This window comes from Streptomyces sp. AC555_RSS877, from assembly GCF_019049245.1.
Lineage (GTDB): Bacteria > Actinomycetota > Actinomycetes > Streptomycetales > Streptomycetaceae > Streptomyces.
Genome location: NZ_JAGMUK010000060.1, coordinates 190,024 through 232,780, shown reverse-complemented (window position 1 = coordinate 232,780; position 42,757 = coordinate 190,024). Strand labels below are relative to the sequence as shown.

Genomic DNA, 42,757 nt, shown 5'->3' with positions numbered 1-42,757 from the left:
GCCTCGTCGACGCTGGTGAGCGGGGCCTGGTGCGTCGAGCTGCAAGGCGGAGGAGGGCGTCGACGCGATGGGGGTCCCCCCGCTCGAGCGAGGTCGAGGGTGAGGGAGTCGGCAACCGACGACAACGCGGCAGATCGGCGTGCCAGGCCCCGCGTCTGCGGCATGATCCGCCGGACAGGCCCTAGCGCACCGGTGCCGTGCCGCAGGTGAACTCCAGGGAATCGAGCAGTTCGGCCGTCAGCCGTATCCCGGTGATCCGTTCGGCCAGGGCGAAGGCGGCCTCGGTGTGCCAGTCGTCCAGTGCCGCGTCCGGGCTCGGACGGAAGCCGGACTCCCGCATCTCCACGAGGTATCCGTCCGCCCGGCTGCCGTCCCGGCGGTCGGGGAAGAGCGGCTCGAAGTGCAGAAGCAGTTCGCCGTCCGCCAGCCAGACGAAGTGGTCCACCGCCTCGATGTTCCGGTGGTGGGCGACGATGGTGCGCCCCCGGGACAAGGGGCGCAGCGCCGACGAGGTGACGCCCAGGTAGCCGTTGACCTCGACCATCAGCGACCAGTCGCCGACCGCCGCGACCCCCACGAACAACTCGTCGCCCTGGCGCTGCGACCAGGCGTCGAAGGACGGCTCGAACAGGCCCGCCACCCCGGTGATCCGCGGCCCGGGCTCGGCGCCCAGCCCTTCGAGCAGGCCGGCCGGCGAGAGGGCGCCGGCCAGCGTGACGCAGTACGCGTCCCGCAGGGCCGCGTGGCGCTCTCGCAGCCAGGCGTAGTCCGTCGCGTGCGGGGGAGTCTCGGTCATGTCCGCAGCATGCCAGGCGCCACCGACAGCGGCTCCAGCACGCGTAAAACGGTCGACGTCCGCCCTCGTGACTTGCGATTCTTCCCGCATGACCGACACCCCGCCCCTCGCCGAGGGCTACGAGATCTCCACCGACCCCGGCCGCGTCGACGTCGAGCGCGTGCATCGCTGGCTGTCCACCGACGCGTACTGGGCGATCGGGCGGCCCCGGGAGAAACACGACCGGGCGGTCGAAGGGTCGCTCAACTTCGGGGTGTATGAGTCGGTTTCCGGAGAACAGGTGGCGTATGCCCGGGTCGTCACGGACCGGGGGACCTTCGCGTGGCTGTGCGACGTGTACGTCGATCCGTCCGTGCGAGGCAAGGGGATCGGCACGGCACTCGTCGGGGCCGTGCGGGAGGAGCTGCGGCCGTACGGGCTGCGGCGGATCCTGCTCGCCACGCACGACGCCCACGGGGTGTACGAGAAGCTCGGGTTCGCGCCGCTGGAGAAGCCGGACCAGTGGATGGCGCTCATCTTCGAGCAGCCGGCTCGCATAACTCCCAGGTAACACCTCTTGACCTGCGGACTTTCGCGACTCACCATCGCCGCATGCAACTACGGGTCACGTTCGTCGCCGCCGCGCGCAGCTCCCCGCTGCTCGCCGAGCGCTTCGAGGACGACCGTCCGCTGGACCAGGCCGGCTGGGACGAGGTGCAGCGCGTCGCCCACGGCCTGATCCCGCTGGCGGTCGCCGAGCTGCGCTACTGCTCGCCGACTCCGCGCAGCCGCGCCACCGGGGACGCCCTCGGCTACACGCCGCTGGTGCAACTCGCCCTGCGCGACTGTGACATGGGGCGCTGGCGCGGGCTGACGCTCGGCGAGGCGATGGCCCGCGAGCCGGAGGCGGTGGACGCCTGGCTCGCCGACCCGAACAGCACGCCGCACGGCGGTGAGTCGCTGCGGGAGTTCATCGCCCGGGTCGGGAACTGGCTGGACACCCGCCCCGTCGAGGACGGCGGCCGGATCGTCGCCGTGGCCGAGCCCTCGGTGGTCCGCGCCGCCCTGGTGTACGCCCTGAAGGCGCCGCCCTCGACGTACTGGAACATCGACGTACGCCCGCTGTCGACGACCGTCGTCACCGGCCGCGCGGGACGCTGGAACCTCCGCCTCGACGGAGTGTCGGCTCAGCCCTCGCGGGCGTAGTCGGTGGTCAGGACCAGGTCCTTCGCGGGACCGCCCACCCGCCACACGGTCCGCCAGTGGTCCTCGTCGCGGACGGTGAACTCCCCGCGATAGAGGTCGGCCGAGCAGGGATGGCCGGCGACGTGGCGTCCCGAGGTCAGGTCCAGGTCGTGGAAGGGGCGCCCGTCGGCGAAGCGCACGTCCGCCGACCCGGGGGAGCTGCCCTGCCCGGGCAGGAAGCGCAGGGTGCGTTCGGCGGGGCGAGGGACGCCCTGCCAGGTGAAGGTGCCGGATTCGTGGTGCAGCAGTCCGCAGCCGTCCAGCGGGCTGAAAGTCGTCGTACCGGCGAAGTGGCCCTCCGCGCCGCTCGCCAGGTCCCGCACGGATCGTGTCACCCGCCAGCTCCCGGCCATATACGCCAGTACGTCCGGCACTGGCCAGAACTCGCCCATCCCGTCCGCTCCTCCGTCACATCCGGTGTTGTGCGACCCATTGACGCGTCCCGGCCCCCTCCCTATCTTGCCGTTCGAAGTGCTGATCATTGTCCGAAATATCGAACGGCACTTCTTGTGAACCCACAACTCCACACCCCCCGAGCCGCGGAGTATCCATGTCACGCACCCGCACCCGCTGGAGACTCGGTCTCACGGCCACCGCCCTCCTGGTGGCGGCCGGTCTGGTCCCGGCGCCCGCGCACGCCGAGGACGTCACCGACTACGCGATCACCGTCGATCCGACCGCCAAGGGCGCGAAGGTCGACGACACGATGTACGGCGTCTTCTTCGAGGACATCAACCGGGCCGCCGACGGCGGTCTGTACGCCGAGCTCGTACAGAACCGGTCCTTCGAGTACTCCACCGCCGACAACACCTCGTACACGCCCCTCACCTCCTGGGCGGTGGACGGCACCGCGCGGGTCGTGAACGACGACGGCCGGCTCAACGAGCGCAACCGCAACTACCTCTCCCTGGGAGCCGGTTCGTCCGTCACGAACGCCGGCTACAACACCGGCGTCCACGTGGACGAGGGCAAGAAGTACGACTTCTCGGTGTGGGCCCGCGCCACCGGCGGCACCACCCTCACCGTCACCCTCCAGGACGCCGACGGCACGCTGGCCACCGCCCGCAAGGTGGCCGTGACGAAGAGCGGCTGGGCCAAGTACACCGCCACCCTCACCGCCACCCGCACCAGCAGCGACGGCCGGCTCGCCGTCGCCTCCTCCGCCGCGGCCGCCCTCGACATGGTGTCCCTCTTCCCGCGCGACACCTACAAGCACCAGTCCAACGGCCTGCGCAAGGACCTCGCCGAGAAGGTCGCCGCCCTGCACCCGGGCTTCCTGCGCTTCCCCGGCGGCTGCCTGGTCAACACCGGCTCCATGGAGGACTACAGCGAGGCCTCCGACTACCAGCGCAAGCGCTCCTACCAGTGGAAGGACACCATCGGCCCGGTCGAGGAGCGTGCCACCAACTCCAACTTCTGGGGCTACAACCAGAGTTACGGCCTCGGTTACTACGAGTACTTCCGCTTCGCCGAGGACATCGGCGCGATGCCCCTGCCCGTGGTCCCGGCCCTGGTGACCGGCTGCGGCCAGAACAAGGCCGTCGACGACGAGGCGCTGCTCAAGCGGCACATCCAGGACACCCTCGACCTCATCGAGTTCGCCAACGGGCCGGTGACGTCGACCTGGGGCAAGAAGCGCGCGCAGATGGGCCACCCCAGGCCGTTCCGCCTCACGCACCTCGGGGTGGGCAACGAGGAGAACCTGCCGGTCGAGTACATGGCCCGGTTCAAGCAGTTCCGGGCGGCGATCGAGGCCAGGTACCCGGACATCACCGTCGTCTCCAACTCCGGCCCCGACGACTCCGGTTCGACCTTCGACACGGCCTGGCAGCTCAACCGCGAGGCCAAGGTCGACATGGTCGACGAGCACTACTACAACAGCCCGCAGTGGTTCCTCCAGAACAACGGCCGCTACGACTCCTACGACCGCAACGGGCCCAAGGTCTTCCTCGGTGAGTACGCCTCCCAGGGCAACGCCTTCAAGAACGGCCTCGCCGAAGCCGCCTTCATGACCGGGCTGGAGCGCAACGCCGACATCGTCAAACTCGCCTCCTACGCCCCGCTGTACGCCAACGAGGACTACGTCCAGTGGAGCCCGGACATGGTGTGGTTCAACAACCACGCCTCCTGGAACTCCGCCAACTACGAGGTCCAGAAGCTGTTCATGACCAACGTCGGTGATCGCGTGGTGCCCTCCACTGCCACCGGCACGCCCTCCCTGCTCGCCCCCATCACCGGCGCGGTCGGCCTGTCGACGTGGGCGACCACGGCGGCGTACGACGACGTCAAGGTCACCGGCGCGGACGGTTCGCCCCTGCTCAGCGACGACTTCGGCGGTGACGCCTCGAAGTGGACCCACACCGGCGGCGGCAGCTGGAGCGTCCAGGACGGGCAGTACGTGCAGAGCGACGTGGCCGCCGAGAACACCATGGTCTCGGCCGGCGACCCGTCCTGGCACGACTACGACCTGCACGTGAAGGCCACCAAGAAGTCCGGCAAGGAGGGCTTCCTCGTCGCCTTCGGAGTCAAGGACACCGGCAACTACTACTGGTGGAACCTGGGCGGCTGGAACAACACCCAGTCCGCCGTCGAGCAGGCCGTGGACGGAGGCAAGTCGACGCTCGTCTCCAAGGCCGGGTCGATCGAGACGGGCCGCGCCTACGACATCGACATCAAGGTGCGGGGCCGGCAGGTCACCCTCTACCTCGACGGCCAGGAATGGGGCGGCTTCACCGACGACAAGCCGGCCGAGCCGTTCCGGCAGGTGGTCACCAAGGACAAGAAGACCGGTGACCTGATCGTCAAGGTCGTCAACGCCCAGTCCTCGGCGGCCCGTACGGCCATCGACCTGGGCGGCGCGAAGGTCGCGTCCCGGGCGAAGGTCACCACCCTGGCCGCCGCGCCGGACGCGGTGAACACGGAGACCGACACGGCGGTGGCACCGGTGTCGTCCGTCTACGAAGGGGTCGCCGCCAGGTTCACGTACACCTTCCCGGCGAACTCGATCACCTTCCTGCGGATCAAGCAGAGGTAGCCGCTACTGCGGGCGTGGGCCGCTGTCCGCGGGGCGGCGGCCCACGCCCGGCCAGGTCGATCACACGCGCCGCGCCCCATGGCTGCTCTCGTCCTGGAGGCCGGCGGACCGGCGAAGCGATGATCGCAGTCCCGCTCCGAATCGAATTGCATAAACGTGCATCGAAACGTATAGTCATGCCATTACAGAGGAGGATGTATTCCCATGGCGGTACGTGCGGCAGTGGCCGGAGCGAGTGGATACGCGGGCGGGGAACTCCTGCGTCTGCTCCTGGCGCACCCCGAGGTCGAGATCGGTGCCCTGACCGGCAACTCCAACGCGGGACAGAGGCTCGGGGCGCTGCAGCCGCACCTGCTGCCGCTGGCCGGCCGCGTGCTCCAGGAGACCACCGCGGACGTCCTGGCGGAACACGACGTCGTCTTCCTCGCGCTTCCGCACGGGCAGTCCGCCGCCGTCGCCGAGCAGCTCGGCCCGGACGTGCTCGTCGTCGACATGGGAGCCGACTTCCGGCTCGAGAACGCCGGTGACTGGGAGAAGTTCTACGGTTCCGCGCATGCCGGCACCTGGCCCTACGGCCTTCCCGAACTGCCGGGTGGCCGCGCCGCGCTGGAGGGGTCCAAGCGCATCGCGGTGCCCGGCTGCTACCCGACCGCCGTCTCACTCGCGCTCTTCCCGGCCTACGCGGCCGGTCTCGCCGAGGCGGAGGCCGTGATCGTCGCCGCGTCCGGGACCTCCGGCGCGGGCAAGGCGCCCAAGCCGAACCTGCTGGGCAGCGAGGTCATGGGCTCCATGTCCCCGTACGGCGTCGGCGGCGTCCACCGGCACACCCCCGAGATGATCCAGAACCTCAGCGCGGCCGCCGGCGAGACCGTCTCCGTCTCCTTCACGCCGACCCTCGCCCCGATGCCCCGCGGCATCCTCGCCACCTGCACCGCGAAGGCGCGCCCCGGCGTCACCGCCGAGTCCGTCCGCGCCGCCTACGACAAGGCCTTCGCCGACGAGCCCTTCGTCCACCTCCTGCCCGAGGGGCAGTGGCCCGCCACGGCGTCCGTCTACGGTTCCAACGCCGTTCAGGTGCAGGTCGCGTACGACGAGGCCGCGGGCCGCATCATCGCGATCAGCGCCATCGACAACCTGACCAAGGGCACCGCGGGCGGTGCCGTCCAGAGCATGAACATCGCCCTCGGCCTTCCCGAGGAGCTCGGTCTTTCCACGATCGGAGTCGCACCGTGAGCGTCACGGCAGCACAGGGATTCCAGGCGGCGGGCATCGCCGCCGGAATCAAGGAGAACGGCAACCCGGACCTGGCCCTCGTGGTCAACACCGGGCCACGCCGCGCCGCCGCCGGCGTCTTCACCTCCAACCGCGTCAAGGCCGCCCCCGTCCTGTGGTCCGAGCAGGTCCTCAAGACCGGCCGGGTCTCCGCGGTCGTCCTCAACTCCGGTGGCGCCAACGCCTGTACGGGCCCCAAGGGCTTCCAGGACACGCACGCCACCGCCGAGAAGGCCGCCGAGGTGCTCGGTGTGGGCGCCGTCGAGATCGCCGTCGCCTCCACCGGCCTGATCGGCATCCTGCTCCCGATGGACAAGCTGCTCCCGGGAGTCGAGCAGGCGGCCGAGGCCCTGAGCGAGCACGGCGGTGAGAAGGCGGCCATCGCCATCAAGACCACCGACTCCGTCCACAAGACGTCCGTCGTGACGAAGAACGGCTGGACCGTCGGCGGCATGGCCAAGGGCGCAGGCATGCTCGCCCCGGGCCTCGCCACCATGCTCGTCGTCCTCACCACCGACGCCGACCTCGACAGCGCGGCCCTGGACAAGGCTCTGCGCGCCGCCACCAAGGTCACCTTCGACCGCGTCGACTCCGACGGCTGCATGTCCACCAACGACACCGTCCTCCTGCTCGCCTCCGGGGCATCCGACGTCACTCCCGGGTACGAGGAGTTCGCCGAGGCCGTACGCGCCGTCTGCGACGACCTCGGGCAGCAGCTGATCCGGGACGCCGAGGGTGCCAGCAAGGACATCAAGGTCGAGGTGATCAACGCCGCGAGCGAGGACGACGCCGTGGAGGTGGGCCGCTCCATCGCCCGCAACAACCTCCTCAAGTGCGCGATCCACGGGGAGGACCCGAACTGGGGCCGCGTGCTCTCCGCGATCGGCACGACGACGGCGGCCTTCGACCCCGACCAGCTCAACGTCGCCATCAACGGCGTCTGGGTGTGCAAGAAGGGCGGCGTGGGCGAGGACCGGGAGAAGGTCGACATGCGCTACCGCGAGGTCCGCATCACGGCGGACCTCGCGGCAGGCAATGAGTCTGCGGTGATCTGGACCAACGACCTGACGGCCGACTATGTCCACGAGAACAGCGCGTACTCCTCTTGACGTGCCCGCTTGGTTGTCGCAAGTCCTCGTCGTCGCCGACGAGGGTTCCTGTTTCATCGGCGACAGCTCGCCCCGGACGAGTCCGGGATGAGTCTTACGTCGCCTCCGCAGGCCAACACCGCCCGCCCGGCGGCTGATCCGAGATCTTTCCGAAAGTCGGCTATGACGGTCAATCACTCAGAAGAGCGAAAGTCCCCGACCCGTAAGCACACCGCCCTCCCCAAGGCGCAGATCCTCATCGAGGCGCTGCCCTGGCTGGTCCGGCACAACGGCAAGACGGTCGTCATCAAGTTCGGCGGCAACGCCATGATCGACGAGGACCTGAAGGCTGCCTTCGCCCAGGACGTCGTGTTCCTGCACCATGCCGGCCTCAAGCCCGTCGTCGTGCACGGCGGCGGCCCGCAGATCAGCGCCGCCCTCGACAGGCACGGCATCGTCAGCGAGTTCAAGGCGGGCCTGAGGGTCACCACCGAGGACGCCATGGACGTCGTCCGCATGGTGCTGGCCGGACAGGTCCAGCGCGAACTGGTCGGGCTGCTCAACCAGCACGGGCCGCTCGCCATCGGTCTCACCGGCGAGGACGCGCACACCATCACCGCCATCAGGCACCAGCCCGAGATCGACGGAGAACTGGTCGACATCGGTCGGGTGGGCGAGATCACCGACATCGACACGGGTCTGATCGACGCACTGCTCGCCGACGGCCGGATCCCGGTCGTCTCGTCGATCGCCCGGAGCCAGGACGACGGACATGTCTACAACGTCAATGCTGATACGGCGGCTGCGGCACTCGCTGCTGCTCTGGGCGCCGAAACCCTCATGGTCCTCACGGACGTCGAGGGCCTCTACGAGGACTGGCCGAACAGCGACGAGGTGATCAGCCGCCTCACCGCTTCCCAACTGGAGAAACTCATGCCGGAGTTGAGCTCGGGCATGGTGCCGAAGATGGAGGGCTGTCTGCACGCCGTGCGCAACGGCGTCACCAACGCCCGGGTCATCGACGGCAGGGTGCAGCACTCGATCCTGCTGGAGATCTTCACCGACGAGGGCATCGGCACCATGGTCGTGCCCGACGAGAAGACGGACGTACCGGACGCACAGGGGGAGTCATGAGCAACGAAGAACTGACCGCGCGGTGGCAGGGCGCCCTCATGAACAACTACGGCACTCCGCGGCTGCCGCTCGTGCGCGGCGAGGGCACCAAGCTGTGGGACGCCGACGGCAAGCAGTACCTCGACTTCGTCGGCGGCATCGCGGTCAACGCGCTCGGCCACGCCCACCCGGCGATCGTCGAGGCGGTCAGCACGCAGATCGCCGCCCTCGGCCACGTCTCCAACCTCTTCATCGCCGAGCCGCCCGTCGCGCTCGCCGAACGACTGCTCCAGCACTTCGGCCGCGACGGCAAGGTGTACTTCTGCAACTCCGGCGCCGAGGCCAACGAGGGCGCCTTCAAGATCGGGCGGCTGACCGGGCGGAGCCACATGGTCGCCACTGACGGCGGCTTCCACGGCCGGACCCTGGGCGCCCTCGCGCTGACCGGCCAGCCCGGCAAGCGGGAGCCCTTCCTGCCGTTGCCGGGCGACGTGACCCATGTGCCGTACGGCGACGCGCAGGCGCTGGCCGCCGCGGTCACCGAGGAGACGGCTCTCGTCGTCATCGAGCCGATCCAGGGCGAGAACGGCGTCGTGGTGCCCCCGGCCGGCTATCTGAAGGCCGCCCGGGCGATCACCGCCGCGACCGGCAGCCTGCTGGTGCTGGACGAGGTGCAGACCGGGATCGGACGCACCGGGCACTGGTTCGAGTACCAGGCCCACGAGGGTGTCCTGCCGGACGTCGTCACGCTCGCGAAGGGTCTCGGCGGCGGCCTGCCGCTCGGCGCGACGGTCGCCTTCGGGCGGGCAGCCGAGCTGCTGCAGCCCGGCCAGCACGGTACGACCTTCGGCGGCAACCCGATCGCCTGCGCGGCCGGGCTCGCCGTTCTCGAGACCATCGCCTCCGAGGGCCTCCTCGAGAACGTCAAGCAGCAGAGCGAGAAGCTGCGCGACGGAATCGAGGGCGCCGACGGCAGTTCACGTCACCCGCTGATCGCCCACGTCCGGGGAGCGGGCCTCCTCCTGGGTATCGTGCTCACCGAGCCGCTCGCGCCGAAGGTGCAGCAGGCGGCTCAGGACGCCGGCTTCCTGGTGAACGCGCCCGCCCCTGACGTCGTACGGCTGATGCCGGCGCTGAACCTCGGCGACGACGAAGTGGACGCGCTTCTTCAGGCACTGCCCGGCATCCTGGACGTGGCCAAGGGGGACGGATGATCCGGAGAATGAGTCGACGATGAGCCAGGCGCAGGAGCACGAGCAGACCGCAGGGCCTGCCGTACCGCAGACCCGCACCGCACGCCACCGCCGGATCGTGGACATCCTCAACCGGCAACCGGTGCGCAGCCAGAGCCAGTTGGCGAAACTCCTCGCGGACGACGGGCTGAGCGTCACCCAGGCGACGCTCTCCCGGGACCTCGACGAGCTGAACGCGGTGAAGATCCGCAACACCGACGGCGACCTGATCTACGCGGTACCGAGCGAGGGGGGCTTCCGTACCCCTCGTGCGCCGCTGGGCGGGTCGGCGAAGGAAGAGCGGATGCGGCGGCTGTCGTCGGAGCTGCTGATCTCGGCGGAGGCCTCGGCGAACCTCGTCGTTCTACGGACGCCGCCGGGTGCCGCGCAGTTCCTGGCTTCGGCCATCGACCAGGCCGAGCTGCACGACATCCTGGGGACCATCGCGGGTGACGACACGTTGCTGCTGATCAGCCGGGATCCGGTCGGGGGGCAGGCGTTGGCGGATCATCTGCTGCGGCTGGCCCAGAACGGCAACGGCCACGGGCACGGCCACGGGCACTGAGGAGCCGGTTTCGGTGGTGTGCCGGATGCGGGCGCATGGGGGCTGGTCGCGCAGTTCCCCGCGCCCCTAGGCCCGCTCAGCCGCGGGCAGTCGTGCCGCTGGGGCGCCACGGGTGGGCGCGGCGGCACCCCGTGAGCGCCGGGCTGCGCGACCCACCCCCCACCAGCAGCCGCGCCGGTCAACCGAGCCGGGCCGCCAGGCCGCCCGTGCACCGCACCTCGTCGCCCGCCGTGATCAGGAGCGCCTCCACGTCCGGGAGGGACTCCAGCCAGCCCAGTGCCTCCCGCGAGCCCATCGCGAACGCCGCGGTCGCCCAGCAGTCCGCCCAGATGAGCCGGGGGGCCACCACGGTGACCGCCACCAGGTCGGTCACCGCGGAGCGGCCCGTCCGGGGATCGACGATGTGGGTGCCGCGCTCGGCCGTGCCGGACGTGGCGACGGCCAGCTCGGGGACACCCGCCGCGGAGACCACCGCCGCCAGTCCACCCGGCCGCAGCGGATCCGACACCCCGACACGCCACGGACGTTCCGGGCCGGGCACGCCCAACAGCTGGACGTCCCCACCGCCGTTGACGCTCACCCCGGTCGCCCCGGCCTGAGCCATCCGCCGGGCGGCCTGCTCGGCGGACCAGCCCTTGACGATGCCGGTCGGGTCGAGGCGGCCCTCGTAGCGCATGCTGAACCAGCCGTCGCTGACCCGCTCCGCCTCCGCGCCCAGTTCGAGCACCTCGGCGACCATCGGGTCGCAGTCGTCGACGGTCAGCTCGCCCCGGGCCAGCCGGGAGACCTGGCTGTCACCGCGGTAGGTGCTGAACACCTCGTCGACCCGGTGCAGTCCGGCCACCGCCTCGCGCAGTGCCGCCTGTACCGCACCGGGATCCCCGCCGCGGACGTCGAAGGAGAAGACCGTCCCCATGACCTCCTCCGCATGACGTACCGCGGCGGGAGTATGTGCCGGCTCGGCCACCGTGTCAGCCACCGGCCTGGTCCAGGGCCGACTGCAGGGACTGCTTGTAGCCGGTGCTGGTGTAGGTGGCGCCGGAGACGGCGTCGATGTCCGCGGTGCCGGCCGCGACGGCGGCCTGGTTGAGCTTGGGTACGGCGTTGGCGGTGATCTGGTCGCTCTGGCCGCCCTTGGGTGCCTGGACCGCCTCGGCCTTGGTGATCTTGCCGCCCGCGACGGTGACGCGGACCTGGACGGCGCCGTACTGGGTCTGGGCGGCGTCCCCGGTGACGGTCTTGGCGGCCTGGGCGTTGCCCGGGTCCTCGGCAGCCCCCGATCCCGCCCCCGCGCCCGCCGAGGCCTTCGCCTTGTCCAGGGCCGACTGCAGGGACTTCTTGTACCCGGCGCTGGTGTAGGTGGCGCCGGAGACGGCGTCGATGTCCGCGGTGCCGGCCGCGACGGCGGCCTGGTTCAGCTTGGGTACGGCGTTGGCGGTGATCTGGTCGCTCTGGCCGCCCTTGGGTGCCTGGACCGCCTCGGCCTTGGTGATCTTGCCGCCCGCGACGGTGACGCGGACCTGGACGGCGCCGTACTGGGTCTGGGCGGCGTCCCCGGTGACGGTCTTCGCGGCCTGGGCGTTGCCCGGGTCCTCGGCAGCCCCCGACCCCGCGCCCGCCGAGGCGTTCGCCTTGTCGATGGCCGACTGCAGGGACTTCTTGTAGCCGGTGCTGGTGTACGTCGCTCCGGACACCGCGTCGATGTCCGCGCTCTGCGCGACCACCGTCGCCTGGTTCAGCTTGGGTACGGAGTTGGCGGTGATCTGGTCGCTCTGGCCGCCCTTGGGTGCCTGGACCGCCTCGGCCTTGGTGATCTTGCCGCCCGCGACGGTCAGCCGGACCTGGATGGCGCCGTACTGGGTCTTCACCGCGTCCCCGGTCACCATGCCGGTCCCCGCAGGCTGGGCGCCGCCCTGGGCCGCTTCCTGTCCCGCGGCCGGGGGCACCGCCCCGCCCGCCGCCGCGGAGGACGGGTCGGACGACGGCTTCAGCGACAGCAACAGCACGACACCGGACACGGTGGCGGCGGTCGCGAGCACGACACGTCGGATGGGATGACTCTTCCTCATCGCTTCTAAGCTCCTGAAGTCCCGTCGCTCACATCTCGAACGACTCGTGATGGATGCGGCGGGCGGGTACACCCGCACCGCGCAGTGCTTCGTACACGGACTGCGCGAACCCGGGCGGGCCGCACATGAAGACGTCGTGGTTGTCGAGGTCCGGCAGCTTCTGCCGCAGCCGCTCCGCCGAGATGTCGGGGCGTTCCCCGTCCGGGCTGTTGACCGCGTACATCAGCCGGGCCCCGCGCTCGTCGGCGATGGCGGCCAGCTCGTCCCACAGGGCCAGGTCCTGGGTGCTGTTGGCCCGGTAGAGCAGGGTGATGTCACCGGACGCGCCGGGCAGCGTCTCGAACAGCGCCCGCATCGGGGTGATCCCGACGCCGCCCGCGACCAGCAGCACCTTGCCGCGGCTGCGGCGGGCGGCGGTCAGCGCGCCGTACGGGCCCTCGGCCCACACCTTGGTGCCGGCCGTCAGCTCACGCAGCCGTTCGCTGTGGTCGCCGATCGCCTTCACGGTGATCCGCAGCATGTCGGGGCGGGGCGCAGCCGACAGCGAGTACGGGTGCGAGCTGAACCGCATGCCCGGCGCCAGGAACCGCCAGCGGAAGAACTGCCCCGCCTCGGCGCCCATCCGGTGCAGCTTCCGCCCGCCGATCAGCACCGACACGATGCCGGGTGTCTCCTCGATGACCGCCGCCACGTACATCCGGTGCCGCAGGTTGAGCCGGATCGGGGTGAGGATCCGGTACCAGATCACCAGCGCGGTCACCGAGCCGTACAGCCCGTACCAGACGGTCTTCGCGGCCGGTTCGACGGCGAACTCGTTGCCGGTGGTCAGCTGGTGCCAGAACGTCAGGAACACCGCCGCGTACGTCAACAGGTGCACGTGGTACCAGGTGTCGTACGGAATCCGGCGGCGGACCGGGCCGATCGAGAGCAGCCCGATGAGGAACAGCAGACCGGTGCCGATGGCGGCCTTGCCCATGTCCGGCAGCTGGTTGATGGAGTCCATCGTCTGCTGGACGATGTCGCCGAGGCCCTTGCCGGCCTGGAGGGCGTAGCCCCACATGATCAGGAAGACGTGGGCGATCGTCAGGCAGAGCGTGTAGCGGCCGCTCATCGCGTGCCAGCGCGCCACCCGGTCGGAGCCCACCCGGCGTTCCAGCGCGGGCACCCGGGCCATCTGGAGCACCACGAGTGCCATGAGGTAACCGGCCAGCAGACCGGTGATCCGGCCCGCGTTGAGGATCTTGCCGTTGTTGTCGCTGATGGACGGGGTGTTGGCCCACCACAGCCACAGCACGCCCGCCGCCCCGGCCCACACGGCGAGCAGCAGCAGGGTCGCCGGTGAGCGGCGCGGGCGGATGCGGCGCATCGTCTGGCGGCGGGCGGCGCGGCCGCCTGCGAGCGTGGTGGTCACGGTTCCTCCGGGGCGGGGCAAGGGGGGTGGCGTGGTCCCTTGGCCCACAGATACGTGCCGCGACGCCGGTGTGTTCAGCCGCCTGCCGAGTCCGGTGCGGACCGGAGTGACTGGCGGTAACCGTCACTCGTGCACGTCGCTCCCGCGACCGTGCCGAGGCCTGCGCTCCGCGGCGTCAAGACCTCGCTCCGCCACGCCGTACGCGGCGACATCCGGTAGCACCCGCGAGCCTCGGACAGGGCCGCAACAAGCTGACCCCAACGCCCCAACGCCCCAACGCCCCAACGCCCCAACGCTCCGCGGAACATCCGTCGCACGGCGCCCCGTACGGCGCGGGCAGCAGCGCAGGATCGACGACGTTCACGGTCCGGCTCAGTACCGGGCGACCGCCGTACGGCCGCTCACCGTCCCGATCGCGATGTGCGGCCCCTTCCCGGGCTTCGCCCAGGCGAGGATCCGCCGCATGGCGTCAGCCGGCACCGACACACAACCAGCCGTCGCCCCGGGCCCGTTGACGTGCAGGAAGATACCGGCGCCCCGCCCCCGCACCGGCTTGGCGTAGTTGAACCCGATGACGAGCGCATACGCGTACTGCGTCCCGTAGGAGCTCAGCCGCTCCGCCTCGGCCGCCCCGCAGTCCGCGGGTCGCGGCTCGACCCACCGGTTGTAGGACCGCGCGTCGTTGTCCTGGCACCACCAGGAGTTCTGCCGCACCGCCCGGGATGCAGAACCACAGCGGGCAGTTCTCGGCGAGCTTCTTGCGTCGGGCTGCGGCCCCGCCTTGGTCATCGCCTCGGCGAGTTCCGTACGGGCGGCCCGGTCGAGGAGCCGGCCGGGCCCGGCCTGCGGGCCCGGCCGCGAGAACTGGAACCTGCGCAGGGCCGCGACGGTCGACGCCGCCCGCGGCTCGGCCGGGCGGTCGTCCGCGGAGCCGGCGAGGATGCCCTCGCCGACGACGAATAGATCAAACAAAAACGGCTAGATCGGGCTCATCGGCAACGGCAGTCCGGGAAGCCCGTCCAGGCTCGTGGCGATGTGCTCCTTCTTCGCGAAGTACGCGCTCAGCGACTCGTCGTCCTCACGCGCGAAACGCTTGCCGTGCAGGTCGCGGTCCTCGTCGTACGACATGAAGGGCACCGCGTAACCGCAGGAGTCCCGGACGAGTTCGGCCCGCACCACGATGATGGCGCGCAGCCCGTGCGGGGCCGGGTCGATGTCCGGGAAGTGGGCGAGCAGTTCCCGGAAGCGCGGATCGTCCCGGAAGACCGGCTCGCCCCGGCCGTGCACGCGCACGATGTTCGGCGGCCCCTGGAAGGCGCACCACATGAGGGTGATCCGGCCGTTCTCCCGCAGGTGAGCGACCGTCTCCGCGGTGGACCCGGCGAAGTCGAGGTAGGCCACGGTGAGTTCGTCCAGGACCGCGAAGGAGCCCTTGAGGCCCTTGGGGGAGAGGTTGACCGTGCCGTCGCCGGACAGCGGGGCGGTCGCGGTGAAGAAGAGAGGCTGCGCCTCGATGAACGTGCGGAGCCTGCCGTCGATGCGCTCGTAAGTCTTTCCCATGTCTAACGATTATGGGGGCAGGTCTTTTGTCTGTCTAAGGAATTCCGGCATCCGTCTGCTCATGCCGTACGTCCCTGCCTCGAGACGTCCGTGGCCGCCCCGGCCGGCGATCAGGCGGGGCGGCCACGGCGCCTGTCACGTCACTGGTTGAGCGCGCAGGCGGCCAGGGAGTTCAGGCCCTGGGGCTTCTCGGCGGTGCGGCCGATGGAGATGGCGATGCGGTCGATGGTCGACGCGCGCTTGTCAGCCAGCGGGCCGAGGATCGCGTTGTCGACGAAGTTGGGTCCGCCCTGGCCCACCGTGTCGGCCAGGCGCTTGTTGGCCTCGTTGATCTGGGTCTGGAGCAGGGCCAGGTTGCGGTCCACCTCGGCCTGCGCCGTGGCCGGGATCGCGGGCAGCTGCGAGGCGACGTCGGGGCAGCTGATGGCCCCCACCGCGCCGGCCTCGCCGGTGTCCGCGCCCGCCTCACCGGCGTCCCCGCCGGCCTCCTCGGGGGCGGTCGCGCTCGGCGTGGCCTCGGCCTCCCCGCCGGCCTCCTCACCCGCACCCGCACCGGCGCCCGCTTCCCCGCCTGCCTCGGCGGCGCCTTCCGCGTCGAGCGCGCACGGGGCGAGCGCGTCGAGGCCCGTCGGCTTCTCGGCCGTGCGGCCGATCGCGGTGGCGATGCGGTTCACGGTGGCGATCCGCTTGTCCTCCAGGGGGCCGAGGATCGCGTTCTGGACGAAGTTGGGTCCGCCCTGGCCGACGGTCTCCACGAGCCGCTTGTTGGCCTCGCCGATCTGGGTCTGGAGCAGGGTCAGGTTGCGGTCCACCTCGGCCTGGGCGGAGGCCGGGATCGCGGGCAGCTGGGAGGCGACGTCGGGGCAGCTGATGGTGCCGGGGCCGGCCAGCGTCCGGGCGTTCGTGGTGCCGCTCTTCGACCCCGACTCCCCGGCGAGGGCGGAACCGGCGATGACCGCGCCGGTCATGACCACCGCGGCGGCGCCGCCGATCAACGCGACGCGACGCTTGTTGTACTTCGGAAGAGCCCTGGACATGCGGATGCCTCACTCGGGTCGGGGGGTCTCAGCGTTGACGAACGCGGCGCCTGCGTTCGGCGAGAGGTACGGGAAAGCGGTTTCGAACGTTCAACGGCTCTTCAAATTCCTTGTCGGCCCCCAGCCGAGATTGACGAATCATGCGGAGTCCTGCATACTCATGCATACCAGCGAATGCACATGAGGAGAAAAACCGTGACCGAGCGCGTCGTACTCGCCTACTCAGGCGGTCTGGACACCTCCGTCGCCATCGGCTGGATCGCCGAGGAGACGGGCGCCGAGGTCATCGCCGTTGCGGTCGACGTCGGCCAGGGCGGCGAGGACCTGGATGTCATCCGCAAGCGCGCCCTCGCGTGCGGCGCGGTCGAGGCCGAGGTCGCGGACGCCAAGGACGAGTTCGCCGAGGAGTACTGCCTCCCGGCGATCAAGGCCAACGCCCTCTACATGGACCGCTACCCGCTGGTCTCCGCGCTCTCCCGGCCGACGATCGTCAAGCACCTCGTCGCCGCCGCCAAGAAGCACGGCGCCACCACCGTCGCCCACGGCTGCACCGGCAAGGGCAACGACCAGGTCCGCTTCGAGGCCGGCATCGTCGCCCTCGCCCCAGACCTCAGGTGCATCGCCCCGGTCCGGGACTACGCGATGACCCGCGACAAGGCCATCGCGTTCTGCGAGGACAAGAACCTCCCGATCGCGACCACCAAGAAGTCCCCGTACTCCATCGACCAGAACGTCTTCGGGCGTGCCGTCGAGACGGGCTTCCTGGAGGACATCTGGAACGGCCCGATCGAGGACATCTACGAGTACACCTCGAACCCGGCCACCCCGCGTGAGGCCGACGAGGTGATCATCACCTTCAAGGAGGGCGTCCCGGTCGCCATCGACGGCAAGCCCGTCTCCGTCCTCCAGGCCATCCAGCAGCTCAACGAGCGTGCCGGCGCCCAGGGCATCGGCCGGATCGACATGGTCGAGGACCGCCTGGTCGGCATCAAGTCCCGTGAGGTGTACGAGGCTCCGGGCGCGATCGCCCTGATCACCGCCCACCAGGAGCTGGAGAACGTCACCGTCGAGCGTGAACTCGCCCGCTACAAGCGCCAGGTCGAGCAGCGCTGGGGCGAACTGGTCTACGACGGCCAGTGGTTCTCCCCGCTCAAGCGCGCCCTGGACGGCTTCATCAACGAGGCCAACCAGCACGTCTCCGGCGACATCCGGATGACCCTGCACGGCGGCCGCGCGGTCGTCACCGGCCGGCGCTCCGAGTCGGCGCTGTACGACTTCAACCTGGCGACGTACGACACGGGCGACACCTTCGACCAGGCCGCGGCCAAGGGCTTCATCGACATCTACAGCCTGTCGTCGAAGATCGCCGCGAAGCGGGACCTCGCGTAGGAGATCGCCACCTCGCACAACCGATAGCGTGAATGCCGCCTCCCTGGCCGCCGGTCGGCAGGGAGGCGGTGGCACATCCACGACCATGCCGTGACACGACCCTGCCTTTGAGGAGCAACGCAAGTGAGCAGCAACAGCGGTGACGTACGGCTCTGGGGCGGCCGTTTCGCCGACGGTCCCGCCGAGGCCCTGGCGAAGCTGTCCGCGTCCGTCCACTTCGACTGGCGGCTCGCGCCCTACGACATCGCCGGTTCGCGTGCCCACGCGCGCGTGCTGCACACGGCGGGCCTGCTCACGGAGGACGAGCTGACCCGGATGCTCGCCGGGCTCGACCAGCTCGAGGCGGACGTGGCATCGGGGGTCCTCGTCGGCACCCTCGCCGACGAGGACGTCCACACCGCCCTGGAGCGCGGTCTCCTGGAGCGCGTCGGCCCCGACCTCGGCGGCAAGCTCCGCGCCGGCCGCTCCCGCAACGACCAGGTCGCGACGCTCTTCCGCATGTACCTGCGCGACCACGCCCGGATCATCGGCGGTCTGATCGCCGACCTCCAGGACGCGCTGATCGGCCTGGCGGAGGCCCATCCGGACGTGGCGATGCCCGGCCGCACCCACCTCCAGCACGCCCAGCCGGTGCTCTTCGCCCACCACCTCCTCGCGCACGTCCAGCCCCTGTCCCGGGACGCCGAGCGCCTGCGTCAGTGGGACGAGCGGACGGCCGTGTCGCCGTACGGCTCCGGCGCCCTCGCCGGCTCCTCCCTGGGCCTCGACCCGGAGGCGGTCGCCAGGGACCTCGGCTTCGAGCGCGGCAGCGTCGGCAACTCCATCGACGGCACGGCCTCCCGCGACTTCGTGGCGGAGTTCGCCTTCATCACGGCGATGATCGGGGTGAACCTCTCCCGTATCTCGGAGGAGATCATCCTGTGGAACACGAAGGAGTTCTCCTTCGTGACCCTGCACGACGCGTTCTCCACGGGCTCGTCGATCATGCCGCAGAAGAAGAACCCGGACATCGCGGAGCTGGCGCGCGGCAAGTCGGGCCGCATGATCGGCAACCTGACCGGCCTCATGGCGACCCTCAAGGCCCTCCCGCTCGCGTACAACCGCGACCTCCAGGAGGACAAGGAGCCCGTCTTCGACTCCTGCGACCAGCTGGAGGTCCTGCTCCCCGCCTTCACCGGCATGATCGCCACCCTCACCGTCCACCGCGAGCGCATGGAGGAGCTGGCCCCGGCGGGCTTCTCCCTCGCCACCGACATCGCCGAGTGGCTGGTCAAGCAGGGCGTGCCGTTCCGCGTCGCGCACGAGGTCGCCGGCGAGTGCGTGAAGGTCGCCGAGGCCGAGGGCAAGGAGCTCGACGGGCTCACCGACGAGCAGTTCGCGAAGATCTCCGCCCACCTCACGCCGGAGGTGCGGTCGGTGCTCAACGTGCACGGGGCCCTCGCCTCCCGCGACGGCCGCGGCGGTACGGCGCCCAGCGCGGTCGCCGTCCAGCTCGCCGAGGTCAAGGCGGACGTGGCGGCGCAGCACGAGTGGGCTCACGCCAAGAAGAAGGCGTGAGGACAGCGCCCCCCAGGGGCCGCGGGGAGCTGCGCGAGTACCCACCACGCTCGCGCACGCGCCGAACCACCGCACGAGCCGAGCTCTGAGGCGAAGGTCATCGCGGGTTACGTTGGTCGGAAGCCGTACCGGAGCCGACCGAACGGAGCCCGCGATGCCCTTCGCACGTCTCGCGACCGCCACGACGCCCACCTGCCACATCGGCTTGGGTCTCGCCGCAGTCGGCCGCCCCGGCTACATCAACCTCGGCCGGGACCACGACCTCGGCCAGGACCGCAGCGTGGAGACGCTGCGCGCCCGCACCCACGAACTCCTCGACGCCGCCTACGCCCAGGGCGTCCGCTACTTCGACGCGGCCCGTTCCTACGGCCGCTCCGAGGAGTTCCTCGCCGACTGGCTGAACGCCCGCCCCGGCATCGACGACATCGTCGTCGGCAGCAAGTGGGGTTACACCTACACCGCGGCCTGGAGCACCGACGCGGCCCGGCACGAGGTCAAGGACCACACGCTCGCCACCTACGAACGGCAGCGCGCCGAGAGCGACGGACTGCTCGGCGACCGGCTCGACCTCTACCAGATCCACTCGGTGACCCCGGACAGCCCGGCCCTCACCGACAAGGAACTGCACGCGAGGCTCGCGGAAGCCGCAGCGCAGGGCCTCACCGTCGGCTTCTCCACCAGCGGCCCCGCCCAGGCCGACGCGATCCGGGCCGCGCTCGCCGTGACGGTCGACGGCGAGCCCTTGTTCCGTACCGTCCAGTCGACGTACAACGCCCTGGAGACCTCGGCGGCCCCTGCGCTCGCCGAGGCGCACGACGCCGGACTCACGGTGATCGTCAAGGAGGGCATGGCCAACGGCCGCCTCGCGGACCCGAACGCCCCGGAAACGCTGAAGGCCGTGGCCGAGGAGACATCTCTCGGCTGCGATGCCGTGGCCCTCGCACTCGTCCTGCGCCAACCGTGGGCCGGCGTCGTCCTCTCCGGCGCCGCCACCGTCAACCAGCTCGCCTCCAACCTGCACGCGGCGGTCGTCGACCTGGACGAGGAGCAGCTGGCCCGGCTGGCCGGACTGGCCGAGGAGCCGGGGGCGTACTGGGAGAAGCGCAGCGGGCTGCCCTGGCACTGACCGGCCCCCGCAGGACCACCTCGGATGAGTCAGCCATGTTTGCGATGAGACAAAATTGTCTCATATGGCCTATGATTGTCTCATGGCTGTCGATCGTGACCATGTGCTGCGCGCCGCCGCGGCCCTGCTGACCCGCAAATCCACCGCGACCATGGACGAGGTGGCGAGGGCGGCCGGGATCAGCCGGGCCACCCTGCACCGCCAGTTCGCGGGGCGTGACGTGCTGGTCCGGGCACTGGAGGCGCTCGGCATCGCGGAGTGCGAGGCGGCGGCCGCCGCCGCACGGCTCGACGACGGCCCGGCCCAGCAGGCGCTGCGCCGGTTCGTGAAGGAACTCGAACCGGCCGCCGGACTGCTCGCCTTCCTCTACACCGAGAACCAGCTGTTCGAGGGCGAGGAGCAGAACGAGGGCTGGGCCCGCCTGGACGCCCGGATCGCCGCACTGTTCCGCCGCGGCCAGGCGTCCGGCGAATTCCGCATCGACCTGACCCCGGCCTGGCTCACCGAGGCGCTCTACGGCCTGATGGCCTCCGGCGCCTGGGCGGTGTCGGAGGGCAGGGTCGCCTCCAAGGACTTCACCCACATGATCACCGAGCTGCTGCTCGGCGGCGCACTACGGAGAGAGGAACCATGACCAGCACCCTGCAGCCGGCGAACCCGACCGAGGCGGTGAAGCGCCCCGGCCGTTGGCTCGCGCTGTCCGTCCTCGTGCTCGCCGTGCTGCTGGTGGCCGTGGACGCGACCGTCCTCGGCCTCGCGACCCCCTACATCAGCGAGGACCTGAACCCCACCGGCACCCAGCTTCTGTGGATCGGTGACGTCTACTCGTTCGTCATCGCCGGTCTGCTCGTCTCCATGGGCAGCCTCGGCGACCGCATCGGACGCAAGCGGATCCTGCTCGTCGGCGCCACCGCGTTCGGCGCGGTCTCCGTCCTGAACGCCTACGCCACGACACCCGAGATGATGATCGTCGCCCGGGCGCTGCTCGGCGTCGCCGGCGCGACCCTGATGCCGGCCACGCTCGCCCTGATCCGCAACCTCTTCCACGACGCGCGCGAACGCAGTCTCGCCGTCGGCATCTGGGGCGCCACCGCCTCCGCGGGCACCGCGATCGGACCGATCGTCGGCGGCTTCCTGCTCGAACACTTCTGGTGGGGATCGGTCTTCCTGATCAACCTGCCGGTGATGGCGGTCCTGGTCGTCGTCGGCGTCAAACTGCTGCCCGAGTCGCGGAACCCGCGTCCCGGCCCATGGGACATGAGCAGCGTCGTCCTGTCACTGGTCGGCATGATCGGTCTCGTGTACGCCGTGAAGGAGGCGGCCACCCACGGCCTCACGTGGGAGACGCTCGCCGCGGCCCTGCTGGGCGGCGGCGCACTGTACGGCTTCGTGCGACGCCAGTTCACCCTGCCGGCGCCGTTGCTCGACATGCGGCTGTTCGGCAACCGCGGCTTCAGCGGCGCGGTCCTGGCCGACCTGCTGACCATCCTCGGTCTGTCCGGCCTCGTCTTCTTCCTCTCCCAGTACCTGCAACTCGTGCAGGGCAGGGGCCCCTTGGAAGCAGGCCTGGCCGAACTGCCCGCAGCGGTCGGCGCGGTGGCGGCCGGTCTGATCGCCGGCTCGGTGGCCAGGCGCTTCTCGGTCCGGTCCGTCGTCTCCGGCGGCCTCGCGGCCGTCGGCCTCGCCCTGGCCTCCCTCACCGTGATCGACCAGTCCACCGGCTACCCGCTCCTCGGCACCGCCCTGCTCTTCGTCGGTATCGGCGCCGGCTTCTCCTTCACCGTCACCGCCGACGTGATCCTCGGTTCCGTGCCCAAGGAACAGGCGGGGTCCGCGTCCGCGGTCTCCGAAACGGCGTACGAACTCGGCGCCGCCCTGGGCATCGCCGTACTCGGCTCGATCGTGACCGGCGTCTACCGCGACTTCACCGGCCCGGCGGGCACACCGGCGGAGGCACACGAGTCGCTGGGCGGGGCGGTGGAGGCGTCGGCGGGCTTGCCGGCCCACACGTCCGAGGCGCTGCTCGACGCGGCCCGGGGCTCCTTCGTGGACGGACTCGCGCTGGCGGCGGGCGTGGGGGCGGCGGTGCTGCTCACCGCGGCGGTGGCGGCATGGTTCCTGCTCCGCGGCCAACGGCTGGACAGCGCCCACTAGCGGCGCGGGGAACCGCGCGACCAGTCACAGCCGACCGGCAGTCGACACACAGCCGTCGGCCGGGGCGGCCGGCTGGTTCGGCGCAGCGCTACCACGTGCTCCTGCCCGGACAGCCGGCGGCTGGACAGCGCCCATAGGGGCGCGGGGAACCGCGCGACCAGTCACAGCCGACCGGCAGTCGACACACAGCCGTCGGCCCAGCTCCCTCTCGCTCAGCGGAGCGTTACGCCGCCTTCGCCTTGGTGGCGTACATGTCCACGTACTCCTGCCCGGACAGCCGCATGACCTCGGTCATCACGGAGTCGGTCACCGCCCGCAGGACGTACCGGTCGCGGTCCATGCCCTCGTACCGGGAGAACTCCATCGGCTCGCCGAAGCGGACCGTGACCCGGCCGGGGCGCGGGAAGCCGGCCCCGCCGGGCTGGATCTTGTCCGTGCCGATGATGGCGAACGGTACGACGGGCGCGCCGGTCATCATGGCCAGCCGGGCGATGCCGGTACGGCCCCGGTAGAGCCGGCCGTCGGGGGAGCGCGTGCCCTCCGGGTAGATGCTGAAGACCTTGCCCTCCTCCAGCACCCGGCGGCCGGTCATCAGCGCCGCGACACCGCCGCGGCCGCCGTCCCGGTCGACCGGGATCATGCCGCAGCCCGTGAAGAACCAGGCCATCAGCCGGCCCTTGAGGCCCTTGCCGGTGACGTACTCGTCCTTGCCGATGAAGAAGACCTGGCGGTCGCAGAAGAGCGGCATGATCATCGAGTCGATGAACGTCAGGTGGTTCCCGGCCAGGATCACCGGACCGTCGCCCGGGATGTGCTCCGCGCCCTCCACCCGTGGGCGGAACATCAGGCGCATGATCGGTCCGAGCACTGCCTTGATGAGCGCGAAGCGGGACAACGGGCCCTCCGGGGTCAAGAGAACGGCGAGGCAATCTGTATGAGTCTGTGCAGGTGAGGACATTACTCGCGGCCTGGGGGGTCGTGCACATCGGGAACGCCGGATTCGCCGAGGTCTTACGCACTGTTGACACCCGTTCACCTGCGGTGGCGCCGCGTTTCCCAGCGGTAACCCGAACGGAACGATGTGACGGAGGTCGCGTACCGACCGCGTACCCCGGGCCGCTGCCGTGAAGCCGACAGAGCATCAGACATCTGTTCTCATACGACATCCCCTGTCACCCGCGTGTTCCGCCGCAGGTCTCCCGCCCGCCACGGACACGCACCTACGATCGGCGCGCATGGTCGGGCCGATGACAGGAGGGCGTTCATGGGAACGCAGGAGTCGCAGCACGAGCAGGAGTCGACCGGGCGGACGGGCGGCACCGGACGCCGGGCGCTTCTCGGCGCCGCGGTGCTCGGCGCGGGCGGAGCGGTCCTCGGACTGTCCGGCACGGCGAGAGCGGCGGACGAGGGTTACGGAGGAGGGGGCGGCCTGAAGGGCCTGCCCGTGCCGACGGTCATCGGCCACCGGGGCGCCAGCGGATACCGCCCGGAGCACACCTTCGGCTCCTACCAGCTCGCCCTCGACCTGGGTGCCGACATCGTCGAGGCGGGCGACCTGGTGCCGACCAGGGACGGTCACCTCGTCTGCCGCCACGAGCCGGAGATCGGCGGCACCACCGACGTGGCGAACCACCCCGAGTTCGCCGGCCGCAAGACCACCAAGCTCCTCGACGGCGTCTCCACCACCGGCTGGTTCACCGAGGACTTCACGCTCGCCGAGCTCAAGAGGCTCCGTGCCATCGAGCGCATCCCGGCCAACCGCCCGCACAACACCCTCTATGACGGCCGCTGGGACATCCCCACCTTCGAAGAGGTCCTGAAGTGGCAGGACGAGCAGACCCGCAAGCGCGGCAAGCAGGTGTGGATCTACCCCGAGGCCAAGCACCCCACCTACTTCCGCAAGCTGGGCCTCGGCCTGGAGGAGCGGATCGCCGGGCTGCTGCGCAAGCACGGAAAGCACCGCAAGAACTCGCCGGTCATCGTCCAGTCCTTCGAGCCGACCAGCATCCGGCGCCTGAACAAGCTCGTCGACAACCCGCTGGTGGTGCTCCTGTCCAGCGCGGGCAGCCGCCCCTTCGACTTCGTGGAGACCGGCGACCCGCGCACAGTCGCCGACCTCGTCACCCCCAAGGGCCTCAAGGAGATCGCCTCCTACGCCCAGGGCATCGGCCCCACCCTCGACCTGGTCATCCCGCGCGACTCGGCCGGCAACCTCACCGCGCCGACCACCCTCGTCAAGGACGCCCACGCGGCCGGCCTGATCCTGCACCCGTACACCCTGCGCAACGAGAACCCCTTCCTGCCCGCGAACTTCCGCAAGGGCACCGACCCCGACGCCTATGGCGACGTCTTCGGCGCCTACCGGACGTACTTCGCGACGGGCATCGACGGTGTCTTCACCGACAACCCGGACACCGGCGTGCTGGCCCGCCAGGACTTCGTCAACCGCTGAGCCACCTGCCCCGGTTGGGGTGACAAGTCGGCCGCCCGGGCAACCCGGAGCCCGGGCGCCGCGTCGCCCTGCACATGACGCACGACCTCGTGACCACCCTGCGCCCGCTGCTCGCCGCCGAGGCCCTGGCGGAGGCGCATGCCACCGGAACCGAACCGGGCGACCTGGAACAGGCGGTCTGGCTCCGCCTCCTGGAGCACCTGGACACCCAGGGCCCGCCCCTCGACCCGCCCGGCTGGCTCCGCCGAGCCGTCCGCTCCGAGTCCCGCCGCACCCGCCGTGCGACCCGACTCGAACGCCCGTACAGGACTGACCCGGCCGACGACGGGGGCCGCACCCCCGAACAGCTCGCCCTCGCCTCGGCCCGCCGCCGCGCCCTGTACGACGCCGTACGCCGGCTGCCCGGCCGCTGCCCCCGGCTGATGGCGGCCCTCCTGTCGCCGAGGGACCTCACCTATCGGGAAATCGCGGGGGAGTTGGGTATCTCACAGGGCGGTCTCGGTCCGGAACGTTCCAGATGCCTGGGATGTCTGCGCCGATTGCTCACGACGGAGGTTGCGGCCCGCGAAGCGCGGGGATAGGAGTGAGGGACGACAGGCGATCAGGTGAGCGGGAGGCGTGCGCACATGGGCATGAGCGTGACCATCTCTGCGGCGACCGAGCAGGACGCGGAGCAGATCTTCAGGCTGCAGTACCTGTGCTTCCAGAGCGAAGCCGCTCTCTACGGCAACTACCGCATCGATCCGCTCGTCCAGAGCCTGGACTCCGTCCGCGAGGAGGTCGTCGGGGACTGCGTCTTCGTGGCCAGGCTGGGCGAGGAGGTCGTCGGCTCGGTGCGCGGCTCGGTGACCGAGGACGGCGCCGCCGCCATCGGCAAGCTCTGCGTCCACCCCCGCCTCCAGGGCCACGGCATCGGCGCGAGGCTGTTGCGCGCGGCCGAGTCGGCGCTGGCCGAGGAACGCGGCGCCAAGAAGTTCCGCCTCCACACGGGCCACCGCAGCGAGGGCAACCTGCGCCTGTACCGCCGGGTGGGATACGAGACGGTGGGTACGTCGAGGGGCACGGACGGCGTGGAGATGATCGTCCTGGAAAAGCCGGCGGGGGCTTACGCGGCGACGGCGTGAGGTGAGCGCCCCGTCAGGGGCGCGACCCGCCACGACAGGCCCGCGGCCGCCTGGGAACCTCAGGCGGCATCCCCTTGGCGCGCGGCCTTCCGCAGCCAGTACATCGCGGACAACGGCAACAGCACCGGAATGAAGAGGTACCCCACCCCGAAGTCCGACCACACCGTCGCCTCGGGAAACGCCGACGGCTCGACGAGCGTCCACGTCCCGACGCCCAGCACGCCCGCCAACTCGGCCCCGCAGCACACCAGCGCCGCCTTGCGGGCCGTCTCCCCGCCCCGCACCAGCGAGTACGTGATGAACCCGTAGACGAGGCCCGCCACCGCGGACAGCGAGTACGCGAGCGGGGCCCGGTCGAAGTCCGTCGAGATCTGCACGGCCGAACGGGACACCGCCCCGACGACCATCACGCCGTACAGCCAGACCAGCAGCATCCCCGGCCCGCTGATCAGCCGCTGACGCGTCGGCTTCTGCTCCGTCATGGCCACCTCAGCCTCCCCAGATGTCATAGAGACGCACCTCGAGGACCGCCAGCACCACGCCGCCCGCGGCGACCGTCACCGAGCCCCACCGCGTCCGCTCGGCCAGCGACATGAACCCCGCCGCCGGAACGCACGCGAACGCGCCCAGCAGATACGACACGAAGATCGTCGTGCCCTGCTCCGGCTTCTCGCCCCGCGCCAACTGCACGATCCCCACGACCAGCTGGACCAGGGCCAGTACGGAGACCACGGCCATCCCGATGAAGTGCCAGTCCTTGGTCGGCTGATCACGGTACGCGGCCCAGCCGCACCATGCGGCGAGCAGAAGTGCGGCGACGCCGGTCGCGAGCGTCAGGGCAGCAAGCATGCCGCGACCCTATTACGGGCCAAAAGGCCCGATGCGGCCGACCCCGACGTGCACCGTAGGGTCGAGGACATGAAGATCCACGCACAAGCCCTCCTGTTCGACAACGACGGAACCCTCGTCTCCTCCCTCGCGTCCGTGAACCACTGCTGGACACGGTGGGCCGTGGAGTACGGGATCACGGCCGACGCCTTCGCCCGCGTCGAACTGCACGGACGGCCGGCCGCGGACATAGCCGCCGACCTGCTGCCCGCGGACGTCGTACGGGAGGCCGTCGCGCGGATCGAGCTGCTGGAGGTGGAGGACGTACCGAACGGAGGCGTGCACCTGCTGCCCGGGACCCGGGCGTTCCTCGACGGGCTCCCCGCCGACCGCTGGGCCGTCGTCACCTCCGCCACCCGGCGCCTCGCCGAGGCCCGGCTCGACGCCGTCGGCATCCTGCCCAAGACGTTGATCGCCGCCGACGACATCACGCGCGGCAAGCCCGATCCCGAGCCCTACCTGCTCGCCGCCCGCCAACTGGGCGTCGACCCGGCCCACTGCGTCGTCTTCGAGGACGCCCCGGCCGGTCTCCAGTCGGGCCGCGCGGCCGGAATGACCACCGTGGCGTTGACCACAACCCACGAGGCACACGAGCTCACCGCCGACCTCGTGGTCAAGAATCTGTCGGCCCTGTCCGCCCTGGTCACCGACAGGGGAGTCGAGATCTCGGTCACCGGCTGAGGGTGTCCGCCGCTGTCCAGCATCCGGACAGCGGCACTTTGTCAGGAGCGTAGGTCTGCTTTACTGATCACATGACCACGACGAGCAGCCGCACCCTTGCGACCGAGGCGACCACGACGCCCGGTGCTCGTTGTATGTGTCGAATGTGCGCCTTCTAGAGGGCCCCTGCACCACCCTGAGCCATGGGGGGTGCCCCCGCTCGAGCGAAGCCGGGAGTGGGGGAGCCCCGAAGCGAGCCGCCGTGGCATGTCCGTACGCCGTAGCGCGTATGTGACCGAGCCTCCCCCAGAGCCTTGACGGCGCAGGGGGACCCACATCGCGCACATGTTCTCCCCGGTTCGCCATGCCACCGCACGAGAACCGTGCCGCGTTCCCCACCGAATGCACCCAGCGCCAGGGCACACCCACGCCCTGCGCACGACAGTGACGGAAACCCACGTGATCACCACATCGGGCCTCACCAAGGTCTACCGATCCCGCGGCCGTGAGGTCACCGCCCTGGACGGCGTCGATCTCCACGTCCGCGAAGGCGAGGTGTACGGCGTCATCGGCCAGTCCGGCGCCGGCAAGTCCTCGCTCATCCGCTGCGTCAACCTGCTGGAGCGCCCCACCGCCGGAACGGTGACCGTCGCCGGGCAGGACCTCACCGCCCTCGCCGGGCGCGGGCCCCGGGCCGGCCGCGAGCTGCGCCGCGCGCGCAGCCGTATCGGCATGGTCTTCCAGCACTTCAACCTGCTGTCGACGCGGACCGTGCAGGACAACGTCGAGCTGCCGCTCGAAATCCTCGGGAAGTCGGGCCAGGAGCGCTCCCGCAAGGCCCTGGAACTGCTCGACCTCGTCGGTCTCGCCGACAAGGCGAAGGCCTACCCTGCCCAGCTCTCCGGCGGCCAGAAGCAGCGCGTCGGCATCGCCCGCGCCCTGGCCGGCGACCCCAAGGTCCTGCTGTCCGACGAGGCGACCAGCGCCCTCGACCCGGAGACCACCCGCTCCATCCTCCAGCTGCTGCGCGACCTGAACCGGCAGCTGGGACTGACCGTCCTGCTCATCACCCACGAAATGGACGTCGTGAAGTCGATCTGCGACTCGGCCGCCCTGATGGACAAGGGCCGCCTCGTCGAGTCCGGCACGGTCAGCGAGCTGCTCGCGACCCCCGGCTCCGAGCTGGCCGCCGCGCTGTTCCCGGTGGGCGGCGAGGCCTCCGGCGCCGACCGCACCGTCCTCGACGTCACCTTCCAGGGCGAGGCGGCGACCCAGCCGGTCATCTCCCAGCTCTCCCGCACCTACAACATCGACATATCGATCCTCGGCGCCGCCATCGACACCGTCGGCGGCCTCCAGGTCGGCCGGATGCGCATCGAACTGCCCGGCCGCTATGACGACAACGTCGTGCCGATCGGCTTCCTGCGCGAACAGGGCCTCCAGATAGACGTGCTGGGCCAGGAGCCCCTGCTGGTGAAGGAAGGTGCCCAGTGACCTGGTCCGAGATGCAGCCCCTGCTGGAGCAGGCGTGTTGGGACACCCTCTACATGGTCGGCTGGTCCACATTGATCGCCGTCGTGGGCGGCCTCCCGCTCGGCGTCCTCCTCGTCCTCACCGACCGGGGCGGACTGCTTCAGAACGTCGTGGCGAACAAGGTCATCGGGCAGGTCGTGAACATCGCCCGCTCGATGCCGTTCATCATCCTGATGGTCGCGCTGATGAACTTCACGCGCTCGATCACCGGAACGACCATCGGCCGCGAGGCCGCGATCGTGCCGCTCGCCATCGGCGCGATCCCCTTCTTCGCGCGCCTGGTCGAGACGGCCGTCCGGGAAGTGGACGGCGGGCTCGTCGAGGCCGTGCAGGCGATGGGCGGCAACACCTGGACGGTTGTGCGGAGGGTCCTCGTCCCCGAGTCCCTGCCGTCGCTGATCTCCAGCACCACGACCACGATCGTCGCCCTCATCGGCTACTCCGCGATGGCCGGCACGGTCGGCGCCGGCGGCCTCGGCGACATCGCCATCCGGTACGGCTACCAGCGCTTCGAGACCGAGCTGATGTGGATCACCGTGGCGATCCTCGCCGTGGTCATATCGGTCATCCAGTTCGCCGGCGACTACGCGGCCCGCTCCCTGCACCGGCGTGCCGGCAAGGCCGGTCCCGCGCCCAGGCTGCGCCTGCTGAAGGCGAAGGATCCGGCGACCGCCGACGTCGGCAAGGTCGCCTGACCCCCCTCCCGGACTCCCCGCACACCCACCGCGGGGTCGCACCACCCATAAGGAAAGGCACTTTTCGTGCGTAACACCACCAAGATCAGCACTGCCGTCCTCGCCGCCGGAGCCCTCACCCTCGGGCTCACCGCATGCGGCTCGGACCAGGACTCCGCCTCCGACACCAGCGGACCGCTGGTCGTCGCCGCGAGCCCGACCCCGCACGCCGAGATCCTGAACTACGTCAAGGACAACCTGGCGAAGAAGGCGGGACTCGACCTGGAGGTCAAGGAGTTCACCGACTACACGACGCAGAACCCCGCGACCGAAGACGGTTCGGTGGACGCCAACTACTTCCAGAACAAGCCGTACCTCGACGACTTCAACCAGAAGAACGGCACCGACATCGTGCCCGTCGTCACGGTTCACCTGGAACCGCTCGGCCTCTACTCCCACAAGGTCAAGAGCGTCGACGCCCTGAAGAGCGGTGCCACCGTCGCCGTCCCGAACGACACGGTCAACGAGGCCCGCGCCCTCAAGCTGCTCGACGCCAACGGCATCATCACGCTCAAGGACGGCGTCGGCAACGAGGCGACCCCCTCCGACATCAGCAAGAACCCCAGGAACCTCAAGTTCAAGGAGCTGGAGGCGGCCCAGACCCCGCGCTCCCTGGACGACGTGGACGCGGCCGTCATCAACGGCAACTACGCCATCGAGGCCGACCTCAAGCCCGCCGAGAACGCCCTCGTCCTGGAGTCGTCGAAGAACAACCCGTACGGCAATTTCCTCGCCGTCAAGAAGGGCAACGAGGACGACTCGCGCGTCAAGAAGCTCGCGAAGCTCCTCACCTCCGCCGACGTCAGGAAGTTCATCGAGGACGAGTACGCCGGGTCCGTGCTCGCCTCCTTCTGACGGGGCGTATACGGCGTATCACCACCGACGGGGTCCGCTCCTTCACCCGCTTCACCGGGTGGAGGCCCCCCACGCCTTCCGGGCAGTGGGGGAGGACCCCGTCGTGCGGTTCGGTGCTTTCATGCTGCATGCTGGGCAGTTCAGCAGGCTGAAGGTTTCCCGACGGTTACGGAGCGGCGCATGACTGGCACCTTCCCCAACATCTCCATCAGCACGGAGCGGTTGGTGCTGCGTCCCCTCGACGAGGACGACGTGCCTGCCCTGGCCGAGATGATGAACGACGAGCAGGTGGCCGCCTGGACCGACGTCCCCCAGCCCTTCGGTGAGGACGCCGCCCGCACCTGGATCACCGCGTACGCGCCCGCCGAACGCGAGGGGGGCCGCGGACTAGCCCTCGCCGTCACCGAGTTCCTCACCCAGCGCCTGGTCGGCGTCATCCAGCTCGGCAAGACGAACTGGCACATCAGGTCCACCGAACTGTCCTACGTCATCGCCCCCTGGGCCCGCGGCGAGGGCTACGCCTCGGAGGCCGCCCTCGCCACCGCCCAGTGGCTCCTGCGCGACCAGAAACTCGAGCGCATCGAGCTGCGCACCGCGGCCGACAACACCGCCTCCCAGCAGGTCGCCCAGAAGATCGGCTGCATCAGCGAGGGCGTCCTGCGCAACGCCTGCATAGCGCACGTCCGCGCCGAGGACGGCACCTGGGCCGATGTCCGCACCGACTTCATCGTGTGGAGTCTCCTCCCGGAGGACCTCGACGGCGCGGGCGAGCAGCTGTCCGACTCCGACGGTTTCACGTCGTTCTCGGACTGGAACTGACCGAGGGCACCGCCGCCCCGGCCTATTCCACCAGGTACCCTCAGAACCCGCCGGGCTGCCCCTGACAACCTGCGCAAACCCCCCTGGAGACTGAGAGACGATGGCCGACCGGGTCACGGTGATCGGCTGGGACGGCTCGCCGCTGACCGCCGCGGCCCGCTCCGCCCTCAGCGCCGCCACGCTGGTGGCCGGTGCCGCCCACCACCTGGCGCTCCCCGAAGTACCGCCCGGCGCCGAGCGCATCCGCCTCGGCAGCGTGGCCCTCGCCGCCCGCCGTGCCGCCGGCCACCGCGGCACCGCGGTCGTCCTCGCCGACGGCGATCCCGGCTTCTTCGGTGTCGTACGCACCCTGCGCGCGCCCGAGTTCGGGCTGGAGGTGGAGGTCGTCCCCGCCGTCTCTCCGGTGGCCACCGCCTTCGCCCGCGCCGGCATGCCCTGGGACGACGCCCAGGTGGTCGTCGCACACCGCCGCACCCTGCGCCGCGCGGTGAACGTGTGCCGCGCCCACACCAAGGTCGCCGTTCTCACCTCACCGGGCGCCGGCCCCGCCGAACTCGGCCTGCTCCTGGAAGGCGTCCACCGCACCTTCGTCATCTGCGAGGAACTCGGCACCGACCGCGAGCAGATCACCGTCGTCACCTCCGACAAGGCCGCCGACCACACCTGGCGCGACCCGAACGTGGTCATCGTCATCGGCGGAACCGTCGGACCCGGTGTGGCGAGGGAGGACGGCGGCTGGATCGCCGGCCGGGCCCCGGACACCGCACCGCGCGGCTGGACCCTGCCCGCCGAGGCGTACGGGGGTGACCTGGGCGAAGGCGAGGCGGAACTGCTTCGAGCCGCCCAACTCGCCCGGCTCGGACCGCACGTCGGTGACCTCGTGTGGGACATCGGCTGCGGCAGCGGTGCCTTCGCCACCGAGGCGGCACGGGCCGGGGCGGCCGTCATCGCCGTCGACCGGGACCTGGAGGCGTGCGCGCGCACCGAGGCCGCCGCACGCGGCTTCGGGGTGCAGTTGCAGATCGTGCGCGGCACCGCCCCGCACGTCCTGGAGGACCTGCCCGAACCGGACGTCGTCCGCGTCGGCGGCGGGGGAGCGGCGGTGGTCTCGGCCGTCGCCGACCGCCGTCCGCACCGCATCGTGACGCACGCGGCGACCCGTGACGCGGCCGAACTCGTCGGCCGCGACCTGACCGAGCACGGCTACCAGGTCGAGTGCGCCCTCGTTCAGTCCGTCGAACTCGACACACGTGCCTGGACGGAGACCGAGCGGAGCGTCGCGTTCCTGCTCAGCGGCCTGCTGCCGGACCGCAAGGCCTGACTCCGGTTGCGTCCCGCATCCTGTCCCCGTGATCCTGTTGTCGTACTGCGCGCGGTAGGCTGGCCGATCGTTGTACCGCACTCGGATGCTCGGCACTTCGTCGGCCAATGTCCGGAAAACACGCCCCTTTTGGAGTGGGTGTGGTACGGCGGAACCGGAGGACGCGCAACGTGGCGCAGTCCACAGCGGGCTGTCGCGGATCAAGCTGTCGTGACGGCGCAACGGCCGCGACAATGCCAGTTAATGGCTTTGTCGTCTTTTGGCGACGGGTCGTTCGTGCCGCTGGGCACGCACGCTCGTTCTTCACTGTGGGGCGGTCGGTGCGCCGTTCCGGGTGAGCCGGCCGAAGAAGCACTAACCGATGGGCGAGGGGTTACGCATGACCGACACCGGCCAGGTTCCGGGCGAGGGACTGCCGGAGAGCGCAGGCATGGTGGAGCAGCCGGGCGCCCCCGCGCACGGTGCGTACACCTACCTCTCCGAGACCACCGCCGAGGACGAAGACCTGTTGCTGCTGCCGGGCGCCCAGGGCGCGTGGGGCAACGAGGTCGCCCCGCCCGCGCCGGAGCCGGTCGTCGAGACCGTGCACGAGCCCGGCCCGCACGAGATGTCCGGCCGCGACAGCGGTTCGGTCGACCTCAACGGCTTCCGCCTCCCCAACCCCGCGCCGCAGTCGCTGCAGACCCCGCCCCGCCGCCCCCTGCACCTCGGCCCGCCCATCCCCGACACCTCCGCGAGCCCCGTCCGCTCCCTCGCCGACCGCGGCGCCGTCGGAGCGCCGGTACGGCCGTCCGGCCCGGGCGCCACCGGCCCCGAATACCTCGACGTCCCGCAACAGCTCCGCGAGACGCCGCCCCAGGGCGCGACGCCGTGGGGCGCGGCCCCCGTCCACGGCGCGGTCCAGGCACCGGTGAGCCCCGAGGCCGCGACTGCCGAAACGGTTGTTCCGGCGCCGGACCACGCGGCCGAGCAGGCGGGCGCGGCCCAGGCCACGATGACCCGCCTCGCGACCGAGACCGCCACACCGACGGCTCCGCAGACCGCGGCCGCCGTTCACGCGCCGCCGCTCGCGGACGTGAGCACTGGGACGAACGGCACGGAGCCCATGGAGGGCCAGGGCGGCGCCGTCGCCCCGGCCCCGGAGGGCCAGGCTTCCGGGCCCGACCAGGTTCCGGAGGACCAGGACGGCGAGTGCGCCCAGGCCCCGGACAGCCAGGACAGCGAGTTCGCGCACGCCTTGGACGGTCAGGGCGGCGAGGTCACGTCGGCTCCGGAAAGCCAGGGCGGCGAGGTCACGTCGGCTCCGGAAAGCCAGGGCGACGAGGTCGCCGAGGCTCCGGAGGGTCAGGGCTCCGGGTTTGCGCAGTCTCCGGAGGCTCACGACGAGGGCTTCGCGCAGGTTCCGGACGGGCAGGGTGGCGACTTCCTGCAGTCCCCGGACGGGCAGGGTGGCGACTTCGCGCAGGTTCCGGACGGGCAGGGTGGCGACTTCCCGCAGTCCCCGGACGGGCAGGGTGGCGACTTCGCGCAGGTTCCGGACGGGCAGGGTGGCGACTTCCTGCAGTCCCCGGACGGGCAGGGTGGCGACTTCCTGCAGTCCCCGGACGGGCAGGGTGGCGACTTCCCGCAGTCCCCGGACGGGCAGGGTGGCGACTTCCCGCCGTCCCCGGACGGTTACGGCGGCGACTTCCCGCCGTCCCCTGACGGGCACGGCGAGGGGACCATGCAGGCTGCGGAGCCTCAAGCAGGTGCGACGCCGCAGGCTTCCGAGGACCACGACGGGGGATTCGTGCCGCCGGTCCAGGACGCCGACGGACACGGCGCGCCGACCGCGGAAGGCCAGGAGGGTGGGTACGCCGCACAGGCTCCGCAGGGCGCCGAGGTCGCGCCCGGTGACGAGGCCGTGCCGGTCGATGACGCCTCGCGGATCTCTGCGGAATCGCATCTTCCGGATGCTGGGCCGATGCCGGAGACCGTAGCGGCCCCGGACGCCGCCCAGGCCCCGGTGACCGTGCCGACGCCGGACGAGGGACAGGCGCTGGGCGTCGTACCGGACCAGATTGCTGCCGCCGCACAGGCGGAGCAGCCGGCGGGGCCGGACACGGACGGCGGGCAGACGGAGCCGACCGACGCCGCGGCCGATTCCGGCCAGGAGCCGGGATTCGACGCCGGTCAGGTACCGACAGCCGACACCGCCGTGAACACCGAGCAGGGCTTCGCAGCCGCTCCCGCTCCCGACGCCGTACAGGAGCCTGAAGCCGCGCACACGGCCGAGGCCGCCCCGGCGCCTGAACCCGCCCCGGTGTTCGAGCCCGCACCGGTCGCCGAAGCGGCCGCCTCCGAGATCCCGCCCGTGCCCGAGGCGATCGCCTCCGGCATCGCGCCGGATTCCGAGTCCGCCCCCGCACAGCCCACCGGTGCCGACGCGACTCCGGACGTCACGCAGGCTCCGGCCCCCGACCCCTCGTCGAACGCGGCCCAGCTTCCCGAAGCCCCGGCCCACGACGCCTCACCGTTTCCCGAGTCTGCCGTGCAGCCCGGCGAAGCCCCCGCCGCCGAGGCCGCGCCCCCGGCCCCCGAAGCCGTGTCGTTCCCGGCCGCCCCGGACGCCGAAACAGCCGCGCCGCAGCCCGTGGACGGCCCCACGGCACCCGTCGAAGAGGTCCCCGCAGCAGTGACTCCCGAGCCGTCTCCCCAGTACGCGGCAGTCGACCAGGCCGCGCAGGGCCCTCAACTCGTCCAGGCCGCGCCCCTCGTGCAGGACGACTTCGGGACGACCGCCGCGGACCCCTTCCCGGACGCGGCAGCCCAGTTCGCCCCGGACGGCTCGGCGGAGGCGACCGCCCCCCAGCCGCAGGCCGCCGAACCGGAGTCCCAGGCCGACCAGCCCTTGGGCCGGTTCGTCCAGGTCGAGGGCTCGGTGCCGACCACTCCGCACCTCGCGCCGACGTCCCCGCATGCCACGGCCCTCCCGCCGGAGGGCGCGCGGGGCCCGGAGGACACGGCAGCGGTCCCCGCACCCCGCGAGGGCCACCCCGACCCCGAACAGCAAGCGGAGGACCTGAACACCAGGGCCGCCGACCAGGAAGACGAGCAGGACGAGCAGAACCAGCAAGACCGGCAGGACCAGGAAGAAATGAGCACGGCGCCAGTGGAAGACGTACGACAGTCCACCGGCCCGGCCGCGCCCGCCTACAACGACGCCGAGCGCGAGGCCGTCCTCAAGGTCATGCGCGAGCGCCGTGACATCCGCAACGGCTTCCGCAGCGACCCGATCCCGCACGAGGTGCTGCTCCGCGTGCTGGAAGCGGCCCACACCGCCCCCTCCGTGGGCCACTCGCAGCCCTGGGACTTCGTCGTCATCCGCTCGGCGGAAACCCGGAGCAGCATGCACGACCTGGCCATGCGCCAGCGTGAGGCCTACGCGAAGTCCCTTCCCAAGGGCCGGGCGAAGCAGTTCAAGGAACTCAAGATCGAGGCGATCCTCGACACCCCGGTGAACATCGTGGTCACCGCCGACCCGACCCGCGGCGGCCGTCACACCCTCGGCCGGCACACCCAGCCGCAGATGGCCCCGTACTCCGCCGCGCTCGCGGTCGAGAACCTCTGGCTCGCCGCCCGCGCCGAGGGCCTCGGTGTCGGCTGGGTCAGCTTCTTCGACGAGCGTGAGATGGTCCGTGCCCTCGGCCTGCCCGATCACCTCGAGGTCATCGCGTACCTGTGCGTGGGCTATGTCGACGAGTTCCCGGACGAGCCGGAGCTGATGCAGGCCGGCTGGTCCAAGCGCCGCCCGCTGTCGTGGGTCGTCCACGAGGAGACGTACGGCCGTCGCGCGCTGCCCGGCGAGGAGCCGCACGACCTGCTCGGCGAGACCGTCGCGCAGATCCGCCCGCTGGACGCCAAGGCGCTCGGCGAGGCGTGGGAGCGGCAGAAGCGCATGACGAAGCCGCCCGGCTCGCTCGGCATGCTGGAGATCATCTCCGCGCAGCTGTCCGGCCTGTCCCGCCAGTGCCCGCCGCCCATCCCGGAGCCCGCGGCCGTCGCGATCTTCGCCGGTGACCACGGCGTGCACGCCCAGGGGGTCACCCCCTGGCCGCAGGAGGTGACGGCCCAGATGGTCGCCAACTTCCTCGGCGGCGGAGCCGTCTGCAACGCCTTCGCGGCCCAGGTGGGCGCCGAGGTCTGCGTCATCGACGTCGGCGTGGCGGCCGAGCTCCCCGCAACCCCCGGGCTCCTTCCGCGCAAGATCCGCGCGGGCACCTCCGACATGACCACCGGCCCCGCGATGACCCGCGAGGAGGCCAAGCAGGCCATCGAGGTGGGCATCGAGACGGCCCGCGACCTGGTGGCGGCCGGCAACAAGGCGCTGCTCACCGGCGAGATGGGCATCGCCAACACCACCGCGTCCGCCGCCCTGATCTCGGTCTACACGGACACGGACCCGGCCGAGGTGACGGGCCGCGGCACCGGCATCAACGACGAGACCCTGGCCCGCAAGACCGAGGTCGTCCGCCGGGCCATCGACCTCCACCAGCCGGACCCGGCCGACCCCATCGGCGTCCTCGCCGCGATCGGCGGCTTCGAACACGCCGCCATCGTCGGCCTCCTCCTCGGCGGCGCCTCCCTGCGTACGCCGGTGATCCTGGACGGCGTCAGCGCCGGCGCCGCCGCCCTGGTCGCCCGCGCGATCGCCCCGGAGGTCCTCGCGGCCTGCATCGCGGGCCACCGCAGCGCCGAGCCCGGCCACGTGGCCGCCCTCAACAAGCTGGGCCTGCGGCCCCTGGTCGACCTCGACCTCCGCCTGGGTGAGGGCACGGGCGCGCTGCTCGCGCTCCCGCTGGTGCAGAGCACGGCGAGAGCGATGCACGAGGTGGCGACCTTCGACTCCGCAGGGGTAACTGAGAAGTAGGCACCCGTGGTCCGTGGGCAGTCGTTCCGCAGGGCGATGGGGGAGGGTGGGCGCGGACCACACCACCCGCAGACGGCGACGGTGCTCATCCACTGGACCACCTGAGCCGTCACACCCCCTGCCCCGTAAAATCCGCACGTCAGGGCCACCGCACCGCACCGAGGAGCAGCACCCTCATGGCCGAACACCCCGCCTACCCCGTAGGCCTCCGCCTCACCGGCCGCAGGGTCGTCGTCCTCGGCGGCGGCCAGGTCGCCCAGCGCCGGCTCCCGGCCCTGATCGCAGCGGGCGCCGACATCCACCTCGTGTCTCCCACGGCGACCCCCTCGGTCGAGGCGATGGCGGACGCTGGCGAGATCACCTGGCAGCGACGCGCGTACGCCGACGGCGACCTCGCGAACGCCTGGTACGCCCTGATCGCCACCAGCGACCCGGAGGCCAACACCCGAGCCTCCGCCGAGGCGGAGACGCACCGCGTGTGGTGCGTCCGCTCCGACGACGCCGACGCGGCGACCGCCTGGACCCCGGCCACCGGCACCAGCGAGGGCGTCACGGTGGCGGTCCTCACCACGAACGCGCGCGGCCGGGACCCCCGCCACACCGCCGCCATCCGTGACGCGGTCGTCGAGGGCCTGCGCGACGGCACCCTCGTCGCCCCGCACCACCGCACCCGTACCACCGGCGTCGCCCTGGTCGGCGGGGGCCCCGGCGACCCGGACCTGATCACGGTCCGCGGCCGCCGCCTGCTCGCCGAGGCCGACGTCGTCATCGCCGACCGCCTCGGCCCGCGCGACCTCCTCGCCGAACTCCCCCCGCATGTCGAGGTCATCGACGCCGCGAAGATCCCGTACGGCCGTTTCATGGCCCAGGAGGCCATAAACAACGCGCTGATCGAGCACGCGAAGCAGGGCAAGTCGGTCGTACGGCTGAAGGGCGGCGACCCGTACGTCTTCGGCCGCGGCATGGAGGAACTCCAGGCCCTCGCCGAGGCCGGCATCCCCTGCACCGTCGTCCCCGGCATCTCCAGCTCGATCTCGGTGCCCGGCGCGGCCGGCATCCCGGTCACCCACCGCGGGGTCGCCCACGAGTTCACCGTGGTCAGCGGCCATGTCGCCCCCGACGACGAGCGCTCCCTGGTGGACTGGCCGTCCCTCGCCAAGCTGACCGGCACCCTCGTGATCCTGATGGGCGTCGACAAGATCGGCAGGATCGCCGAAACCCTGGTGGCCCACGGCAAGTCCCCGGACACCCCGGTCGCCCTCGTGCAGGAGGGCACCACGGCGGCCCAACGCCGGGTCGACGCCACGCTCGCGACGGTCGCCGAGACGGTACGGACCCAGGACGTGAAGCCGCCGGCCGTCATCGTCGTCGGAGAGGTCGTCACGGTGGGCCCCCAGACCTCCGAGTAACCCGGGGTAACACAACCCGTCCCCAGCCGTTGGCACCGCACCCAGGACAAGGCAGTATCACCCTGTGGCCGATCTCATCACCGTCGAAGACCCCGACGACCCGTGCCTGAACGACTACACGGGCCTGACCGACGTCGAACTGCGCCGCAAGCGCGAGCCGGCCGAGGGCCTGTTCATCGCCGAAGGCGAGAAGGTCATCCGGCGGGCCAAGGACGCCGGGTACGAGATGCGTTCGATGCTGCTGTCCGCGAAGTGGGTCGACGTCATGCGGGACGTCATCGACGAGCTCCCGGCCCCGGTGTACGCGGTCAGCCCGGAACTCGCCGAACAGGTCACCGGCTACCACGTGCACCGCGGCGCGCTCGCCTCGATGCAGCGCAAGCCGCTGCCCACCGCGGCCGACCTCCTCCAGACCGCCCGCCGGGTCGTCGTCATGGAGTCGGTCAACGACCACACCAACATCGGCGCGATCTTCCGCTCGGCCGCCGCCCTCGGCATGGACGCGGTCCTGCTCTCCCCGGACTGCGCCGACCCCCTGTACCGCCGCAGCGTGAAGGTCTCCATGGGTGCGGTCTTCTCCGTGCCGTACGCCCGTCTCGACACCTGGCCGAGGGGCCTGGAGTCGGTCCGCGAGGCGGGCTTCACCCTCCTCGCCCTCACCCCGGACCCCAAGGCCAGGACCCTCGACGAAGCCGCCCCCCACAAGATGGACCGGGTGGCCCTGATGCTCGGCGCCGAGGGCGACGGCCTCTCCACCCAGGCCCTGGTGGCCGCCGACGAATGGGTGCGCATCCCGATGGCCCACGGAGTCGACTCCCTCAACGTGGGCGCGGCGGCCGCGGTCGCCTTCTACGCCGTGGCGACGGGCCGTCCCGAGCTCTAGGCCGCCACCGACCGGGCGGGGAGCGCCTAGCCGGACGTCGTGGGCGTCGACTCGTACCGCTCGGACGACATCACCGGCGCGTTTGACGGCTCGTCGCCCGGTCGCACGGCCCGCAGCGGCTGCCGCTGCTCATTCCGTACGACGTTCCCCTCGCCCCCGAGCCCTCGCGGGGGCCCCTGGCAGCCCTGCGCCGCGGCGATGCCGAGCGCCACCAGCAGCGTGACGACGACGAACACGAAGAGGCGTTGGCGCAGCAGCCGCGGATTGGCGGGCCGCCGCCCCGTTCCGGTGCCCCTAGGTGCCGGCCGGCCGCCACCGCGCGAAGCCGGACGGCTCCCGCCGGACCGCGTCGTGTTCCGCCCGGCCGCCCCGGACCGCGACGACGGACCGCCGCCCCGCGAGGCGCTGCCGCCCCGCGACGGGGCCCCGCCCCGCACCGGGGCCTGACCCCGTGACGCGGGACCGCTGCGCGGCGGGGGCGTGCCCTGGGTACCCGGGGCACCCTGCTGCCCTTGCGGACGCCGCTGCGGCGCCCGTTCCGGGTAGGTGTCGGCGAGCCGCCCGGTGGGCCGGTCCGCCTCACCGCCGCGCGGCGCGGGCGGCCGTACGTCCGCGAGACCCTGCGTCTCCCGGGCGGCGATCTCCTTCAGCCGCATGGACAGCTGCAGGGTGCTGGGCCGCTCCTCGGGGTCCTTCGCCAGACAGGCCCGGACCAGCGGGGCCAGCGCGTCCGGCACGCCGTGCAGCTGCGCCTCCTCGTGCACCACGCGGTACAGCATCACCTCGGAACTGCCGTGCCCGAAGGGCGAGTCGCCCATCGACGCGTACGCCAGGGTCGCGCCGAGGGAGAACACGTCCGTGGCGGGCGTCACCGCGGCGCCGCGCACCTGCTCGGGGGCGAGGAAGCCGGGGGAGCCGACGGCCGTACCGACATGGGTGAGCGTCGAGGCACCCGTCGCCCAGGCGATGCCGAAGTCGATGATCCGCGGTCCCTTGGGGGACAGCAGGATGTTGGACGGCTTGAGGTCCCGGTGCACCACACCGGCCTCGTGCACCGCCACCAGCCCCTCCGACAGGGCGGCCCCGACGGCGGCCACGTCGGCGGCGCCCATCGGCCCCTCGTCGGCGACCTTGTCGTGCAGGGAGGGGCCGGGCACGTACTGCGTGGCGAACCACGGCCGGTCGGCGTCGAGGTCGGCCGCGACCAGCCGTGCCGTGCACCCGCCGCGGATGCGCCGTGCCGCCGACACCTCGCGCGCGAACCGCGAGCGGAACTCCTGGTCCTCCGCCAGATCCGGCCGGATCACCTTGAGAGCGACCCGCTGCCCCTTGCGGTCGGAGCCGAGATAGACAACGCCCATCCCGCCCGCGCCGAGCCGTCTGTGAAGCCTGAACGAGCCGACGACGCGCGGGTCCTCGCGCCTCAGGCGCATCATCGCCATGTTCATCCCCGCTGCCCGGTCCGTGTGACGTGCCACAGCTTACGTTTCCACGGCCCGCCGCGCGCAGAGGCCGCGCCCTCTCGGCCCGATCGATTGTCAGTGCCGGGTGGGAGAATTGAAGAGTGGTCAGAGAGCTCACGGGCAAGGCGACTTGGGCCGGTCTGTGACCTCAACCATCCGTCGCAGAAGGGGGATTGAACCCGTGAAGGGTGATCGCGTGGAGATAGTCGTGGACGCCGGGGACACGACGCGTACGTACGAGGTGGTGGCGAGCCGAGCGGGCCGCCGGGTGGAGACAGCGGTGCGCCGAGGGGTCGTGGAAGTGAGCGAAGTCACCCGTAACGGCTCCGTCGTCCGCACGGCCCGCTTCATGGCGAACCGGGTCCTGGCGCTGGTCGAGCAGCCCATCCCGCGGGAGGACAGCTCGGAGAAAGCGGGGCACAGCGGACGCCCCCTCCGGGAAGACCCCGAGACCTAGGTCCCGGTCTCCACCCACGGGAGTACACCGCAGGTCACGGCTCATCCTCCGGGAGGCCCGGCAATCGGTACGAGGGCATGACGTGCACCGACCGCCGGACGCCTAGATTTGAGGTCAAGCGGCGGGTGCAGCACTCGTCCCCCGAGGTCAGACACCCGCCGCTGCCAACGAAACAGAGACGGTCAGGAGAGGGACCATGGCCTACACGGCACCGCGGACACTGGTCCGTACCCAGGAGCGCATCGCGCTCCGCCATCGCCGAACAGGCCGTCGCCACCCCCTGGTGGCGACACTCATGGCCCTTCCCCTGGCGGCACTGCTCCTCCTCGTCTTCGACGGCTGGGAGACAGTGGCCATACAAGCGTCGTCCGTGGGAGTGATGCTGGGGCGCTGAGCGGCGACCCCAGGCCCGGAAGAGCGGTCCGGGCGGGGACATCCACCCATGAAACCCCGTGGGGACGGGGGTGCGGCGGACGGCAAAAAATGCCGGCGCAGCTGGGGAGCTGCGCCGGCATTGCTTTGCCCTGAACCTGAACGGGCCGATGCGTCTGCCGAGCTGAGCGGCCGCGGCGGTCTGGGGGCCGGCAGCCGGCACAAATCCGGGGATCTGAGGGCGGAGCCCC

Annotated in this window: 39 protein-coding genes; 27 read left to right on the top strand and 12 right to left on the bottom strand. The window is 71.2% G+C overall.

Annotated elements, in window-relative coordinates; all coding sequences use genetic code 11:
• Positions 1-181: 181 nt before the first annotated feature.
• A complete protein-coding gene (locus tag KUM49_RS27850) occupies positions 182-796 on the bottom strand; it encodes a DUF6461 domain-containing protein (protein WP_217239704.1) in 615 nt (204 codons plus the stop codon).
• An 88-nt stretch (positions 797-884) separates the two neighbouring features.
• On the opposite strand from KUM49_RS27850, the gene KUM49_RS27845 reads away from it, so the two are divergent.
• Together KUM49_RS27845 and KUM49_RS27840 are read left to right on the top strand one after the other, a co-directional pair.
• Positions 885-1,346 (top strand): GNAT family N-acetyltransferase, encoded by a 462-nt coding sequence (locus KUM49_RS27845; protein ID WP_217239703.1) that lies wholly within the window; start codon positions 885-887, stop codon positions 1,344-1,346.
• A gap of 41 nt (positions 1,347-1,387) precedes the next feature.
• Positions 1,388-1,981 carry a histidine phosphatase family protein gene (locus KUM49_RS27840; RefSeq protein WP_217239702.1) on the top strand — a complete coding sequence of 198 codons (594 nt, stop codon included), beginning with the start codon at positions 1,388-1,390 and terminating at the stop codon, positions 1,979-1,981.
• Here KUM49_RS27840 and KUM49_RS27835 read toward each other — a convergent pair.
• Complete coding sequence (locus KUM49_RS27835; RefSeq protein ID WP_217239701.1) at positions 1,963-2,412, bottom strand: DUF6314 family protein; 450 nt, start codon at positions 2,410-2,412, stop codon at positions 1,963-1,965. The two genes, KUM49_RS27840 and KUM49_RS27835, sit on opposite strands and share 19 nt — an antisense overlap.
• A 158-nt stretch (positions 2,413-2,570) precedes the next feature.
• Here KUM49_RS27835 and KUM49_RS27830 point away from each other — a divergent pair, with 158 nt between their 5' ends.
• The 6 genes from KUM49_RS27830 (at position 2,571) to KUM49_RS27805 (ending at position 10,324) form a co-directional block, all read left to right on the top strand.
• On the top strand, positions 2,571-5,054 hold the full coding sequence (locus tag KUM49_RS27830; RefSeq protein ID WP_217239700.1) for an alpha-L-arabinofuranosidase C-terminal domain-containing protein: 2,484 nt from the start codon (positions 2,571-2,573) through the stop codon (positions 5,052-5,054).
• A 204-nt stretch (positions 5,055-5,258) separates the two neighbouring features.
• Positions 5,259-6,287, top strand: coding sequence for an N-acetyl-gamma-glutamyl-phosphate reductase (gene argC / locus KUM49_RS27825; RefSeq protein ID WP_217239699.1), 1,029 nt, complete (start codon positions 5,259-5,261; stop codon positions 6,285-6,287).
• Positions 6,284-7,435: a bifunctional glutamate N-acetyltransferase/amino-acid acetyltransferase ArgJ gene (gene argJ / locus KUM49_RS27820; RefSeq protein WP_217239698.1), complete on the top strand. Its 1,152-nt coding sequence runs from the start codon at positions 6,284-6,286 to the stop codon at positions 7,433-7,435. Before argC ends, argJ begins: the two co-directional genes overlap by 4 nt.
• A gap of 162 nt (positions 7,436-7,597) precedes the next feature.
• Positions 7,598-8,548: an acetylglutamate kinase gene (gene argB, locus KUM49_RS27815; RefSeq protein WP_217239697.1), complete on the top strand. Its 951-nt coding sequence runs from the start codon at positions 7,598-7,600 to the stop codon at positions 8,546-8,548.
• A complete protein-coding gene (locus tag KUM49_RS27810; RefSeq protein ID WP_217239696.1) occupies positions 8,545-9,741 on the top strand; it encodes an acetylornithine transaminase in 1,197 nt (398 codons plus the stop codon). Before argB ends, KUM49_RS27810 begins: the two co-directional genes overlap by 4 nt.
• Before the next feature lie 19 nt (positions 9,742-9,760).
• Positions 9,761-10,324: an arginine repressor gene (locus tag KUM49_RS27805; RefSeq protein WP_217239695.1), complete on the top strand. Its 564-nt coding sequence runs from the start codon at positions 9,761-9,763 to the stop codon at positions 10,322-10,324.
• 178 nt (positions 10,325-10,502) lie between these two features.
• On the opposite strand, the gene KUM49_RS27800 is transcribed toward KUM49_RS27805, so the two are convergent.
• From KUM49_RS27800 to KUM49_RS27775, 6 genes are all read right to left on the bottom strand, one after another.
• A complete protein-coding gene (locus tag KUM49_RS27800; RefSeq protein WP_217239778.1) occupies positions 10,503-11,240 on the bottom strand; it encodes an FAD:protein FMN transferase in 738 nt (245 codons plus the stop codon).
• 55 nt (positions 11,241-11,295) lie between these two features.
• Positions 11,296-12,393: an FMN-binding protein gene (locus tag KUM49_RS27795; protein WP_217239694.1), complete on the bottom strand. Its 1,098-nt coding sequence runs from the start codon at positions 12,391-12,393 to the stop codon at positions 11,296-11,298.
• Positions 12,394-12,421: 28 nt separating this feature from the next.
• Entirely contained in the window at positions 12,422-13,804 is a 1,383-nt protein-coding gene (locus KUM49_RS27790) for a ferric reductase-like transmembrane domain-containing protein (RefSeq protein ID WP_217239693.1), read from the bottom strand.
• Positions 13,805-14,176: 372 nt separating this feature from the next.
• Positions 14,177-14,776: a L,D-transpeptidase family protein gene (locus KUM49_RS48640; RefSeq protein WP_254401850.1), complete on the bottom strand. Its 600-nt coding sequence runs from the start codon at positions 14,774-14,776 to the stop codon at positions 14,177-14,179.
• A gap of 6 nt (positions 14,777-14,782) precedes the next feature.
• Positions 14,783-15,364: a pyridoxamine 5'-phosphate oxidase family protein gene (locus KUM49_RS27780; RefSeq protein WP_217239692.1), complete on the bottom strand. Its 582-nt coding sequence runs from the start codon at positions 15,362-15,364 to the stop codon at positions 14,783-14,785.
• Positions 15,365-15,504: 140 nt separating this feature from the next.
• Positions 15,505-16,401 (bottom strand): hypothetical protein, encoded by an 897-nt coding sequence (locus KUM49_RS27775; protein WP_217239691.1) that lies wholly within the window; start codon positions 16,399-16,401, stop codon positions 15,505-15,507.
• Between the two features lie 195 nt (positions 16,402-16,596).
• Between KUM49_RS27775 and KUM49_RS27770 the strand changes: the two genes are divergently transcribed.
• The 5 genes from KUM49_RS27770 (at position 16,597) to KUM49_RS27750 (ending at position 22,627) form a co-directional block, all read left to right on the top strand.
• Complete coding sequence (locus KUM49_RS27770) at positions 16,597-17,790, top strand: argininosuccinate synthase (protein ID WP_217239690.1); 1,194 nt, start codon at positions 16,597-16,599, stop codon at positions 17,788-17,790.
• Between the two features lie 123 nt (positions 17,791-17,913).
• On the top strand, positions 17,914-19,347 hold the full coding sequence (argH, locus tag KUM49_RS27765; RefSeq protein ID WP_217239689.1) for an argininosuccinate lyase: 1,434 nt from the start codon (positions 17,914-17,916) through the stop codon (positions 19,345-19,347).
• 154 nt (positions 19,348-19,501) lie between these two features.
• Entirely contained in the window at positions 19,502-20,473 is a 972-nt protein-coding gene (locus KUM49_RS27760; protein WP_217239688.1) for an aldo/keto reductase, read from the top strand.
• Between the two features lie 82 nt (positions 20,474-20,555).
• Complete coding sequence (locus tag KUM49_RS27755; protein WP_217239687.1) at positions 20,556-21,107, top strand: TetR/AcrR family transcriptional regulator; 552 nt, start codon at positions 20,556-20,558, stop codon at positions 21,105-21,107.
• Positions 21,104-22,627 (top strand): MFS transporter, encoded by a 1,524-nt coding sequence (locus KUM49_RS27750; RefSeq protein WP_217239686.1) that lies wholly within the window; start codon positions 21,104-21,106, stop codon positions 22,625-22,627. The genes KUM49_RS27755 and KUM49_RS27750 overlap by 4 nt, the downstream gene beginning before the upstream one ends.
• Before the next feature lie 223 nt (positions 22,628-22,850).
• Here the strand turns inward: KUM49_RS27750 and KUM49_RS27745 are convergent, their stop codons facing one another.
• Positions 22,851-23,522, bottom strand: coding sequence for a lysophospholipid acyltransferase family protein (locus KUM49_RS27745; RefSeq protein WP_374200203.1), 672 nt, complete (start codon positions 23,520-23,522; stop codon positions 22,851-22,853).
• Between the two features lie 369 nt (positions 23,523-23,891).
• Between KUM49_RS27745 and KUM49_RS27740 the strand changes: the two genes are divergently transcribed.
• The 3 genes from KUM49_RS27740 to KUM49_RS27730 all read left to right on the top strand — a co-directional run bounded on the left by KUM49_RS27740 (position 23,892) and on the right by KUM49_RS27730 (position 26,203).
• The gene (locus KUM49_RS27740; protein ID WP_217239684.1) at positions 23,892-25,079 is read left to right on the top strand and encodes a glycerophosphodiester phosphodiesterase; all 1,188 of its coding nucleotides are present in this window, start codon (positions 23,892-23,894) and stop codon (positions 25,077-25,079) included.
• A gap of 74 nt (positions 25,080-25,153) precedes the next feature.
• Entirely contained in the window at positions 25,154-25,660 is a 507-nt protein-coding gene (locus KUM49_RS27735; protein WP_217239683.1) for an RNA polymerase sigma factor, read from the top strand.
• 45 nt (positions 25,661-25,705) lie between these two features.
• Positions 25,706-26,203, top strand: coding sequence for a GNAT family N-acetyltransferase (locus tag KUM49_RS27730; RefSeq protein ID WP_217239682.1), 498 nt, complete (start codon positions 25,706-25,708; stop codon positions 26,201-26,203).
• A 59-nt stretch (positions 26,204-26,262) separates the two neighbouring features.
• Here the strand turns inward: KUM49_RS27730 and KUM49_RS27725 are convergent, their stop codons facing one another.
• Both KUM49_RS27725 and KUM49_RS27720 read right to left on the bottom strand, forming a co-directional pair.
• Positions 26,263-26,712, bottom strand: coding sequence for a hypothetical protein (locus KUM49_RS27725; protein WP_217239681.1), 450 nt, complete (start codon positions 26,710-26,712; stop codon positions 26,263-26,265).
• Positions 26,693-27,052, bottom strand: coding sequence for a hypothetical protein (locus KUM49_RS27720; RefSeq protein WP_217239680.1), 360 nt, complete (start codon positions 27,050-27,052; stop codon positions 26,693-26,695). The genes KUM49_RS27725 and KUM49_RS27720 overlap by 20 nt, the downstream gene beginning before the upstream one ends.
• A gap of 69 nt (positions 27,053-27,121) precedes the next feature.
• Here KUM49_RS27720 and KUM49_RS27715 point away from each other — a divergent pair, with 69 nt between their 5' ends.
• The 9 genes from KUM49_RS27715 to KUM49_RS27675 all read left to right on the top strand — a co-directional run bounded on the left by KUM49_RS27715 (position 27,122) and on the right by KUM49_RS27675 (position 40,214).
• Positions 27,122-27,772 (top strand): HAD family hydrolase, encoded by a 651-nt coding sequence (locus KUM49_RS27715; RefSeq protein WP_217239679.1) that lies wholly within the window; start codon positions 27,122-27,124, stop codon positions 27,770-27,772.
• A 381-nt stretch (positions 27,773-28,153) separates the two neighbouring features.
• The gene (locus KUM49_RS27710) at positions 28,154-29,245 is read left to right on the top strand and encodes a methionine ABC transporter ATP-binding protein (protein WP_254401848.1); all 1,092 of its coding nucleotides are present in this window, start codon (positions 28,154-28,156) and stop codon (positions 29,243-29,245) included.
• Positions 29,242-29,979: a methionine ABC transporter permease gene (locus tag KUM49_RS27705; protein WP_217239677.1), complete on the top strand. Its 738-nt coding sequence runs from the start codon at positions 29,242-29,244 to the stop codon at positions 29,977-29,979. Before KUM49_RS27710 ends, KUM49_RS27705 begins: the two co-directional genes overlap by 4 nt.
• 66 nt (positions 29,980-30,045) lie before the next feature.
• Positions 30,046-30,873 (top strand): MetQ/NlpA family ABC transporter substrate-binding protein, encoded by an 828-nt coding sequence (locus KUM49_RS27700; protein ID WP_217239676.1) that lies wholly within the window; start codon positions 30,046-30,048, stop codon positions 30,871-30,873.
• Between the two features lie 180 nt (positions 30,874-31,053).
• Positions 31,054-31,692 carry a GNAT family N-acetyltransferase gene (locus KUM49_RS27695; protein ID WP_217239675.1) on the top strand — a complete coding sequence of 213 codons (639 nt, stop codon included), beginning with the start codon at positions 31,054-31,056 and terminating at the stop codon, positions 31,690-31,692.
• Positions 31,693-31,792: 100 nt separating this feature from the next.
• Entirely contained in the window at positions 31,793-33,013 is a 1,221-nt protein-coding gene (gene cbiE, locus KUM49_RS27690) for a precorrin-6y C5,15-methyltransferase (decarboxylating) subunit CbiE (RefSeq protein WP_217239674.1), read from the top strand.
• Between the two features lie 379 nt (positions 33,014-33,392).
• On the top strand, positions 33,393-37,922 hold the full coding sequence (cobT, locus tag KUM49_RS27685; RefSeq protein WP_217239673.1) for a nicotinate-nucleotide--dimethylbenzimidazole phosphoribosyltransferase: 4,530 nt from the start codon (positions 33,393-33,395) through the stop codon (positions 37,920-37,922).
• A gap of 176 nt (positions 37,923-38,098) precedes the next feature.
• Positions 38,099-39,331, top strand: coding sequence for a uroporphyrinogen-III C-methyltransferase (gene cobA, locus KUM49_RS27680; protein WP_217239672.1), 1,233 nt, complete (start codon positions 38,099-38,101; stop codon positions 39,329-39,331).
• A gap of 64 nt (positions 39,332-39,395) precedes the next feature.
• Complete coding sequence (locus KUM49_RS27675; RefSeq protein ID WP_217239671.1) at positions 39,396-40,214, top strand: RNA methyltransferase; 819 nt, start codon at positions 39,396-39,398, stop codon at positions 40,212-40,214.
• Between the two features lie 26 nt (positions 40,215-40,240).
• Here KUM49_RS27675 and KUM49_RS27670 read toward each other — a convergent pair whose 3' ends face one another.
• Entirely contained in the window at positions 40,241-41,662 is a 1,422-nt protein-coding gene (locus KUM49_RS27670; RefSeq protein WP_217239777.1) for a serine/threonine-protein kinase, read from the bottom strand.
• 196 nt (positions 41,663-41,858) lie between these two features.
• On the opposite strand from KUM49_RS27670, the gene KUM49_RS27665 reads away from it, so the two are divergent.
• A complete protein-coding gene (locus KUM49_RS27665; RefSeq protein WP_030038485.1) occupies positions 41,859-42,134 on the top strand; it encodes a hypothetical protein in 276 nt (91 codons plus the stop codon).
• A gap of 196 nt (positions 42,135-42,330) precedes the next feature.
• Positions 42,331-42,528, top strand: a complete 198-nt coding sequence (locus tag KUM49_RS27660) for a hypothetical protein (protein ID WP_217239670.1) — start codon at positions 42,331-42,333, stop codon at positions 42,526-42,528.
• The last annotated feature ends 229 nt before the right edge of the window (positions 42,529-42,757 follow it).

Excerpts from the sequence above, each read along its gene's own strand:
- KUM49_RS27850 (WP_217239704.1), bottom strand. The coding sequence starts at position 796 with ATGACCGAGACTCCCCCGCACGCGACGGACTACGCCTGGCTGCGAGAG.
- KUM49_RS27845 (WP_217239703.1), top strand. The coding sequence starts at position 885 with ATGACCGACACCCCGCCCCTCGCCGAGGGCTACGAGATCTCCACCGAC.
- KUM49_RS27840 (WP_217239702.1), top strand. The coding sequence starts at position 1,388 with ATGCAACTACGGGTCACGTTCGTCGCCGCCGCGCGCAGCTCCCCGCTG.
- KUM49_RS27835 (WP_217239701.1), bottom strand. The coding sequence starts at position 2,412 with ATGGGCGAGTTCTGGCCAGTGCCGGACGTACTGGCGTATATGGCCGGG.
- KUM49_RS27830 (WP_217239700.1), top strand. The coding sequence starts at position 2,571 with ATGTCACGCACCCGCACCCGCTGGAGACTCGGTCTCACGGCCACCGCC.
- argC (WP_217239699.1), top strand. The coding sequence starts at position 5,259 with ATGGCGGTACGTGCGGCAGTGGCCGGAGCGAGTGGATACGCGGGCGGG.
- argB (WP_217239697.1), top strand. The coding sequence starts at position 7,598 with ATGACGGTCAATCACTCAGAAGAGCGAAAGTCCCCGACCCGTAAGCAC.
- KUM49_RS27810 (WP_217239696.1), top strand. The coding sequence starts at position 8,545 with ATGAGCAACGAAGAACTGACCGCGCGGTGGCAGGGCGCCCTCATGAAC.
- KUM49_RS27805 (WP_217239695.1), top strand. The coding sequence starts at position 9,761 with ATGAGCCAGGCGCAGGAGCACGAGCAGACCGCAGGGCCTGCCGTACCG.
- KUM49_RS27800 (WP_217239778.1), bottom strand. The coding sequence starts at position 11,240 with ATGGGGACGGTCTTCTCCTTCGACGTCCGCGGCGGGGATCCCGGTGCG.
- KUM49_RS27795 (WP_217239694.1), bottom strand. The coding sequence starts at position 12,393 with ATGAGGAAGAGTCATCCCATCCGACGTGTCGTGCTCGCGACCGCCGCC.
- KUM49_RS27780 (WP_217239692.1), bottom strand. The coding sequence starts at position 15,364 with ATGGGAAAGACTTACGAGCGCATCGACGGCAGGCTCCGCACGTTCATC.
- KUM49_RS27775 (WP_217239691.1), bottom strand. The coding sequence starts at position 16,401 with ATGTCCAGGGCTCTTCCGAAGTACAACAAGCGTCGCGTCGCGTTGATC.
- KUM49_RS27760 (WP_217239688.1), top strand. The coding sequence starts at position 19,502 with ATGCCCTTCGCACGTCTCGCGACCGCCACGACGCCCACCTGCCACATC.
- KUM49_RS27755 (WP_217239687.1), top strand. The coding sequence starts at position 20,556 with ATGGCTGTCGATCGTGACCATGTGCTGCGCGCCGCCGCGGCCCTGCTG.
- KUM49_RS27750 (WP_217239686.1), top strand. The coding sequence starts at position 21,104 with ATGACCAGCACCCTGCAGCCGGCGAACCCGACCGAGGCGGTGAAGCGC.
- KUM49_RS27740 (WP_217239684.1), top strand. The coding sequence starts at position 23,892 with ATGGGAACGCAGGAGTCGCAGCACGAGCAGGAGTCGACCGGGCGGACG.
- KUM49_RS27735 (WP_217239683.1), top strand. The coding sequence starts at position 25,154 with ATGACGCACGACCTCGTGACCACCCTGCGCCCGCTGCTCGCCGCCGAG.
- KUM49_RS27730 (WP_217239682.1), top strand. The coding sequence starts at position 25,706 with ATGGGCATGAGCGTGACCATCTCTGCGGCGACCGAGCAGGACGCGGAG.
- KUM49_RS27725 (WP_217239681.1), bottom strand. The coding sequence starts at position 26,712 with ATGACATCTGGGGAGGCTGAGGTGGCCATGACGGAGCAGAAGCCGACG.
- KUM49_RS27720 (WP_217239680.1), bottom strand. The coding sequence starts at position 27,052 with ATGCTTGCTGCCCTGACGCTCGCGACCGGCGTCGCCGCACTTCTGCTC.
- KUM49_RS27715 (WP_217239679.1), top strand. The coding sequence starts at position 27,122 with ATGAAGATCCACGCACAAGCCCTCCTGTTCGACAACGACGGAACCCTC.
- KUM49_RS27710 (WP_254401848.1), top strand. The coding sequence starts at position 28,154 with ATGCACCCAGCGCCAGGGCACACCCACGCCCTGCGCACGACAGTGACG.
- KUM49_RS27695 (WP_217239675.1), top strand. The coding sequence starts at position 31,054 with ATGACTGGCACCTTCCCCAACATCTCCATCAGCACGGAGCGGTTGGTG.
- cbiE (WP_217239674.1), top strand. The coding sequence starts at position 31,793 with ATGGCCGACCGGGTCACGGTGATCGGCTGGGACGGCTCGCCGCTGACC.
- cobT (WP_217239673.1), top strand. The coding sequence starts at position 33,393 with ATGACCGACACCGGCCAGGTTCCGGGCGAGGGACTGCCGGAGAGCGCA.
- cobA (WP_217239672.1), top strand. The coding sequence starts at position 38,099 with ATGGCCGAACACCCCGCCTACCCCGTAGGCCTCCGCCTCACCGGCCGC.
- KUM49_RS27670 (WP_217239777.1), bottom strand. The coding sequence starts at position 41,662 with ATGAACATGGCGATGATGCGCCTGAGGCGCGAGGACCCGCGCGTCGTC.
- KUM49_RS27660 (WP_217239670.1), top strand. The coding sequence starts at position 42,331 with ATGGCCTACACGGCACCGCGGACACTGGTCCGTACCCAGGAGCGCATC.